Below are 56515 nucleotides of genomic sequence, written 5' to 3'. Positions count from 1 at the left end.
CACCCCTGCCAGACCTCCCCCAGCCCGTCCCCGTCGGAGTCCACCGGCACCGCCACCCCCTCCCCGTCGGAGTCCACCGGCACCGCGACCCCCTCGCCGTCGGAGTCCACCGGCACCGCCAGCCCCTCGCCGAGCGTGAGTGACACCACCTCCCCCTCGCCCACGGCCACCGCCACCGCGACCGGGCCCACCTCCACCACCGCCCCCACCGGCACCCCCTCCGTGCCCCCCGCCACCGGCAACACCAACGGCAACGGCACCGGCAACCTCGCCGAGACCGGCAGCAACAGCTCCCAGAACACCGCCCTCATCGCCGGCGCAGCAGCCCTCCTCGCCATCGGCGGCGGAGCGGTCTACTTCACCCGCCGCCGCAAGACCGGCAACCACAGCTAACACGCACCACCACGCACCACCCAGCACCACCCAGCACCACGACAGCGGCCGCCCGCACCGGACCACCGGAACGGGCGGCCGCCGCCGTACCCACCCCCGCACACACACCACAGACATTCACCCGGTGGCGCACCGGGCGATGAATTCCGCGGCGGCCGCCGGTCTACCCCCCGAACCGGAGAACCGGGAGAGACGACCACGCGGGAGCACGCCATGGGGCGCATCCAGATCGAACTGTTCACGACCCTCGACCTCGTCGCGCAGGCGCCCGGCGGGCCCGAGGAGGACCCCTCGGCGGGCTTCCCGTTCGGCGGCTGGCAGGCGCCGCTGATCGACGAGACGGAGGGGGCGCAGATCGCCGCCGCCTACGAGGGGACGGACGCGCTGCTGCTGGGGCGGCGCACGTACGACATCTTCGCCTCCTTCTGGCCGCACCAGGAGGACGGCCCGGACGGCGGCTTCGCGACGCTCTTCAACAGCATCCCGAAGTACGTCGCCTCCCGCGGTACGCCCGACCTGTCGTGGGCCGGGTCCGCGCAGCTCGGCCCCGACCTGCCCGCCGCGGTGCGGGAGATCCGCGAGCGGCACGAGCACGTCGCGGTCGTCGGCAGCCTGGACCTGGTGCAGACGCTGCTGCGGGAGAGGCTCTTCGACCGGCTCGACCTGTGGGTCCACCCGATCGTGCTCGGCGTCGGGAAGAAGGTCTTCGAGGACGGCGCCGTGCCGGCGAACCTCACCCTCCTGGAGCCGCCCGCCGCCACCCCGAAGGGCACGGTGCTCCTCCGGTACGGGCTCGCCGAAGGCGCCCCGCGCACCGGTGACATGAGCAAGCCCGGCCGCGGCCTCGGCGACGGCGCCTGAGGCCACCGGCTCAGTCGCCCCGGGCCGCCCGGTGGGCCAGCCCCTGCATCAGGGCGTCCCGCACACCGCCCGGGAGGTGGCGGGCCCAGGGTGGCGGAGTGGGCTCGGCGCGCGCGACGGCCCAGCACGCGAGGGCGTAGCCGAACTCCGCGGGGCCCAGATAGCCCATCTGGTGCATGTCGTAGCGGCGGGCGGTCAGCAGGCGGTCGGTGAGGTCGCCGACCGCCGTCACGGAGAAGCCGGCTGCCCGGTCGTAGTCCTCGGCGGCGCGCGCCGTCAGGACGCCCGTGCCGAGGTGCACGGTCGCCAGGTCGGTGAGCCGTTCCTCCCCCCCCGCCGACAGCCCCAGCCCGGCCACGCGCCCCTCGCCCGCCAGCCGGGCGTGCGCCAGCTCGTGCGCGACGAGCCCCGCGAAGGAGTCGGGCCGGGCCGCGACCCGGGTGTCCAGCTCGATCACCGCCCGGCCGAGCACCTTGCGGTACCGGCCGACCTGGTGGCGCCGGTGCTGCTCGCGCTCCGGGGACTCCAGCAGCAGCACGCGGATGCCGGAGACGTCCGCGCCCATCACCGCGCCGATCCGCCGCACCAGTTCCTCGGCCTGCTCCTGCGTACCGGTGAAATCCACGGGCGCGAACCCCGGCACGGGCACCTCGCCGCGCGGTGCCGCGGGCCCGAACTGCGCCGCGCACCAGCTCAGCCAGCGCTCCGTCCACTCCCGCTGCCGCTCCGGCACCGGACACGCCCCCGGCACTCGCGTCCGCACCCACGGCTTCGGGCCGTCCGGGGTGATCCCGCGCGGCCGCCGGTCCTCCCCGCGCAGCCACGCGCGGACCTGGTCCCACGCCCGCTCGTCCATCGCGTCCCGCCCTCCGTCCCGTGGGAAGACGTACGGGGGCGGCGCGGCAGTTGCGGGCCGGGGACGCGGCCGTGCGGCGGTCGCGTCCCCGGGGGCCCGGCGCCCGAGGCCGTCAGAGGCGGGCGAGGACGGCGTCGACCGCGCCGCGCACCGCGGCGCGGGCCTCCCCGGAGTGGTCGGGGGTCTCGAAGCCGTGCACGGCCGAGGGGACGTCGATCAAGTGGACGTCCACCCCGGCGGTACCGGCCGCGGCGCGGAAGTCCTCGACCGTCGCGGCGAATTCGGGGCGCTCGCGGCCCACACGGGTGAGCACGACGGGCAGCCGGCCCGCCCCCCGCACGGCCGCGGCGGGACGGAAGCGCGGGCCGGACACGCCCCAGGCGGGCAGCGGCGCGAGCAGCGGGTAGGTCAGGGCGAGGCAGCGCAGCCACGGGGGCGGGGCGGCGAGCCAGTCCGCGGACAGCAGCCCGCCCACGGAGAAGAACCACAGCGCGATCCGGTCGGCGTCCACCCGGGGATCGGCCCGTACGGCCGCGACCGCCTCCGCGACGTCCCCCGCCGCGCGGTCGAAGTCGCCGAGCCCGTGCAGCCGGTGGTCCACGACGGCCCCGACGGCGCCGCGTCCCGCGAGGAGCCGAGCGTAGCCGACGAAGCCCGGCCACTCGCGCGGGGTCGGCTCGGCGCCCTCCGGGACGGGGCCGCCGTGCACGAGGACCACCGCCGGGTGGGGCCCGTCGCCCTCCGGCAGGTGGAAATCCACCCGGCCCCGCCGCTCGCGCGGGCGCCCGGGCACGTCGAGCAGGAACGGCCGCAGGTGCGCGGGCGGTCCGGCCTCCTCCGGGCGCCCCGGGACGGCACCCTCACCCGCGGCCGCGCGCAGCAGCACCCCGGCCGTCGCGTCCGGCTCGGAGAGCATCGGCCAGTGCCCGGTGGCCATTTCGAGGTAGCTCAGGTGCGGGGCGGCGAGATAGGCGAAGCGGGGGTCGCCGAGCGCGAGCGCCCCCTCGACCGTCGCCAGGCTCGATCCGTTCCCGGCGCACAGCACGCCGGTCACGGGCACGCCGCCGTCCGCCCCGGCGTTGCCGCCCAGCCCCAGCGGCCGGGCGAGCGTCCCCCACGGCTGCGCCACCCCGCGCCGGACGAGCCGCTCCCGCTCCTCGTCGCCGAGCCCGGCGAGGCTGCCGAGCGCCGCCCACTCCTGCGCGGAGGCGGGCGCGGGGACGGCGGCGGGCGCCGGGCCGTCCGCCGCGATCCGGTCCAGCAGGCCCTCGCGCAGGGCCTGGTCGGGGACGAGGGCGGCCGCCGGGTCGCCGTCCCGGGGCATCGGGGTGTCGAGGAGGACGATGCGCGCGACGCGGTCCGGGAGGCGGTCCGCGGCGCCGAGCACCGGGTGGACGCCGTAGCAGTGTCCGACCAGGACGACGCGCTCGGCGTCCGTCCCGCGCACCGCCCGCAGCACGTCCGCGACGTGGGTGCCGAGGTCGGCGCCCTCCCCCTCCCCCTTCCCGTCCATGCCGCTCAGCGTCAGCGGATACGCCCGCGCGCCCGAGGCGCGCAGCCGCTCCGCCACCTCCTGCCAGATCCAGCCGCCCGTGTGCAGCCCCGGCACCAGGACGAACGCCGTCTGCGTCGCCGTCTGCTCCCCCACCGCCATCACCGTCTCCTCCCGCTCACGTACGCGTCGGTCGCGTCCACGGGCCCCGCGGCCGTCCGCGGGGCCCGGCGGTACCGTAGGAACTCCCCCTGAGGGAGGTTCAAGCCATGGCGTCCGACGAGTGGTGGACCATCGGCGTCCTGGCCGGCCGGGCGGGCGTGACCGTCAAGGCCGTGCGCTTCTACTCCGACCGCGGGCTGCTGCCCGAGGCGGGGCGCAGCGCGGGCGGGCACCGGCGGTACGGACCGCAGGACCTGGAGCGGCTGCGGACGATCCGCTCGCTGCGCGCGCTCGGGATGGGCCTGGACGAGATCGCCCGCGTCGTGCGCGAGGAGGGCGGCGAGGGGCTGCGGCCCGGGGGCGTGCTGGAGGACGCCGTCGCCGGGCGGCTGCGCGACGTCGGCCCGCGGCTGGCCGCGCTGCGCTGGCAGGAGACGGCGCTGCGGCTGCTCCAGGACTGCGCGCCCGGGGAGCGGGCCGAGCGGCTGCGGCTGCTCGGCGCCGTGTGCGCGAGCGACTCACCGCCCAGCACCGCCGCGATGGCCCGCTTCTGGCGGCGCTGGCTGCCGCCGCGGATGCCGGCCCGCACGGTCGCGCGCGTCCTCGAACTGTCCGTGCCGCAGCCGCCGGACGACCCGACGCCCGAACAGGCGCTCGCCTTCGCGCGCCTGCACGCCTTCGTCTCCGCCGACTGCGCGGGCCGCAGCGGCAGCGGCCAGCCCGCCGCGCACCGCGCGGACACCGGCCACCGGCCTGCCGTGCTCTACCAGGGCCTGGAGGAGGCCTACGCGCTCGCCGCCCCGCACCTGCGGGCCGGGCGCGCCCCGCACGCGGGCGAGGCGCTGGACTGCTTCGTCGCCGCGTACGCGGCATCGCAGCAGGTGCGGGACACGCCCGCCTTCCGGCGCGGGCTCGGCACCGTCCTGGCGGCCGACCCGCGGATCGACCACTACTGGGAGCTGGTCGCCCGTGTCACCGGCCCCGGCCGGCCGACCCCGGGCGCCGCCCACGCCTGGCTCACCACCGCCCTCACCTGACCGCCCGCGGCCGATTCCGCCCATGCCGGACCAGCCCGGCCGGGAAATACCGGAAAGCATTCCCGCGGGCCTCGAACTCGCTTTTAACAGCTGGTAATTGCTGTGCTCGCGACCTCCCCCGGTGTAGCATCCTTTCGGCCGTCCCGCGCATTCCGCACCGGTGGGAATTCCCTTCGGCCTACCCGCAGGACCGGCCTTCCGCACCATCCTGACCTGCGTCGAGCGATACCGCGGGGAGACCTGTTCGGTGCGAGAGAACCTCCCGAGGAGAGACGATGTCCGTAAAGCTTGGCAATTGCGTCCGCGTGCTGTTCCAGGGCGACAGCATCACGGACGCGGGCCGGGACCGCGGTGACGATTCCAGCCTGGGCAACGGCTATGTCAGCCTCGTCGCCGAAAAGCTGACGGCCGCCAATCCCGCCCGGCGGGTCCTCAACCGCGGGATCGCCGGCAACCGCGTCGCCGACCTGCGGGCGCGCTGGCAGCAGGACACGCTCGACGCCGGGCCCGACCTGCTGTCGGTGATGGTCGGCATCAACGACACCTGGCGCCGCTACGACGAGGGCGCCGTCACGACCGCCGAGGAGTACGAGCGGGACTACCGCGCGATCCTCGGCCAGGCCCGTGACGCCGGGGCGCGGCTGGTGCTCGTCGAGCCCTTCCTCGTACCGCTCGACGCCAACCAGTGGGCGTGGCGCGAGGACCTGGACCCGCGGATCCACGCCGTGCGCCGCCTCGCCGCCGAATTCGACGCGGCGCTGCTCGCGGCGGACGGGCTGCTCAACCAGGCGGCCCGGGAGGCCGGGGACCCGGCCGCGATCGCCCGGGACGGCGTGCACCTGACGCCCGCGGGCCACGCGTGCCTGGCCGCGGCGTGGCTGCGGCTGCTCGGCGCGGACACCGGCGCGGCCGCGGGCGTCTGACCTCCGCGCGTCCGGCCCCGGCGCCGTGCTGCGCCGCCGGGGCCGGACGTGACCGGACGGGCCGGGGAGCCGACGCCCCGGCCCGTCCGGGGGCGCCCGCCGACAGGCGCCCGTCTCCACGGGGGCGGCCGGCGCGCCCCCGCACCGCGGGCCGTCCCCGCGGGGTCCGTGCGGCTCAGCCGGCCGCCTGTTCCTGCGCCGCCAGGTACTCCGTCAGCCCGGCGCCGGTGAGCGGGTAGTAGTCGGACAGCCGCCCGCCCTCGTCGAGCCGGCGGCGCGCGAAGGCCTCGCGGTCCTGGTGGGCCAGGGAGTCCTCGCTCAGCGGCACGGCCTGCTCCTGGGGCACCACCACGGCCCCGTCCTCGTCGGCCACGATGAGGTCGCCCGGCGTCACCAGGACGCCGCCGACGCCCACCGGCACGTTGAACGCGGACGGGAAGAGCTCCGTCTGCGAGGCGTAGTGCGGGGTCACGCCGGTGCACCACACGGGCACGCCGAGCGCGCGGATGCGCGCCGCGTCCCGCACCCGGCCGTCGACGACGATGCCGGCGCCGCCGCGCAGCTTGAAGTAGCGCACCAGCATGTCGCCGAGGCAGCCGGTGAAGTGGCTGCCGAACGCGGACACGACCAGCACGTCACCGGGCCGGATCGACTCCAGCACGCCCCACAGCGCCGTCTTGCGCTCGGCGTCCTCCTGCGCGGCGCCGGAGAAGACGTCCTCGCGCTGCGGCAGGAACTGCAGCGTCACCGCGCCGCCCACGACCGAGACGTCCGGCTCGCGGTGCAGCGGCACGGGCCCGTCGATGAAGGTCCGGGTGATGCCGGACTGGTGCAGCTTGGCGCAGGCGGTCGCGGCGCTCACCCCCTGGAGCGCCGTCAGCATGCGCTCCGTCGGCCGCACGTAGGAAGCCGTGTGGACCGGCGCCCGCATCGACTCGTACGTGTGCATGTCCCCCGCCGCCGGCGCTCCCTGATCCCCTGTCGGGCTCATCCGCCACGCCTTTCCGCGCACACCTCGGCACGCAACCCTCAGTGACATTATCGCCTATCGATGGTAGATAACAGCCGACCGGCAACAGCTGTCAACCACGGCAGGAGACTTCAGTGCCCACGGCACCCATCGAGTGGTTCAAGGCCGCGCGCTTCGGACTGTTCGTCCATTTCGGGCTCTACAGCCTCGCGGCACGGCACGAGTGGGTGCGCAGCCGCGAGGCCATGTCCCAGCAGGACTACGACCGCTACCTGGAGCGTTTCGACCCCGACCTCTTCGACGCCGGGCAGCTCGCCCGGGCCGCGCGCGAGGCCGGGATGCGCTACGCCGTCCTGACGGCCAAGCACCACGACGGCTTCTGCCTCTTCGGCTCCGCGCTCACCGGCTACACCTCGGTCAGGGCCGCCGGGCGCGACCTGGTGGCCGAGTTCGCCGAGGCGATGCGCGCGGAGGGGCTGCGGGTCGGGCTCTACTACTCGCTGCTCGACTGGCACCACCCGGACTTCCCCGTCGACCGCCACCACCCGCTGCGCGGCACCGCCGCCGAGCGCGAGCCGCGCGACCCGGCCCGCTACCGCGCCTACCTGCACGGGCAGGTGCGCGAGCTGCTCACCGGCTACGGGCGGATCGACGACCTCTTCTTCGACTTCACCTATCCCGGCATGGGCCCGGCCGAGTGGGGCGCCGAGGAACTGCTGCGCACCGTGCGCGAACTGCAGCCCGGCATCGTCGTCAACGACCGGCTCGGCATCCCCGGCGACTACGTGACGCCCGAGCAGTACCAGCCGGACGAGCCGCTGGAGCGCGACGGCGTAGCGGTCATGTGGGAGGCCTGCCACACCCTCAACGGCTCATGGGGCTACGACCGCGACAACCACGACTACAAGGACCCCGGCCTGCTGGTGCGGATGCTGGTCCAGTCGGTGGCCTGCGGCGGCAACATGCTGCTCAACGTGGGTCCGACCGGCCGCGGCGCGCTCGACCCGCGGGCCCGCGCCACGCTCGCGGCGATCGGCGGCTGGATGGAGCCGCACGCCCGCGCCGTGCACGGCGCCGGGCCGAGCGCCCACCGCGCCCCGGCCAACTGCCTCTACACGCAGGCCGGCAACCGCCTCTACCTGCACCTGCCGGTCTGGCCGCTCAAGCACGTCCACCTGCCCGGACTCGCGGGGAAGGTCCGCTACGCGCAGTTCCTGCACGACGGCTCCGAGATCCGCTTCCGGCAGCTGGACGGCACGCAGCACGAGCACAACAATCTCGCGCCCCCCGGCCGCAGCGCCGACACCCTCACCCTCACCGTGCCGGTGGCACGGCCCGACGTGCTGCTCCCCGTCGTCGAGCTCTTCCTCGACGAGCCCGGCGCACCCGGCGCATCCGGCGCACCCGGCGAGCCCGGCGGGGAGGGCTGACCGCCGTGCCCGGCCCCCTGACCGCGCGCCTCGCCCCCGCACTGGAGGCGCTCACCACGCTGCCGCCCGGTGCGCCCTGCGCCATCCCCGACGTGACCGCGCGCGACGTGTGGGACGCGGTGCCCGAGGCCGTACGCGGCGACGTCCTCGACCGCGCCGCCGCCGAACTGGCCCGCCCCGCACCGCCGCTGCTCGCCTCCGACTGGGCCAGGACCTTCCGCGACGGCGAGCGCGGCAGCTACGAGGGGCGGGTCCGCGCGCTGCGGGAGCGGGTGACCCTGCTGGTGCTGGCCGCCGTGCTCACCGGCGAGGTGGCCGCCGCCGACGAGCCCGCCGGATGCCCGCACCTGGACGCCGCCGCGGACGGACTGGTCGCCCTCGCCGAGGCGAGCACCTGGTGCTGGGCCCCGCACGACCGCCGCACCGCCGGGCGCGGCGAGCTGCTGCCCGACCCGGACGACCCCTTCCTCGACCTGGGCGCGGCCGAGGTGGCCGCACTCTTCGCGTGGGCGGACCGCGCGCTCGGCCCGCACCTCGACGCACGGCTGCCCGGCCTGCGCCGCCGGCTGCGCCGCGAGGTGGACGTGCGGGTGCTCACCCCGTACGAGCGCGTACGCGACTGGCACTGGATCGGCGCGGACGGCACCGCCAACAACTGGAACCCGTGGATCACCCAGGCCGTCGTCGCCTGCGCGCTGCTGCTGTGCGGCGACGGCGCCCGGCGCGCCCGGCTCGTCGTCCGGGCCGTCCGCGACCTCGACCACTACCTCGCCGTACTGCCCGACGACGGCGGTGTCGACGAGGGCATCGCCTACTGGTTCGCGGGCGCCGGCCGCGTGCTGGAGCTGCTGGACCAGCTCGCCGACGCCGGCGGCCCCGCGCTCGACGCCCGCGACCTGCCCGTGCTGGCCGAACTGCTGCGCTACCCGCAGCGCATGCACCTGGGCGGCGACCACTACGTCAACGTCGGCGACGCGCCCGCCCGGCTGGGGGGCGGGCGGCCCTGGCAGGTGGTCCACCGCTGGGGCGCCCTGCTCGGGCAGCCGGAGACCGCCGCGCACGCGGTGGCCGCGGCCCGCGGGGCGGGCCCGGTCGCGGACGCCGGGGGCCTCGGCCGGTCGCTGGCCGCCCTCGCGGACGGGGCGTGGTGCCGGGCCGTCACCGGACCGCCGCCCTCCCGGCCGCAGGCCCCGTGGCTGGCCCGCGAGAGCTGGCTGCCGCGGCTGCAGATCCTGGTGGCGCGGGAGGCGGCGGGCAGCACCCGCGGGCTCACGCTCGCGGTGAAGGCCGGGCACAACGGCGAGCACCACAACCACCTGGACGTCGGCTCGTACTGGGTCGCGGTGGACGGCCGGCCGCTCGTCGTGGACGCCGGCCGGCCCGCGTACACCGCGCGGACCTTCGGCCCCGACCGCTACGCGGCCTGGCCCTTCCGCAGCTCCTGGCACAACGTGCCCGAGCCCGGGGCCGGGCAGGAGCCCGGCCCCGCGTACGGGGCGCGCGCGGTGGACGTCGTGCTCGGCGGGCCGGTCAGCGTGCTGCGCGCCGAGCTGGGCGGCGCCTACCCGCCGGGGACGGTGGCCCGCTGGGCGCGGGAGGTGCGGCTGGAGCGCGCCGCGGGGGGCGGGGCGGGCGCCGCGGTGGTCGTCGAGGACCGCTGGGAGGGGCGGCGGGGCGGGCCGGTGCTGCTGCGCCACGTGCTGGCCGGGCGCGTCGCGTCGGGCCCGGGGTGGGCGACCGTGACGGCGGCCGGGGGTGCCGGGCTGCGCATGGAGTGGGACGCGTCCGCCGCGGAGGCGGACGTCGAGGTGCGCGAGCTGGACGACGCGCTGCTGCGGCAGAGCTGGGGCGGGCGGCTCACCCGGCTGACGCTGACGGCCGCGGAGCCCGCCGACTCCGGGCGGATCACCGTGCGTTGGAGCCGCTCGCACTGAACGCAAGGGCTTCGCGCACGGCTCTTGAACATGCGCGGCGGCACACCTAGCATCATTAATCGATAGACGATAATTCTTGGAGGTGAACGGTACGTGACACCCCTGGGACAGCGGACCGTCACCCCGCGGCCCGCCACGGCCCGGTTACGGCAGGCGGTCCTCCCCCCGTCGCGGTGACCCCGCACCAGCCGCCACCGCCCCGCACCCCGGCAGGGCGGTGGCCGCACGGGAGCCGTCGAGCAAGCGGTTTCCGCGAGCGGCTCGGGCCGACGACGCAACCCCACCCACGCAGTCGGGTCGACCTGGGCCGTCTGTGTTCACGACTACGCAACGGAGCGTGTCCCGAATGAGAAAGACCTGGCGCCGCACCTGCGCTCTTGCCGCGGCCCCCCTGGTAATGGCATCGGCCGCGGCGTGCGGCGGCGACGACTCCGGGAGTTCCGCCGGGGGCGGCAGCACGACCCTGCGTGTCATCGTCAACATCACGCCGAATCTGACCGAGCAGTACTGGAACACCCTCTTCGACCGGTACGAGAAGGCGCACCCGGGCACCACGGTCAAGCTGGAGCTGACGGGGACGATCTCCGCGAACGCCAAGCTCACACAGGACCTGGCCGCGGGCGACCCGCCGGACGTCGCGCAGCAGATCACCCCGACCGAGGACACGGTGGACCTCTTCGCCGACCTCACCGACCAGGCCTGGACGGCGAAGACCCCGCTGGCCGACCAGTACGCGATCGACGGCAAGCGCTATCTGGTGGGTGTGGGCGAGCAGATCCAGTCGCTCGTCTTCTACAACAAGGAAGCCTTCACCAAGGCCGGCCTCGACGCCGCGAGCATCAGGACGATGGCGCAGTTCACCGACGCCATGGGCAAGCTCAAGGCCGCCGGGTACACCCCGCTCCAGACGGCCGGCCAGTGGGTGACGGGCGGCCAGTTCTCGATGATGGCCGACGCCGGCGTCATGACCGCCGACCCGGACTGGACGCTCAAGCGCAAGGACGGCAAGGTCTCCTTCGCCGACAGCGGCTACGCCTCCTACCTCCAGGCCTACAAGGACTGGATCGACAAGGGCTACCTCAAGAAGAGCGCGCTCGGCCTGACGTACGCGGACGGCCAGACGGACTTCCTGAACGGCAAGTCGGCGATGTACATCATGGGCTCCTTCTTCGTGCCCTCCGCCGACCAGGCCAAGAAGAGCGACGGCATCGGCGTCTTCACGATGCCGACCGACGGCGCCTACCCCTCGGGCCAGTTCGGCAACATCGCCGACCCGTACGTCGTCGTCAGCCGCTCCAAGCACCGGGCCGCGGCCATCGACTTCGTGAAGTGGCTGGTCACGGATCCGGAGGCGGTCAAGAGCCAGCTCGCCGCGGACGGCAACCTGCGGCAGGGCTTCAGCTACCCGATGTCGAGCCTGGGCACCCAGGTCCAGCAGATCCTGGACAAGGCGCCCTCGGTGATCGTCAAGGCCGGCCCGCGCCAGCCGATCGCGGGCTACAGCGACCAGCTCAACACGACGGTCCAGTCGCTGTTCTCGGGCACGTCCGCGAAGAGCGCGGCGTCCGGATTGGACAAGTGGTGGAACTCGCAGAGCTGACACGGCGGGGGCCGCGCGCCGGCGCGGCCCCCGGCCCGGCGGCCCGTCCCGCGCCGGGCCGCCGGGCCGTCCGGATCCGGGAGGGCGCGGTCGCGCTGGCCATGGTGGGCCCGGCGGTGGCGCTGTACACGGTGCTGACGGTCGTGCCCGTCGGCGTCGCCGTCTACCTGAGCCTGACCGACTGGAACGGCTTCTCGTCCGTCGACTTCATCGGCCTGGACAACTACCGGCACCTCTTCGACGACCCCAGCTCCACCGACTCGTGGTACGTGACGGCGCTCATCGCCGTCCTCGGCACGGTCTTCGAGGTGGGACTCGGCCTGGTGTACGCGCTGATCCTCAAGGGGCGCTCGCGCAGCAACTCGTTCTTCCGGGCCGTGGCGTACTTCCCGCACGTCATCAGCGCGCTGGTGCTCGGCTACCTGTGGGCGGCGATCCTCGGCACCAACGGCGCCGTCAACAACACCCTCGCCAAGTTCGGCGCCGGCCCGGTGGGCTTCCTCTTCGACGAGAACATGGCGCTCTACTCGCTGATCGGCGTCATCGTGTGGGCCGGCTTCGGCTTCAACGTGGTGCTGTTCGTGGCGGCGCTGCAGACCGTGCCGGCCGAGCTGCTGGAGGCCGCCGCGATCGACGGCGCCAGCAGGCGGCAGACGAACCTCAAGGTCGTCATCCCGATGATCGCGCCGGTGGTGACCATCGCGACGGTGCTGAACCTCGTCGGGCTGATCCGCGCCTACGACATCATCGTGAGCCTCACCGGCGGCGGTCCCGCCGGTTCCACGCAGACCTTCTCGTACCTCATCCTGGCCCGCTCCTTCGAGGGCACCAAGGTCGGCTACGCCACCGCGCAGGCGGTGTTCCTGATGGTCGTGTCCGCCGTCCTGGCACTCGCGGTGACCGCACTGCGCAACCGCCAGGACCGAGCAGCGACGAGCTAGACGAGTGAGGAGGCGGTGATGGCCGTAACGGCGGCGGAGCCCCAGAAGAAGACGAAGACCCCGGCCGCCACGGGAGGCGGCAGGGTGCCCGGGAAGCGGCGGGAGACGGGCGGGCCGGTGCGCCTGCTGCTGCTCGGCGTGCTGTTCGTGGTCATGGTCGTGCCGATGTACCTGCTGCTGGTCAACAGCTTCAAGTCGCAGGAGGACATCTCCGGCAACCCGTTCTCGCTGGTACCGGGCCGGCTGACGTTCGCGCACCTGTCGGCCGCGATCCACAGCCCGCAGTACAACGTCATCGGCGGCTACGGCTTCACGTTCTTCCTCGTCGTGGCCGTCGACGTGCTGTGCATCGCGCTCGCGGGCCCGGCGGCGTACGTGATCGCGCGCAGCATGAAGCGGCGCACCCAGCTGGTGATGCTGTACTTCCTGGCGGGGACGTTCATCCCCGGCGCGGCGGTCATCATCCCGGTGATCTACGTGCTGCGCGACCTGGGCCTCGCGAACACCGTGACCGGCCTGGTCGCGCACGACGTGGCCTCCACCCTGCCGGTGAGCATCTTCCTGTTCACCGGCTTCATCCGGACGATCCCGGTCGACATCGACCACGCGGCGACCATCGACGGAGCCGGCCGCTACCGGACGTTCTGGACGATCGTCTTCCCGCTGATGCGCCCGGCGGTGGTGACGGTGCTGATCCTCAACTCCATCGGCATCTGGAACGACTTCATCAGCCCGCAGATCCTGCTGAGCCCGTCCTCCGGGCACTACACCGTGACGACGGCGATCTACGCCGGCATCAGCCAGTACTCCACGGACCTCACGAAGGTCTTCCCGAACCTGCTGCTGGCCGTGGCGCCCGTCGTCATCTTCTTCATCTACATGCAGCGCCACATCATCAGCGGTCTCACCGTCGGCGCGGTCAAGGGATGACCCCGCGCCGACGGTCCTCATTTCCCCTGGTCAGGAGAGAGGAAACGTGAAATGCCCAGCATGCTGAAAAGATCGCGGGCCCGCACCGGGCGGGGGCTGCTGACCGCGGCCACCGCCGCCGTCGCGGTCCTGTCCGTGGTCGCGGCCGCGCCCCCCGGGAGCGCCCACAAGTACAAGCACCGGGCCGACGTGGCCCGGACGTTCTACGTGTCGCCGGCCGGCAAGGACGCCTTCGACGGGCTCACCACCGGCCAGCCCTTCCAGCACATACAGAAGTGCGCGGACGTGATGGTCGCGGGCGACACCTGCGAGATCATGTCCGGCACCTACCCGGAGACCGTCGTCCCGGCGCACTCGGGCAGCCAGGGCCTGCCGATCACCTACCGGGCCGCCCCGGGGGCGGAGGTGACGATCAGCGGCGCCTCGCCCGTCACCGGCTGGTCGCAGGTGACCGGCGCCGACGTCACGGCGATCGGCGCGAGCGACCCCTACGCACCGGACTCGCCGTTCAGCGACGCGGTGGCCGCGGGGCACGTGTGGAGCACCGGCGTCGACCTGGGCGACGACCCGGGCACGGTGCAGGTCTTCACGGACAAGGCCATGGACATCGAGGCCCAGTGGCCCTACCCGGGCCTTGACCTGCTCGACCCGGCGATCGAGCACGCCGGTCCGGGCAGCGCGGACGCCACGATCGCGGACGCCTCCCTGACCCGGCCCGCGGGCTACTGGGACGGCGCCCGCGCGCTGACCGGCTACTGGTACGTGTCGGCCACGACCACCGTCGCGTCCTCGGCGCCCGGTTCGGTGACGCTGGCGGCGGCGCCCCCGTGCGTGCACAAGGTCGTCCCGACCGACACGCGCTACTCCCTCTCCGGCAAGATCGGCGAACTCGCCAACCCCGGGGAGTGGTTCTACGACGCGGCCGCGCACAGGCTGTACGTCTACAGCACCGACAGCCCGGCGCTGCACACCGTCGAGGCCAAGCGGCGGCAGCTGGCCTTCGACCTCACGGACGCCTCGTACACCTCGGTCGTCGGCCTCGGCCTCTTCGCCGCGACGATCACCATGGGCCCGTCCAGCACCCACAACACCCTGGACACGCTCACGGGCACCTACCTGTCGCACTACAGCGACATCACCCGGGGCGCCACCGACTGCGGCTCCAGCGTGACGCGCGGCGTCTCCGACACCGGCATCGTGGTCAACGGGACGTACAACACGGTCGTGGGCAGCGACCTGTCGCTGAGCGCGGGCAACGGCATCGCGCTGGCCGGGCAGAACAACACGGCCACCGACAACATCATCCACGACGTGGACTACCTGGGCACCTACGCGGCGGGCATCGCCGTCATGGGCAACTCCCAGACGGTCATGAACAACACGATCTACCGTGTCGGCCGCAGCGGCATCAACCTCCAGTGGGGGACGACCACGGGCCTGACGCCGGGCCCGGACCGGATCGCGTACAACGACATCTCGCAGTACGCCCGGCTCAGCCTGGACACCGCGGCGGTCTACACGTGCTGCGGCGCGGACATGATGGGCACCTCCGTCGACCACAACCTCCTGCACGACGGGACGCCGACGCCGGGGGTCACCTCCTTCGCGGTGGCCGGTGTCTACGCCGACAACGGGCAGAGCGACCTGGTGATCGCGAACAACGTGGGCTGGAACAACCTCCAGGGCACGGTCATGCTCAACGGCCTGGGGACGGGCTCGCACAACAACGGTGTCTACAACAACACCGGCGGGATGACGCTCTTCTACGTCAAGGGCGCGGACCAGTCGACGGGCACGAAGATCTACAACAACATCGGCCGGATCGTGGGCTCCGACGGGGCCACGGACGGCGGCCTGGTGATGTCCGCCAACCTGGACCCGGCCGTCGACCCGCTGTTCGTGGACGCCGCGCACCACGACTACCGGCTCACCGAGGCGTCGCCCGCCCGCAACGCGGCGATCCCGCTGCCGGGCGTCAACGACGGCTCGACGGACGCCGTCCCGAGCCTGGGCGCCTACCAGTACGGGGCGCCGAAGTGGACGGCCGGCGCGCGCCGGTGACCCTGCGGCCGAACGCCGCGTGCCCGGACCGGATCCCCGGTCCGGGCACGCGGCGCGCGCCGCGGCCGCCGTACGGGCGTCAGCCCTGCTTCTTCGCCGCCTTCTCGGCCGGCTTCCTCGCCGCCCGCGCGTCGGGGACGGGACCGCGGCCCGCGGCGTGGTCGGCGAAGGCCTCGGCGGCCTGCTCGGCGTCGCCGGAGCGCAGCAGGCTCACCAGGCGGCCGTGCTCGTCGGCCATCGCGTGCCAGTCGCCCTGGAACAGCGGGTCGGCGATGGCCCGGAGGGTGCGCAGGGAGGGCTCGATGACCTCCCACATGCGCTCCAGGAACGGATTGCCCGCGCTCTGGCTGATGAGGGTGTGGAATTCGATGTCGGCGTCGCGGAAGCGGCTGACGTCGTTGGTGGCGACGGCGTCGTGCATGTGCTCGACGAGGTGGTCGAGCATCTCCAGCTGCTCCTCGGTGATGTTCTCGGTCGCGAGCCGGGCGGCGAGCCGCTCCAGCGGTTCGCGGACCTGGCGGGCGTACTCGGCGTCCTGGGAGGAGATCTCGACGACGAAGTGGCCGCGGCGCGGGATGTGCATGAGCAGGCCCTCGCGGGCGAGCTGCTTGACCGCCTCGCGCACCGGCGCCTGGCTCACCCCCAGGCGGCGGGCGATCTCCGACTCGACCACCCGGTCGTTGGGGCCGAGCTCGCCCTCGACGATCGATTGGCGCAGGAGGCCGTAGACCTGGTCCGAGATCAGCGTCTTACGGAACCGGTCCTTGTTGGTGGCCAGCGTGGAGACGAACTCCGCCGACGGGTTCGATGCCATGACTCCCAATCCTGCCGTGGGGGGGTGGTCCCCCCCATGATACGCACTTTTATCGTCTATCGATAGCTGACCGGGCCCATTCGGACATCCCGCACCCCGTCACCGCCCCCGCAGCCGGTAGACGCGGACGGCCGAGGTGTCCGTCACCTTGCGCCGCTCCGCCGCCGGCAGCGCGGCGATCCCCGACCCCGCGACCGCCAGCGAGCGCGCACGGCTTCCGCGCGGCAGGCAGATCGGCCAGTCGGAGCCGATGAGGCACCGGTCCGGGCCGAAGGTGCCCACCACCTCCCGCACCAGCGCCGCGACCCGGTCGTCCGGGACGCCGTGCTGCTGGGTGAGCAGACCGGAGATTTTCATGTTCACGTTCGGCAGTCTGGCGGCAGTCTCCATGTCCCTGCGCCAGCTTTCCGGGTTTTCCCGGAGGTTCGGCGGGTTGCCGAGGTGGTCGACGACGACGGTGAGGGCGGGATGGCGGGCGGCGGCCTCGGCCGCGGCGCGCAGCGCGCCGCCGTACAGGTTGAGTTCGAGCGCGGTGCCGGTCTCCGCGAGCACGGGCACCAGGGCACGGGCGGCCCGCGGGGTGTCCGCCCACTCCGCGCCGCCCAGGCGCATGCCGTTCGGGCGGGTGTCGCCCCACTCCTCCAGCAGCGCGGCGAAACGGGCGGGGCCCGCGTCGCCGTGGACGTGGAGGTTGCCGACGTATCCGGCGATGACATCGGGTCTTTGCCGCCGCAGCTCGCGCAGCCGCGCGGTCTCCCCCGCGTCGCCGCGGGAGGCCTCGACCAGAACCGTACCGGTGACGCCCGTGCCCTCGCCGGCCGCCGCGAGGTCGTCGGCGGTGAAGGCGCGGTGGTGCGGCGAACCGGGCCGTATCCAGGGGAAACCCTCACCCGGGTCCCACAGGTGGGCATGGCAGTCGATCACGGCGGACTCCCCCTTCCCGGGCTGCCGCGCACCTGTCCCCAGGGTGTGGACGGCTCTTGACACGGCTGTCGGCACCCTGAAGGCTAGCAATCGGCTATCGATGGGCGATAAAGAAGGGTCGGGTGTGCTCCCGATGCTCGGGGTGGAACGAAGCGACGACAGGCCCGCGGTGAGAGGGGCAGCCCGATGACGCCCACCGGGACGGCCGCGGGGTCAGGACCCGCGGGCCCCGCCACGCCGGGGCCGGAAATGACGGCCACCCGGCGCTTCTCCGAGGCACCGCGGTGGGCCGCGCTGGAGCGCGAGCTGTTCGCCCGCCAGGACGCGGCCTGGCGCGTCTTCGCCGACCGCTACACCGAGGGCGACGGCCGCCTCGTCTTCCGCGACGCGCTCGGCCAGGGCCTGGACGACCGGGACGGCGTGGACGACTTCTACGAGCCGTTCTTCAACTGGCCGACCCTCTACCTGCTCGGCGGCAGCACCGACCTGCTCGCCGCGGCCCGCCGGCACTGGCGCGGGGTGACGCGGCAGCTCACCGAGATGGGCCTGGTCGTGGACGGCATGGAGCGCGGCTACGACTGGTTCCACCAGGGCGAGGGCATGCTGCTCTTCTACGGCCTGTGCCTGGCCGACCCCGGCGACGCCGAACTGCGCGGCCTGGCCACCCGCTTCGCCGACCTCTACCTGCCCGGCGGCCCCAACTACGACCCGGCGCACCGCGTCATCACCGCCCCGCACAACGGCTCGGGCGGCCCCCGCCCCGGATTCAGCGACCACGACACGTACTTCCCGTGGAGCCAGGCCCTGCGCCCGTACGGCCTCCCGCTCGACTGGGGCACCGGCGTCACCTCCTTCGACGAGCTGGCCGGCGACCCCGGGCGGGCGCGGGCGTACGGGCAGGTCATGTGGCAGCGGATGGGCCGCGGCGACACGTTGGTCAACCTCGCCTCCACCACGCTCGCCACCAACGCGTGGCTGCTCGGCGGCGAGCAGCGCCACGCCGACTGGGTCGCGGAGTACACCGGCGCCTGGCGCGAACGGCTCGCCGGGCACGAGGTGCTGCCCGACAACGCCGGGCTCGGCGGTGCGGTCGGCGAGTACCTGGAAGGCCGCTGGTACGGCGGCCACTACGGCTGGTCCTGGCCGCACGGGCTGTCGTCCGTCGCCTCGGCCGCGATCGTCGGCGCCGTCAACGCGAGCCTGGTGACCGGCGACCAGGGCTTCCTGGACCTCGCCCGCAACCCGCTGGACGCGGTGCTCGCGCGCGCCGAGCAGCGCACGGCCGACCGGATGGGCACCCTCGGCCGGCGGTGGCGCCCGCACCTGGCCACCATCCCGGGGATGCCGACGCTGATGGTGCCGCAGCGGCACAACGACTCCGGCTGGTTCGACTGGACCGTCATGCCGACGCAGCTCCCCCTCGCCCTGTGGCACTTCAGCCGGGACGAGGCCGACGCCGAACGCGTGGAGCGGCTGCGCGCGGGCTCGCGGTGGGACTGGACGCAGGTGCACCTCCAGCGCACCAAGGACGAGTGCGGCCACGAGGAGCCGTGGCACGAATTCCTGCACGGCCGCAACGACGGCTTCCCCGAGCGCATGCTCGCCGGCGCGCTCGACGTGTGCGCCGAGCGGCTCGCGGCGATCGAGGCCGACACCACCGACCCGGCCACCGGGCCCGACGCCCTGGGCATCCACCACTGGCAGAACCTGAACCCGGTCGTCACCGAGGCCCTGCTCCAGCTCACCACCGGCTCCCCGCAGGTCCTCTACAACGGCGGCCTGGCGCAGCTGCACGTCCGCTACCACGACGCCGCCGCGCGGCGGCCCGGCCTGCCCCCGGACGTGGCGGCGCTGGTCCGCGACATCCGCCCCGAGCACACGGTGGTGGAGCTGGTGAACCTCGGCCCGGCCCCGCGCACGGTCCTCGTCCAGGCGGGCTCGTTCGCCGAGCACGTCCTGCACACCGTGCGCGCCGACGACGGCGCCCCGCAGCCGGTCGAGGGCCGCTACTGCACGGTCGCGCTGCCCGGCGGGACGCGCGTACGGCTGACACTGACGATGACGCTGCGCGGCGCGCAGCCCGCCCGGCACACCCCGTGGGAGGCCCCCCGATGACCTTCGCCCCGCAGGGCCGGACGCCCTCCCGGCTGCCCTTCGCGCTGCCCCCGCTGGGGATCGGCACCGCACCGCTCGGCGGTCTCTTCGAGGAGGTCACCGAACAGGACGCGGCCGCCACGCTCCGGGCCGCCGCCCGCGCCGGCGTCCGCTACTTCGACACCGCCCCGCGCTACGGGCACGGCCAGGCCGAGGAGCGGCTGGGCCGCCTCCTGGAGCCGGCCGGGATCACCGATCCGGTGATCTCGACGAAGACCGGCTGGCTGCTGCGTCCGCGCGCGGACGGCTCCGGCACCGACGTCGTCACCGACTGGACCGAGCGCGGCATCCGCGCCTCCCTCGAATCCAGCCTGGAGCGGCTCGGCCGCTCGTCCGTCGACATCCTCTACCTGCACGACGCCGACGACTACGCCGACGAGGTGCGGGCGACGGCCTACGAGGCGGTGCGGCGGCTGCGGGACGAGGGCCTGGTCCGGGCGATCGGCTTCGGGATGAACCACAGCGCGCCGCTCGCCGCGTACGTCGCGGCGTACGAGGTGGACGTCGTGCTGATCGCGGGCCGCTTCTCGCTGCTGGACCACGACGCGATGGGCACGCTGCTGCCGCTGTGCGCGGAGCGCGGCACCGCGGTGGTGGTGGGCGGCGTCTTCAACACCGGCCTGCTCGCGGACCCTTCGGACGGCGCGATGTTCCACTACCGTCCCGTCCCGGCGGTGGCGCTGGCGCGGGCCCGGCGCTGCCAGGAGCTGTGCGCGGAGTACGACGTGCCGCTCCCGGCGGCGGCGGTGCAGTTCCCGTTCCTGCACCCGGCCGTCACGTCGGTCGTGCTCGGCTGCCGGTCGGCGGCCGAGGTGACGGCGAACGCGGCGGCGGCCCGGCTGCCGGTCCCCGCGGAGCTGTGGGCGCGGCTGGCGGCGGAGGGGTTCGTGCCGGAGGAGCTGCTGGGGGCGGCCGGCTGAGCCGGCGCCCGGGGTGCGCTACCGTCTACCAGGATGTGCAACCGCCTTGCACATCCTGGATGACGGATAGCGGGTACGGTCCCGCGGCCGGACGGGAGGACCATGGCAGCCGAATCCGGCGCGGGCACGCAGGCCGTCGAGCGCGCGCTGTCGCTGCTGACCTGCTTCACCGACGAGCACAGCGAGCTGCGCGTCAGCGAGCTGTGCGAGCGGACGGGCCTCGGGCAGTCCACCGTCTCCCGGATGATGTCGACGCTCGACCGCCTCGGCTTCGTCGTGCCCGACGCCCGCACCGGCCTCTACCGCCTGGGCCCGGCAGCCGTGACCCTCGGCTCGGTGGCCCTCAACAGCTCGCCCCTCTACCGCGCCGGCCGCCCGGTGGCCCAGGGCCTCGCCCAGGCCACCGGCCTCGGCGTCAACCTCGCGGAATTCCGCGACGACCGCCTCTTCTACCTCTGCAACTTCGAGGGCGCCCGCTCCGCCAAGTCCTTCACCATGGCCGGCCGCGCCGCGCCGCTGCACGCCACCGGCATGGGCAAGGCCGTCCTCGCCGCCCAGCCCGCCGCATACGTCCGCACCTACTTCGCCGCGGGCCCCGCCCACGCCTACACCCCCCGCACGCTCACCACCCCCGCCGCGATGGAGCCCGCCCTCGCCGAGATCCGCAGCCGCGGCTACGCCACCGAGGTCGAGGAACTCGCCTTCGGCCGCGCGTGCGTGGCCGCCCCCATCCGCACCCGCGGCGGCGCGGTCGCGGCCGCCCTCTCCCTGAGCGGCCCCCTCTCCGACCTCGACCTCCCCAGGCGTCAGCAGGAGCTGGCGCTGACGGTGATCGAGGCCGCCGACGAGCTGTCCGTCGCCCTCGGCTACACCGTGCCCCTGGCGCCCCCGCCGCGGAAGTGACCGCACCGGCGCGGTCCGGGGGCGCGAGCACCGAGCGCGGCCCGGCCGCGCACGCGGCCGCGAGCCTCGGCCGCCCGCGGCGGGCACCGGTGGCCGCGGAGGCGCCGCCGGTGCGGCCGGAACCCGGACCACGGACGCGGACCGCGCGTCGTGCCGGGCCGGCCGGCGCCGCCGCGCCGCGGGCTCCGGGCCGTCTCCGGCCGCCGGTGCGCGGCTCAGCCCGCCGCCGGGTCGGGGGTGTCGTCGTAGAGCCTCGCGCGCAGGTCGGGGCGGAGGAAAGCGGCGGGGGAGGCGATGGACAGGCCGCCGTCGACGGGGAGGACGACTCCGGTGACGAAGGGGGCGGAGGAGAGGAAGAGGACGGCGCCGGCGACGTCGGCGGGGGTGCCGACGCGGCCGAGGGGGTAGCCCTCGGTGACGTGCGGGAGGTGGTCGCTGCCGATCATGGCGGGGGCCACGGCGTTGGCGCGGACGCCGCGCGGGCCGTAGTCGAGGGCGAGCTGGCGGATCAGGCCCTCCACGCCGGACTTGGCCGCCGAGTAGCCGGGGAGCCAGGGGGCGGCGAGGGTGGCGTTGACGGAGCTGACGGCGACGATGCTGCCGCCGCGGGGCAGCACGGGGAGGGCGGCGCGGGCCGGGAAGTAGGCGGCGTGCAGGGTGCTGCCGATCGCGCGGTGCCAGTCGTCCGGGCTCGCCCGGTGGGCCGGGGCGGGCGCCATGGCGGCGGCCGCGAGCACCAGGACGTCGATGCCGCCGAGCCGCTCCACCGTACGGGCCACGGCCTCGTCCGCGCCCTGCGCCGTACCGGCGTCGAGGGTGAGGTCGGCGGTGAGGGCGGGGTGGGCGGCGCCGCCGACCGAGACGCCCATGACGCGGTCGCCCGCGGCGGCGAAGGCCTCGGTGATCGCGTGGCCGATGGGCGAGGTGCTGCCGACCAGCAGCACGGCGCGGCTCATGCGGGCACCGTCGTGGCGATGGGCAGCTCGGTGAGGATCTCGTCCAGCGCCCTCGCCGTCAGCGGGTCCAGTTCCTGCGCGGGCAGCCGCACCGCGGCGGACGCGATGACGCCGCGCCTGCGCAGCACCTCCTTGTGCACCGCCCACGCCTGCCCGGGCCGCATGCCGATCTGGATGAGCGGCAGCAGCCGCCCGAACGCCTCCCGGGCCTGCGCCCGGCGTCCCGCCGCCAGGTCGTCCAGGACGCCCCGCAGCAGGTCGGCGAATTCGCACGCGGGCATCGTGCCGACGGCGCCGTTGTCGTACTCCTCGATGACGGCCACGGCGTTCTGCCCGCCGAGCACGGCGAAGGACCCGGGGACGGCGGCGGTCACCGCCGCGACCTTCAGCGGTGTCGGGGGCGCCTCGACCTTCACCGACGTGACGCCGGGCGCCTGCGCGGCGAGTGCCGCGACGGCCGCCGGGTCGATCGCGACGCCCGTGGCGCCGGGCGCGTCCTGGACCATGACGGGCGCCTCGCCGCTCGCCGCCACCTCGGCGTAGAAGTCGATCGTCTGCTGCCGGCTGGGCTTGGCGAGGAAGGGCGGCAGCACCATGAGCTGGGAGGCGCCGCCCGCCGCCGCCTGCCGGGCCTGCTCGACGGCCAGGACGGTGCTGGTGCCGTTGACGCCCGCGACGACGGGGAGGTCCGGGCCCGCGACGTCCCGGACCTCGCGCAGGATCGTGGCCCGCTCGCCGGCCGTCAGCGCGAAGCCCTCACTCGCCATGCCGAAGACGGCGAGGCCGTCGACGCCGCAGCCGAGCTGGAACTCGACGAGGGAGCGCAGGGAGGGGACGTCGAGGCGGCCGTCGCCGGTGAAGGGCGTGGCGAGGATGGGGATCAGGCCGGTGGGCGTGTCGTTGCGGGGCATGGTCAGCTCTCCTTCGCCAGGGCTTCTACGGTGTCGCGGTCGACCTCGACGCCCAGGCCCGGGCCCTCCGGCAGCGTGAAGCCGGCCGGCCCGGCGTCCAGGGGCTCACGCAGGATGCGCTGGGCGTAGGGCACGGTCGTGGGCTGGAACTCGAAGAAGGGGCTGTCGCGCACGGCCGCCGACACGTGCAGGCCCGCGGCCGTCGCCACGCCGAGCCCCACCGAGTGGTGGCAGGCGACGGGCACGTGGTGGGCCTCGGCGAGCGCCGCGATCGTCATCGCCTCGGTGATGCCGGTACGGGCGACGTCCGGCTGCGCCAGGCCGAGCGCGCGGCGGGCGAGCCAGTCGCGGAATTCGTAGCGGTTGCGCAGGGACTCGCCCACCGCGACCGGGGTGGTGATGCGCGAGGCCAGGTCGCGGTGCCCCTCGGTGTCCTCCGGGGCGAGCGGCGCCTCGAAGAACAGGGCCCGGCGGCGGTCGAGTCCGCGTCCCAGCTCCAGGGCTTCGGCCAGGCCGTACGCCCAGTGCGCGTCCACCGCGATCCGCACGCCGGGGGCGGCCGCGGCCACCGCGTCGTACGTCGCGAGATCGGCCTCCACCCCTTTTCCGGCGGCGAGCTTGACGGTCGTCGCCCCCTTCGCCGCCCACTCGGCGGCGAGCCGCGCCCGGCCCTCGTCGGTGGGTTCGGGCAGGCCGGAGACGTACACCGGGATGTGCGTGCGGTAGGCGCCGCCGAGCAGCCGGGCGACGGGGAGGCCCGCGATCCTTCCGGCCAGGTCCCACAGGGCGGTGTCGAGGGCGGCGAGCGCGTCCGCCTGGTGGCCCACGAGGTGGCCGCGCTCGCGCATGAGGTCGCGCATGCCGTCCCACAGCGGGCGTACGGCACGCGGGTCGCGGCCCAGCAGCCAGGGGCCGAGCATGCGGTCGACGACGGCCGCGACCACCTCGGGCCCGACCGGCGCCAGCGCCTCGCCCCAGCCCTCCGCGCCCTCGTCGGTCACGACACGGACGAGCAGGGTCTCCATGCGGGCGGAGTAGAGGCTGCGCCAGGGGGGCCGGACGAAGTAGCCGTCCTCGGGGCGGGGGGCGGTGCCGTCGTCGAGCCTGCCGAGGTAGGCCGACTCCGCCGGCTGCTTGATGACGTAGGTCGTCACCTGGGTGATCCGCACGCGGGCTCTCTCTCCTCGGAACGGGGATCTTCGCCTTGCTTGGTGCATGTCGTTTGCGCATTCTGGATGCTCCATCCACACTAGCGGATGCCCTCCCCCCGATCCCGCCGCCCCTCACCCCGGAGGTCCCGTGAACGTGCTGGAAGAGCTGACCCGGCGCCGGCTGCTCGCCGTCGTCCGCGCGGACGGGCCCGGGCGCGCGCTGGCCTGCGTCCGCGCGCTGGCCGGCGCCGGTGTCACGGCACTTGAGGTCTCGCTGACGACGCCGGGCGCGCTGGAGGCCGTCGCGCGGGCGCGGGCCGAGCTCCCCGGCACGGTGCTGATCGGGGCCGGGACCGTCCGCACCGCCGCGGACGCGGACGCCGCCGCCGGGGCCGGGGCGGACTTCGTCGTCACCCCGGCGCTCACCCCCGGTGCGCTGCGCAGCGTCGCCAACGGGGTGCCGCTGCTGTGCGGGGCCCTGACACCCACGGAGGTCGCGACCGCGCTCGACCTCGGGGCGACCGCGGTCAAGGTCTTCCCCGCCGGCCTCCACGGCCCCGGCTACCTGCGGGCGCTGCTCGCACCGCTGCCGGACGCGCCGCTCGTGGCGGTGGGCGGCATCGGCGCGGACACCGCGGCCGCGTACCTGGCCGCGGGCGCACGGGCGGTGGGCGTCGGCGCGCCGCTGCTCGGCGACGCGGGGACGGGCGGCTCGCCCGCCGCCCTGGCCGCGCGGGCGGCCGAGCTGCTGGATGCGGTGTCCGCACCCGGGCGGGCGGCCGGGCCCGGCCCCGCACCCGGCGGGCGGCCGCACGAGGCCGCACCGGCGGAGGGCGGGCCCCGGCGGGACCCGCGCGACCGGCCGGGCGCACCCGCGCCCGCACCGGCGGACGGCGGCTCCGGGGCCGTACCCGGCGGGAGCCCGCACGCGCCCGTACCGCACGACCGGCCCACCGCGTGACCCACCGCCCGGCAGGAGCAGCCCCCGTGACCGAAGTCCTCACCTTCGGCGAGGCCATGGCCTCCCTCCGCACGCCCGGGCCGCTGCGGCTCGGCGGGGCGGCGCAGCTGTCGGTCGCGGGCTCGGAGAGCAACGTGGCCATCGGCCTGGCCCGCCTCGGCCACGACGTCGCCTGGGCCGGGGTGGTGGGCGACGACGAACCCGGCGCCCTCGTCCGCCGGACGCTGCGCGCGGAGGGCGTCGGCACCCGCTTCGTCCGCACCGCCGCGGGCGCCTTCACCGGCTTCGTCGCCTTCGACCGGCCCGCGTACGACATCACCCGCGTCAGCTACCACCGCGCCGGTTCGGCCGGCTCCACCCTCACCGCGGACGAGTGCGTCGCCGCGCTGACCGCCGCCGCACCCGCGCTGCTGCACCTCACCGGCATCACCCCCGCCCTCTCCCCCACCGCCCGGGAGGCCACCCTGACCGCCGCCCGCACCGCCCGGGCGGCGGGCGTACGTGTCACGTTCGACGTGAACCACCGCGCACGCCTGTGGTCCCGCGCCCAGGCGGAGCCGGTGCTGCGCGAGCTGATCGCCTCCGTCGACACCGTCTTCGCCTCCGAGGACGAACTCCCCCTGCTCTCCCCGTCCGCCGACCCCGCCGCCGACCTCCTCGCCCGCGGTGTCGCGGAGGTCGTCGTCACCGCGGGTGCCGCGGGCGCCCGTTGCCACACCCCGGACGGCACCGTCTCCCGGCCCGCCCTCCCCGTCACGGTGGTGGACAGCGTCGGCGCGGGCGACGCCTTCGTCTCCGGCTACCTCTCCGCCGTCCTCGACGCCCTCCCCCCGCAGGACCGCCTCACCCGCGCCACGGCGTCGGGCGCCTTCTGCGTGGGCGGCCGCGGCGACTGGGAGTCGCTCCCCACCCGCGACGACCTGGCGCTCCTCGCCCGGGGACCGGGGCACGCGGCGCGGTGACCCCTACCGGACGGGGCCGGGCAGGGCGGATCGGTGTCGGCACGCCAAGGCCCGCGGCCCCCGCCGTGCCGGAACGCCGCGGCCGGATCAGGGCGTTCGGGATGACGGGGTGCCCCGTGTGTGCTGGGCTGGGGTGGTGAGGGCCCACCGGCCCGGGGATGTCGCTCGGTGTCGCGGGAGGGGAGCTGTGGGAGAGAAGCGTGGGCGTGGCAGGTCACGGCCCTCGGTGAGCGCGGGTGACGGCGGGACGGCCGTGGGCGGGGACATGGACGTCAGCGCGTCGGGGGGCGCGCTGGCGGCGGGCCGAATCGAGGGCGACGTCCACTTCCACGCGCCGCCGCGTCAGCCGGTGCGGCTGCCGCATCAGGTGGGTGTGGTGCCGTCCCGGGCGCAGTCGTTCCAGGCCCGTGCGGAGGCTGGGCGGTTGCGCGAGGCGGCCGGCGGCGGGGAGGCGGTCCTGTGCCAGGTGCTGACGGGGATGGGCGGGGTCGGCAAGACCCAGCTCGCGGCGGACTTCGCGCACCGGGAATGGGACGAGCGGCGGGTGGAGGTGCTGGTGTGGGTGGCCGCGGTCTCCCGCAGCGCGGTCCTGGCCGCGTACGCGCAGGCCGCGGAGGAGTTGTGCGGGGCCGACCCCTTCGACCCGGAACGGGCGGCGGCGGTGTTCCTGGCGTGGCTGCGCGCGAAGCCGCACCGGTGGCTGGTGGTCCTCGACGACGTCGCCGACCCCGGGGACCTGAGGGACCTGTGGCCGCCGGACAGCCCGGTCGGCCGCATCCTGGTCACGACCCGGCGCAGGGACGCGGCACTGACCGGCAGGGGCCGCCGCATCGACGTCGGCCTGTTCTCCACCCGGGAGGCCGCCGCCTACCTGTCCGGTGTGCTGGATACGCACGGCCGCACCGAGCCGGACGAGCAGCTCGCCGCCCTCGCGGACGACCTGGGGTGCCTGCCGCTGGCGCTGTCGCAGGCCGCGGCGTACCTCGTCGACCAGGCCCTCGGCGTCGGCGAGTACCGGGCGCGGCTCGCCGACCGCACCCGCGCGCTCGACCAGGCCCTGCCTGCACCCGGCGTCCTTCCCGACGACCAGCGCGCACCGGTCGCTGCCACCTGGTCGCTGTCGGTGGAGCTCGCCGACCGCCAGGATCCGCGCGGCATCGCCCGCCCCCTGCTCGAACTGGCCGCCCTCCTGGACCCCCACGGCATCCCCGCCGCGGTGCTGACCTCCCTGCCCGCCCGCGTGTGGTGCGTCGTCGGCCGCAGGCGGAACACCCGGTGGTGGCGCCGCAGGGGAGACACGGCGTCAGTGGTGACCGGTGAGCGGATCCATGAGGCGCTGCGGGTCCTTCATCGCCTGAGCCTGATCGACCACGCCCCCGGCACCCCGCACCAGGCCGTCCGCGTCCACGCCCTGATCCAGCGCACCACCGCCGACACCCTCACCCCCGACCGACTCGCCGCCTGCGCCCGCGCGGCCGCCGACGCGCTGCTGCCCGCCTGGCCCGAGATCGAGCGGGACACCGACCTCGCCCGGGCCCTGCGCGCCAACGCAGCCGTCCTGGCCGACCGCGCCGAACCCTCCGGGTGCCTCTACCGGCCCGACGCCCACGCCGTGCTCTTCCGCGCCGGCCGCAGCCTGGGCGAAGCCGGCCAGGCCGCCGACGCCCGCGACCACTTCCGGCATCTGGCCGCCACCGCCGCCGCCCGCCTCGGCCCCGACCACCCCGACACCCTGACCAGCCGCCACAACCTCGCCTCCCTGCGGGGGCACGCGGGGGACGCGGCAGGGGCAGCGGCAGCCTTCGCCGAACTGCTCCAGGACAGGCTGCGGGTACTCGGCCCCGACCGCCCCGACCATCCCGACATCCTGGCCAGCCGCCACAACCTCGCCTTCTGGCGCGGTCAGGCAGGGGACGCGGCAGGCGCGGCGGCGGCCTTCGCCGAACTGCTGAACGACCAGTCCCGGGTGCTGGGCGCCGACCACCCCCACACGCTGACCACCCGCGGAAACCTCGCCTACTGGCGGGGCGTGGCGGGGGACGCGGCGGGGGCGGCGGCGGCCTTCGCCGAACTGCTCCAGGACCGCCTGCGGGTACTCGGCCCCGACCATCCCGGCACCCTCGCCACCCGCGGCAACCTCGCCCGGTGGCGGGGGGAGGCCGGGGACGCGGCGGGCGCCGCAGCGGCCTCGGCGGAACTGCTCCAGGACCAATTGCGGGTGCTCGGCCCCGACCACCCCGACACCCTCTCCACCCGCGGCAACCTCGCCTACTGCCGGGGTACCGCGGGGGACACGGCGGGCGCCGCGGCAACCTTCGCCGAACTGCTCCAGGACAGGCTGCGCGTGCTGGGCCCCGACCACCCCGACACCCTCGCCACCCGCCACAACCTCGCCTACTGGCGGGGACAGGCGGGCGACGGCGCGGCGTTCGCCGAACTGCTGGAGGACCTGCTGCGGGTACTGGGCCCCGACCACCCCCACACCCTGACCACCCGCCACAACCTCGCTCACATGCGGGGGCGGGCGGGGGACGCGGCCGGGGCGGCGGCGGCCTTCGCCGAACTGCTCCAGGACCGCCTGCGGGTGCTCGGCCCCGACCATCCCGGCACCCTCTCCACCCGCGGAAACCTCGCCCGGTGGCGGGGGGAGGCCGGGGACGCGGCCGGTGCCGCAGCCGCGTTCGCGGAGCTGCTGGAAAACAGGCTGCGCGTGCTGGGCCCCGACCACCCCGACACCCTCACCGCCCGCCACAACCTCGCCTACTGGCGGGGACAGGCGGGCGCCACGGGCAACACGGGCTGATGCCGCCCGCGGGTCCCGGTGGGAACCAGGGACCCGCGGGGAAGCAGTCGCCCCGCATCAACGGCCCTGTCGCTGTACGGTTTCGGGTGTCCGGTTGGAGCTCTTCCAGCGCGGCGGCCGCGAACCCGGTATGCAGGAAGTGGCGCACCCGGAGGACGAGAACGCCCTCGCCGGCAACCCCGGCACCACCGCCTCGCGCAACGAGTCCCGCGGGCACGCCATCGCCGGGCGCTTCTGCTCCGGCCCGCGGAGGCGCTCACCGGCGGATCCCTCCGCGGCAGGCTGGTGCGGGAAGGCGTCAGGTGAGGGTCTCGCCGCCGTCGAGGGTGAGGATCTGGCCGGTCATGTAGTTGTTGGCCATCAGGAAGAGGGCCGCGGACGCGGCTTCCTCGGCGGTGCCGAAGCGGCCGAGGGGGTGGGTGGCGCCGGCGGTGGTGACGGCTTCGGGGGAGTCCATGCCGGGGAAGGTGCGCCAGAGGGGGGTGTCGATGCGGCCGAAGCGGACGGCGTTGACGCGGCGCCGGGTGGGGGCGAGTTCGACGGCGAGGGCCCTGGTGAGGGTTTCGACGGCACCGGCGGCGGAGAGGGGGGCGGTCATGCCGGGGGCCGGGCGGGTCACGAGGATGCCCGAGCTGTAGGTGAGGGAGCCGCCCGCGGGGAGGCGGGCCGCGGCCAGGCGGGCCACGGCGAAGGCGGACTGGAGGCGGGAGTCGAGGGTGGCGCGGATGCCGTCAGGGGTGAGGGCGGCCAGCGGGCCGGCGCCCGTGACGCCGCCCGCGGTGACGAGGACGTGGCCGACCTCGCCCGCCCGGTCGAAGGCCTCGGTGAGCACCCGCTCGTCCCCGCCGTCCCCCGGGACCTCCACGACGGGGTCCTCCGCCGGGTGCGGGGCCGGGCCCGGAACGGCCCGTAGGCGGTCCGCGGCCGCCCGCAGCCGTTCGGGGTCGCGGGCGACCAGCACCACCCGCGCCCCGACCGTGCGCAGCAGGACGCCCGCCGCCAGCCCGATGCCCGAACTGCCGCCGACGAGCACGGCGGTCGTGCCCGCGAGGGCACTGGGCAGCGGTGTCCGCACCGGCACGGGCGCGGGGGCGTCGTCGGGCGCGGTGGAGGGAGCGGGGACGAAGGCAGTGGTGGGAGTGCTCACGGGCGAGCCTTTCGGAAAAGAATAAACCATCCGGTTGTTTTACTGCCCTGCCGATACTGCCCTCCCCGGCGGCACCGAGTCAACCGGATGGTTTAATCCGTTCATGGCCTATGACGCGGAAGACACCAGACGACGGATCTTCGCCGCCGCCGCCGCGGAGTTCGCCGAGCACGGCCTCGCCGGGGCGCGGGTCAACCGGATCGCCGCGGCCGCGCGCGCCAACAAGCAGGCCATCTACCTCTACTACGGCAGCAAGGAGGAGCTGTTCGCCGCCGTCCTGCGGGCCAAGCTGGAGGAGGTACGGCTCTCCCTCGCACTCGACCCGGACGCGGTCGCGGAATCCGTCGGGCAGCTCTTCGACTGGTACCACGAGCACCCCGAGCTGATCCGGCTGCTGCTCTGGGAGGCCCTGGAGGGGCCGGACGAGGAGGAGGGCGGGCGGCGGGAGGCCTTCCGGGAGAAGGTGCACCAGCTGGCGGGCGGCGCCGCGGACGACGAGCGGCTGCGCCCCGTCCAGGACCTGCTGTTCACCCTCATGGGACTCGTCGCCTGGAATTTCGCCGTGCCCCGGATGTGCCGCATGGTGCTGGACGAGGAGACCGACCGGGCCGCCCTCGCCCGGCGCCGCGAGACGGTCGTCGCGACCGCCCGCGTCCTCGCGGCCACCGCGGCCTGAGCGGGGTTCAGGGCCTGACCATCGCGTCCTGCTCCACCAGCGGGGTGCCGGCGTGCCAGTCCAGCGGCTTGCCGAAGCGGACCAGCTCGCCGTACAGCTCCGGGTCGGCGCCCTCGGCGAGGACGAGGGCGAGGACGGCCTCGGCGGCGGCCGCGGGCGTCTGGGCGTGGCTGTAGTCGCTGAACCAGGGGCGGGAGGTGGCGGTGTCGACCATACCGGGGCACACCGAGGCGATCAGCGTGCCGGCGGCGAGGTCGCGCTCGCGCCGCTCGGCGGCGACCGCGCGGACGGCCGCGACCTGGGCGACCTTCGAGGGGACGTTCAGCCACACCGGCCAGCCCGCCTCCCGCGCCGTCCCGTCGTGGATGGCGGTGCGCCAGGACTCCACGGCGTATTCGACCTGCTCCAGCGTCGCGCCGTCGAAGAGGTGGTGCAGCCGCGGTTCGAGGTGGCCGAGGGTGCCGAGGCTGCTGGCGACCACGAGCAGCCGGCCGCCCGGGCGCAGGACGGCGCCGAAGGAGCGCAGGACGGCGTGGGTGGCGGTGTTGGAGACGTCGATGACCTCGTCCGCCCGCTCGGCCTGCGAGTCCTCGGGCAGCATGCGGGTGACGGCGTTGGAGATGACGATGTCGACGCCGCCGTGCGCGGCCCGCAGCTCCTCGGCGAGCCGGGCGATGGCCTCGGCGTCGCTGACGTCCAGGACCCGGCCCTCGACGCGGGCGCGGCTGCCGGGCAGCGCGCCGACCTCGGCGGCCGCCGTCCCGACGCGGGTGCGGTCGCGGCCGGTGAGGAGGACGAGGTCGCCGGGTTCCAGACGGGCGGCGAGCCCTTCGGCGAGCGCGCGGCCGAGTCCCTGGTTGGCGCCCGTGACGAGGGCGATGCGTGAAGTGCTCATGCCTCCACGCTAGGAACGCACGTTCCATGAGTCCAACGATTCTTCGGCACGGTTAGTATGCGTGATCGTCATGGACTTCAGGGATGTGTCACTCACCGCGCTGCGCGTCCTGCGGGCCGTCGCCGAGCAGGGGACCTTCACGGCGGCCGGGGCCGCGCTCGGCTACACGCAGTCGGCGGTGTCCCGTCAGATCGCCGCGATCGAACGGGCCGCGGGCGCCGAGCTGCTGGAACGGCGGCGCGACGGCGTACGGCTCACGGCCGCCGGACGGGTCGTCATGCGCCGCGCCACGACCGTCCTCGACGAGATCGACGCGGCCGCGCGCGAGCTGTCGGGGCTGGACGAGCAGGCCGCGACCGTACGGCTGGGGTGGTACCCGAGCGCGGGGGCCGCGCTGGTGCCGCGCGCGCTCGCCGCCCTGCGCCGCACCGACCCGGGCCTGCGCGTACTGGGCCGGGAGGGCGCCAGCACGCCGGCGCTGGTCCGCGCGCTGCGCGCGGGCAGCCTGGACCTCGCGGTGCTCGCCTCGGCGCCGCCCTTCCGGCCGCCGGACGCGGAGTCGCCGCCGCTGGTGCTGCGGACGCTCGCCGAGCGGGCCCTGTGCCTGGCCGTGCCCGCCGCCCACCCGCTGGCCCGCGGTGACTTCGTCGACGTCGCCGACCTGCGCGGGCAGCGCTGGATCGCCGGGTCCTCGGCGGGCGAGGACCACCTGATGGGCGTGTGGCCCGGCCTGGACGAGCGGCCCGACATCGCGCACGTCGCCCGCGACTGGCTCGCCAAGCTCCAACTCGTCGCCGCCGGCTGCGGCCTGACCACCGTGCCGGCCGCGCTCGCCGCCGCCGCGCCGCCGGGCGTGCGCGTCCTGCCCGTGCGCGGCGGCCCGCAGGAGCAGCGCCGGCTGCTGCTGGCCCGGCTGCCGCACCCGCCGCCGAGCGACGCGGTGCTCCGCGTGGGAGCCGCGCTGCGGGCCGCGGCCGTGGAGGGCGGCGACCGGCAGCCGCCGGGGAGCACGTCCTGACACCCGCCTGGCGGCGGGGGCCGCGCTGCCGGTACGGACCCGCGCCCGCGCCAGGCCGCCCCCGCACGGGGGAGCGCACCGCCAGTACGGACCCGCGCCCGCGCCAGACCGCCGGGGAGCACGTCCTGACGCCCGCCTGGCGCCGGGGGCCGCACTGCCGGTACGGACCCGCGCCCGCGCCAGGCCGCCCCCGCACGGGGGAGCGCACCGCCGGTACGGACCCGCGCCGCACCAGGCCGCCGGGGAGCACGTCCTGACACCCGCCTACGCCGGGGGCCGCACCGCCGGTACGGACCCGCGCCCGCGCCAGGCCGCCGGGGAGCACGTCCTGACACCCGCCCGCGGCGGGGGCCCCACCGGTGCGAGGCCGCGGCACGGCGTCGGGGCGGCGCGGTGAGGGCCCGCGTACGGCGTCCGGAGCGGCGACACTGGCCCCATGGCCGAGATCAGACGCAGCGCGGGCCTGCTCCTCTTCCGCCGTACGCCCACCGGGCCGGAGGTGCTGCTCGGGCACATGGGCGGCCCCTTCTGGGCCCGCAGGGACGCCGGGGCGTGGAGCGTGCCGAAGGGCGAGTACGCCGGGGACGAGCCGCCCTGGGACGCCGCCCGGCGTGAATTCCGGGAGGAGCTGGGGCTGCCCGCCCCGGAGGGCGAGCCGCTGCCGCTCGGCGAGGTGGTGCAGTCGGGCGGCAAGCACGTGACGGTGTGGGCGGTGGAGGGCGACCTCGACCCGGCGGACGTGGTGCCCGGCACCTTCACGATGGAGTGGCCGCGCGGTTCCGGCCGCACGGCGGCGTTCCCCGAGCTGGACCGGGTGGCGTGGTTCGCCCTGGACCCCGCCCGCGCGCTCGTGGTCAAGGCCCAGGCGGCCTTCCTGGACCGGCTGGCGGACCTGCTCTGACGGCCGGTCAGTCCGCAGGCGCGCCCGCGCCGCCCGCCCGCGCAGGTGGCGGCGGCGCCGTACCCGTCGCGGCCGGTGACCGGCGGGACGCGACGCCGGGGGAGGTGGCCGCGGGCTGGAGGCTGCCGCCCTGCCGTGTGCCGGGGCCGGTCGCGGGCTGCGGGAGCACCGGCGCAGGCCGCCGGCCGTCAGACGCTGATCGCGAGCTTGCCCTGCACGCCGCCCGCCGCCAGCAGGGCGTGCGCATCGGAGAGCTTTTCCAGCGGGAAGGCCTGCTGCACGTGCACCTTCAGCCGCCCCGCCTCCACCAGTGCGGTCAGCTCCGCCAGCCCCGCCGCGTCCGGCTCGACCCCGACCGCCGCGAAGCGCACCCCGGCGGCGGCCGCCAGCTGCGGCAGCGTCGTGCTGAGCCGCTCCACCGCGGTGACCAGCAGCCCGCCGGGCCGCAGCACCCCGAACGAGCGCTCGGCGTTGCCGCCGCCCAGCGTCTCCAGCACCACGTCGACGGGCTCGTCCCGCAGCACCTGTGCGTAGTCCTCGGTGCGGTAGTCGATGAGCCGGTCGGCGCCGAGCCCGCGCAGGAAGGCGTGCTTGCCCGCGCTCGCCGTGCCGACGACCTCGGCGCCCAGGTGCTTGGCGATCTGCACAGCCACATGCCCGAGCCCGCCGCCCGCGCCGTGGACCAGGACCCGCTGCCCGGGCTGTACCTGCGCGATCTCGGCCAGCGCGTGCCACGCGGTCAGGCCCACCAGCGGCAGTGCCGCGGCCTCCTCGTGGCTGATCCCCGCGGGCTTGCGGGCGAGCTGGCGCGCGGGGGCGACGACGTACTCGGCGTTCGCGCCCGCGGCGGCCGGGAAGTACGGCAGTCCGTAGACCTCGTCGCCGACGGCGAAGCGGTGCACGCCCGGATCGGCCTCCTCGACGACCCCCGAGACGTCCCAGCCCAGGACGAACGGCGGCTCGCCGAGCAGCGGGAAGGCGCCGGAACGGACGAACAGCTCCACCGGGTTGACGCTGGTCGCCCGCACCCGGACCAGCACCTGCGTGGGACCGGGAACGGGCCGCGGGGCGTCGCCGGTGAGCTCCAGCACCTCGGGGCCGCCGAAGGTCTTCTGGGTGATCGCGCGCATGGTCGTGCACTCCTGTCGGATGGTTCGGCAATCCCCCGCCGGGGTCCCGCGGGGTCGTCCCCATCCTCGGCAGGGCCGGTACCCGTTGAACAGAAGGCACTTGAAAGGTATATAGGTACCTCATGGGTACTACCGACGGCCTGCGCTTCCGAGGCGGCGCGGACGCCTACCTCGCCGCCTGCCCCTCCCGGCAGATTCTCGACGTCCTCGCCAACAAGTGGACCATGCTGGTCATGGGCGCCCTGTCCGGCGGCCCGCTGCGCTTCGGCGAACTGCGCCGCAGACTGGACGGCGTCACGCAGAAGATGCTCACCCAGACCCTGCGCACCCTGGAGCGCGACGGCCTGGTCACCCGCACCGTCTTCCCGACCATCCCGCCGCGCGTCGACTACGCGGCGACCCCGCTCGGCGAGAGCGTCACCGCCCTCATGCGCGCGATCCGCGCGTGGTCCGAGGACAACATCGACGCCGTCCTCGACGCCCGCGACGCGTACGACGCACGCGCCGCCGAGGACGTCCAGCCGCTCCCGGCCTGACCGCCGCCCACCGCGCGGGCACGCGGAAGCCGCCGTCCCCCGGGGGGACGGCCCGATCGGCCCCTTCCGCCGCTGGACCCGCCAGTTCTGCCCCCCGGACGCGGCGGCCGTCCCCGCCCCGCAGTCCGGGCCGCGCCCGGAGAGCGAGGTGACGGCGTGGGCCCCGGGGAGGCGGCGGGCCGGGCGTACGCCGTGCGCGCGGCGACGGACCGCCGCCCGCGGACCGGGCTCAGACGTGGCAGTGCACGTTGACCAGGAGGGTGTCGGCGGGGAGGTCCCGCAGGTAGGCGTCGGCGTGTTCCTGGCCTGCGGGGATGCCGGGGGTGTGCGGGCAGGTCGCGGGGCCGTGGCACAGGCTGTGGATGCCGGGGCCGCCGTCCTCGTGCCACCAGCCGTCGAGGGTGAGGACGTTGCGGGTGTTCAGGGCCGAGAAGAGGGTCCGGGCGAGGAATTCCTCCAGGGTCGCGGAGCCGACGTCGGCGACCGGGTCCACGGAGCGGAGGAAGTCCCACCGGTAGCGCTCGGTGGGGAGCTTCTCCAGGTATGCCTCGAAGGCTGCCAGGAGGGGCTGGCCGTGGTAGTCGGCGCCGGCCTGCTCCCGTGAGTAGCCGGGCTCCGTACGGCGGCGGGCGGTGAAGGTCCCGCGCGGCAGGGGCTCGGGCAGTTCCCCTGCCAGCTCGTGCCAGCGCCGCCACGCCGCCTCGGCCAGCGCCCCCGCCTCCTCAACGGACGCGGAGAAGTCGAGGAGGCCGCGGGGGCCGCCCGCGCACCAGCCGAATTCGTTGGGGGTCGCCTCGGCGCCGGGCCGCCACCACCGGCCGGGGATCTCGTGGATCAGCCGGGGGTCCCGCTCGTGGCCGGGGAGGACGTTGAAGCCGCTGCCGTGGACGGTGCCGCCGCTGACGTACCAGGAATCCCAGACATCGCGTTCGGGGCTGCCCGAGCCATCGCTCTCGAAGGGCGCCATCGCCTGCGCCACGGCCTCCTCCACGTCGTCGGCGGCGCCCGCGGGCAGACACACGGTGATGCTCATCCCGGCCATGAAGGCATCACACCACTCCGCGGGCCCCTCCCGTGGGCGGATACGCAGAACCGCCCGCCCCCGCCGGAAGCGGAAGGGTATCCGCCGGGTCAAGGCCCGGCCGTCCGGGTTGACGGGCCCGCCCGAATCCCTCCATTGGGCGGCATGGGGGCCAATACGGACGTATCGCGACGGCTGAACGCCGTCGGTGTGCTGGTCGCGGTCTACGCCGCGGGGATGGCCGGGACGGTCGTGACGCTGGGGATCCTCGCCGCCGCCGCGCCCGGGCAGGCGACGCGGGAGGCGTGGGGGCACGCGGTGATCGTCACCGTGCTGGCGTTCCTGCTCCTGCTGCGGCTGCGGTCGGCGCGGGCGGGAAGCGTGCGGGCGGTGCGGGCGCTCGGGGTCGTCGCCGGGGTGCTGCTCGTCGCCAACGCGGTGGAGGCCTCGCTGCCGGGGACCTTCCCGGGGTGGATGCGGGTGGAGATGGCCGCCGTCGCGCTGCTGATGGCCGCGCTGCTGGGCGTCATGTGGCGGCAGCGGGTGTTCGGCGCCGGGGCGCAGGTCCCCGCCGACGTCTGAGCCGTCGGCCGGTCAGAACTCCCCACCGGCGTCCGGGCCGTCGTCCCGCGGGTCGGCGTCCGGGCGGCGCAGCGTCAGCGACTGGAAGCGGCGGCCGCCCCCGACGTCGGCGGAGTGGAAGTCGGCGACGTCGAAGCTCGCCGTGGCGAAGCCGAGCAGCAGGCCGTCCGTACGCCGGGAGAAGAAGCGCGGCGGTACGTGCTCGTCGCCCTCGATCGGGCCCTCCACGCTCTCGGCCCCGCCGTACACGCCGACGAAGAACAGCCCGCCGGGGCGCAGGACCCCGCGGACCGCCGCGAGGGCCGCGGGCAGTTCGCGGTTGGGGACGTGGAGCAGGCAGTTCATCGTGAACACCGCGTCGAAGGAGGCCGCCGGGAGGTCCAGGTGCAGGATGTCCATGACGTGGGCGTCGACGCCCTTGGCGCGGCAGCGCTCGACCATCGCGGGCGACAGGTCGGCCGCGACGACGTCGAAGCCCTCGTCCTGGAAGTAGGCGCTGTCCTGGCCGGTGCCGGCGCCGATCTCCAGCAGCCGGGCGCCCGGGGCGAGCCGGTCGCGGAAGGCCTGCCGTTCGGCGAGCTTCCAGGGCTCCTTGGCGAGCCCGTCGCGCCAGGCGGCGCGCGCGTCGTACGCCTCGCGCAGCGGGCCGATCACCTCGTCGTATCGCACGCTCATACCCGGCATTGTCGAGGTGGGCGACCGCGGGGGTCCACCGGTCGGTGGACGGGAGGTTCCACCGGGCGATGCTGATGTCCGCACCGGTCGCGAGGCCAGCATCGAGGCATGGGAAATCTTCCGGTACACATGGCTCGTTGGAGCGCCCGCCACCCCTGGCGGGCCATCGTCGGCTGGTTCGTCTTCGTCGTCCTGTGCCTGGGCGCGGGTGCGGCCCTCGGCGGGCACGCCGCCACCGCCGACGACTTCCGGGTGGGCGAGGCCGGGCGCGCGGAGGCCGTCGCGGCCTCGGGCGGGCTGGAGCAGAAGGCCGTCGAGAAGGTGCTGATCACCGCGCGGAGCGGTGCGCTGGACGGCGGGGCCGCCGGCGCCGCCGCGCGGGACGTCGTGGCGAGGATGCGGGGGCTGGCCGAAGTCGCCGACGTCGCGGACCCGCTGTACAACACCGGGCGTACGGCGGTACGGGTGGACGTCACCCTCAAGGGCGCGGAGCTGGACGGCAAGAACCACGTCGACCCGGTGCTCGCGCAGACCGCCCTGGTCGCGAAGGCGTATCCGGCGCTGCGGGTGGAGGAGAGCGGCGGGGCGTCCATCAGCAAGGACGTGCAGGGACAACGCGGCGACGACCTGTCGCGCACCGAACTCGTCGCGCTGCCGGTCACGTTGCTGACGCTGCTGCTGGTCTTCCGGTCGGTGGCGGTGGCGACCGTACCGCTGCTGCTCGCGCTGACGTCGATCGCGGCGGCCGTCGGCCTGTCGATGGTCGCCTCGCACGCCTTCCCGGACGCCGGCGTCGGCACCAACGTCATCCTGCTCATCGGGCTCGCGGTCGGCGTCGACTACACGCTCTTCTACCTCAAACGCGAACGCGAGGAACGGGCCGCGGCGGGCGGCAGGCTGGGCTCGCGGGAACTGGTGGAGCTGGCGGCGGCCACGTCCGGGCGGGCCGTGGTGGTCTCCGGACTCGCCGTGGCCGCGTCCAGCGCGACGCTCTACCTCGCGGACGACGTGATCTTCTCGTCGCTGGCGACCGGCGCGATCGTCGTCGCCCTCGCCGCCGTCGTCAGCTCGATGACGGTCCTGCCCGCGGTGCTGGTCAAGCTGGGTGTACGGGCGGAGCGGCGCGCGGAGCGCCGGGCCCGCAAGGGCCGCACGGTCAAGAGCCCGTCCCGGCAGGGCGGCGGGCGGCTCGTCGGCGCCGTGCTGCGCGGCACCGCCAGGCGCCCCGCGGCCACGCTCGCGGTGGGAGTGCTCGCCCTGCTCGCGCTGGCCGCGCCGCTGGGCGGGCTGAAGCTCACCGACATCGGGCGCGAGACGTACAGCCGCGGCCTGCCGGCGATGCAGGCCTGGGACCGAACCAACCAGGCCTTCCCGGAGCAGACGTCGATGAACCAGGTGCTGGTGAGGGCCGATCCGGGCCAGGCGGGCGCGGTCGCCGCGGCACTGCGGGACGTCGCGGCCCGCGCGAAGGCCGACCCCGTCTTCGCCGGCACCTCCGCACTGCGCACCTCCGCCGACCACCGGGTCAGCATGCTGGAGCTGGGCGTCCCGGCGTACGTCAGCTCCGACCGGGCGCACACCTCGCTCGCGCACCTGCGGAAGGACTACCTGCCCGCGGCCTTCGGCGCGTTGCCGGGCGCGGAGGTCGCGGTCACCGGCGACATCGCGCGCTTCGCGGACTACCCCGCGCACGAGAAGACGAAGATGCCGCTCGTCATCGGGGCGCTGCTGCTGGTCACCTTCGCCCTCACCGTGTGGGCGTTCGGCTCGCTGGTCATCGGCCTGCTCGGCGTGCTGCTCAACCTGCTGTCGGCGGGCGCGGCGCTCGGCGTGCTCACCCTGGTCTTCCAGGGCAGCTGGGCGGAGGGGGCGCTGGGCTTCACCTCCACCGGGTCGATCGGCTCGCGCGTGCCGCTCTTCCTCTTCGTGATCCTCTTCGGGCTGTCGATGGACTACCAGGTGTTCGTGATCAGCCGGATCCGGGAGGCGGTGCTGCGCGGGGAGACCACGCGCAAGGCGGTGCTGGACGGCATCGGCCGCTCGGCGAGCGTCGTGACGAGCGCGGCCTTCGTGATGGTGACGGTCTTCGCGAGCTTCGTCGGGCTGCACCTGATCGAGATGAAGCAGATCGGCTTCAGCCTCGCGGTCGCGGTGCTGCTGGACGCGTTCGTCATCCGCATCGTGGTGCTGCCCGCGGCGCTGCTGCTGCTCGGCGAGCGCAGCTGGTACCCGTCGCGGGCGGCCCGCCGGGCGCGGGCGGCCGCGGCCGCCGGCCGGCAGCCTGCCGCAGACGCCGTAAACGTAGGCTGAGCTGCATGACTCCCTGGTTGCGGCCCGCAGGGCAGGTGCGTGCGTGGTCCCTGCACCGCTGGTACGTCCTCGGCTGGCTGCTCCTCGGGCTGCTGCCCCTGGTGCTGGCCGGCCGGGACGACCCGGGTCCGGCGCGCTACGCGGCGGTGGGGCTCCCGGTCGCGGTGGGGGCCTACTACCTGCTGACGCTCGCCTTCCCGGGGCGTGCGGTCTCGCGTCCGCGCACGGTGGTCTGGGTGCTGATCGCGGGGCTCGGCGGCATGGCGTACCTGCGCGAGGGCGGGGCGTCGGTGTACGTCGCGACGCTGCCGCACTTCTGGTACCTGGCCGGTGCGCCGGGCCCGGCCGTCTCCTCCAGCGGGATCGCGGCCGCCGTGACCGTGCTGGGCGGCGACGCCCCCCAGGGGCTGAGCCCGAACGTCTTCACCGGCAACGCGGTCGCGACGCTCGCGGCCTTCGCGGTGAGCGTCGCGGCCGGGCTGGCGGCGGTGCGGCTGATCGAGCAGAACGACGAGCGGGTCCGGCAGCTCAACGCCGAACTGGAGGGCGCCCGGATCCGGTTGGTGGAGGCCTACCAGCAGCAGGGCGCCACCGAGGAGCGCGAGCGGCTCGCCCGCGAGATCCACGACACGCTCGCGCAGGGCTTCGCGTCGATCATCGCATTGGCGGAGGCGGCCCGTTCGGGCATCGCGGACGAACCCCAGCGTTCCGCACAGCAGTTGCGGTCGATCGAGCGCACCGCGCGGGAGAACCTGGCCGAGGCGCGGGCCCTGGTGCGGGCCGCGCCGACCGGCGGGGACGGGCAGGGGCCGGTGACGGCGACGCTGCGCCGCGTCCTGGAGCGCTTCGCGGAGGACACCGGCCTCGCCACGGACGCCGAGCTGGCCGAGGTGGAGTGCGACCAGCAGACCCGTATCGCGCTGCTGCGCTGCACGCAGGAGTCGCTGGCCAACGTCCGCAAGCACGCGGGCGCCTCGACCGTCGGCCTGGTCCTCACCGCGTACGGGGACCGGGTCGAGCTGGAGATCACCGACGACGGGCGCGGCTTCGCCGTCGGCACCTCGCAGGGCTTCGGCCTGGACGGGATGCGCCGCCGGATGGCCGAGCTGGGCGGCGAGTTGAACGTCACCAGCTCGGTCGGCGACGGCACGCGCGTCCTCGCCGTCATCCCCACCGCCAGGAAGGGCGAACAGTGAACGAGCAGCGGGAGAGCGGTCGGTTGCGGGTCGTCCTCGCCGACGACCACGTGGTGATGCGCGCCGGGGTGGCCGCGCTGGTGTCCGGGGACGCGACGATCGACGTCGTCGGGGAGGCGGGCGACGGGCGCGAGGCGGTCGCGCTGGTCGCGGAGCTGGCGCCGGATCTCGCGCTGCTGGACCTGCGGATGCCGGTGCTGGACGGGGTGGCCGCGACCGCGGAGATCGTGCGCCGCCACCCCGGCACCCGGGTGCTGATCCTGACCACCTACGACACCGACGAGGAGATCGAGCGGGCGGTCGAGGCGGGCGCGATCGGCTACCTGCTCAAGGACGCCACGCGCGAGCAGCTCGTCGCCGCGATCCACGCCGCCGCGCGCGGCGAGACCGTCCTCGCGCCGCGCGTCGCACAGAAGCTGGTCTCGCGCATGCGCCGCCCCGCTCCCGTCGTGCTGACGGCGCGCGAGCAGCAGGTGCTGGACGCCGTCGCCGACGGGCTGTCGAACGTGGAGATCGGCCGCCGCCTCGTCATCGCGGAGGCGACCGTCAAGACGCACCTGCTGCGGGTGTTCGCCAAGCTGGACGTCAGCGACCGCACGCACGCCGTGGTGACCGCGATCGAGCGCGGGCTCATCACCCGGCGGCCGGACCGCCGTTGAGGTGCTGCGCGCTGCGGGTGGTCAGATCGGCATCGGTGATCTCGCGCAGCACCCGGCAGGGGGTGCCGACCGCGACGGTCATCGGCGGGATGTCGCGGCTGACGACGCTGCCCGCGCCGATGACCGATCCGTAGCCGATCCGCACCCCCGGCAGGACGACGGCGTTGCTGCCGATCCACACCTTGTCCTCGATCACGATCGGCTCGGAGAAGCGCCCGAAGTCCGCCCGGCGGGCGGGGTGGACGGGATGTCCGGTCGTCGTCAGGGTCACGCTCGGGGCGATCATGACATCGCTGCCGATGCGGATCTCGACGTCGTCGACGCACGTGAGGTTCACGTTGCCGAAGAAGTCGTCGCCGATGTGGACGTTGCTGCCGAAGGCGGCGTGGAAGGGCGGGAGCAGTACGGTGCGCTCGCCGACCGAGCCGAGGATCGCGGTGAGCAGCTCGCGGCGGCGGCGCTCGTCGCCCGGCGGTGTGTGGTTGTAGGCGAAGATCTCGTCCGCCCGGCGCAGCCGGGCCTGGAAGGACGCCTCCGACTCGGTGTAGACGAGGCCCTTCGCTATCTTGGCCAGGACGTGCTCTTCGTGCGTGTGCGTCACGGCGCGCCGCTCCTCCCTCGGGTCCTTCCGGGGAGCCTACGGGGAAGGCGCCGGGCGGCGGCGGGCGCGTACGGCCACACGCGGGGCGAGCAGCGACTCGGGGCGGCGGTCCAGCGACAGCACCCCGAAGAACGCGGACGCGACCAGCGGATCGGTGTTGGCGGCGGCCAGCACCCTTGCCATGTAGCCCTGCTGGAACCTGCCGAGCAGGCCCGGGGCCGGGCCGTCCGTGTCCGGGTAGCGGCCGTCCTCGCCCGTCGCGATCGCCCACGCCCCACGCACGCACCGGGCCACCGCCCTCTGCACCTCGCGCGTACGGGCGGCGAGGGCGGGGCCGGCCGTGCCCGCCGCGTACCCGGCGACCACCCGCGCCTGGAGCGCGGCCACCGACATGCCGTGGCCGTAGACGGGGTTGAAGCGGCACAGCGCGTCCCCGACGACGAGGAGGCGGCCGGGGACCTCCGCCGAACGCTCGTAGTGCGTCCACTCGTTGGCCGTCGCGCGGAAGGCCACCGCGCCGGAGAGCGGCTCGGCGTGGGTGAGGGCGTCCGCCAGCTCGGTGGAGCGCAGCGAGGCGGCGAAGTCGAGCCAGGCCCGCTCCTCGACGGGCGGCCGGTGGGCGCCCTGGCCGATGAGGGTGACGAGCCAGCGGTCGCCGTCGATGGGCACGATGACGCCGCTGCGCGGCAGGTCCTGGTTGCCCTGCACGTACATCGCCTTCCAGCCGCCCGCCGCCTGCGGGGACGCCGGGCGCCGGTAGTAGCGGGAGGAGTAGCCGAGGTGCGCGTCGATCCGCTCGGTCGGGGGCGGCGGGCAGCCGAGCTGCCCCAGCCACTCCGTGAGGCGCGCGCCGCGCCCGGTGGCGACGGCCACGAGCCCGGCGGGCAGTGCGAACTGCCGCCCGCTGCCGCCGCGTTCGCGGAGCGTCACGCCCGCCACCGTCCGCCGGCCGGGCCCGGCCACGAGGGCCGTCGCCTCGTGCCGGTCCAAGGCGGTGACCGCGCCGCCGTCCAGGACGCGGCGCCGCAGCACCGCCTCCAGCACCTCCCGGGAGACGGACAGGTAGCGCGCGCCGCGCACACCGGTGAACCACGCCGCGGGCGAGAGCCAGCGCATCTGCTCGGGCGCGTGCACGATCTCGCCGCCCGCCGCGGCCAGTTCGGCGACGACTCCGGGCAGCAGCGCGTCCATCTCCGTCAGCCCGCGGTTCCACAGGATGTGGACGTGCCGGGACTGCGGGACACCGGCCCGGAAGCGGGCTTCGCCGGTGGCCGGCGCGTCCCGCTCGACGAGCGTGACCCGCGCGAAGCCGCGCGCGAGGGCGTGCGCCGTGAGCAGACCGGACAGCCCGGCCCCGACGACCACGGCGTGATCGTCCCCGGGTGACCCGTCCGCCGCCGTGCCCTCCCCCGCCGCGGTACCGTCCGCCGCTCCCTGTGCCGCCACCCGCGGATCCCCTCTCGTACGGTGCGCCCCGACGCCTCGCCGATCCTCCCGCGCACCCGCCGTGAGCGGCAGGGCGCACAGGGGCGCGGCGGGGCGCTCCCCGGCGGGCGCGGGGGCGTCACGCCCAGAGGGCCTGGGCCAGGGCGGCGCCCGTGAAGGCCGCGCCGAGCCCCGCCGCCACGCTCGCCACCGCGTTGGCCGCGGCCAGGAAGCGGAAGCCGCCGGTGGTGAGCCGCAGTGTCTCGTAGGAGAACGTCGAATACGTGGTGAGCGCCCCGCACAGGCCCGTACCGGCGAGCAGCTGCACGGAGTGCGGGGCGGCGCCGTAGCCCACCGCGCCCGTCAGCACACCGAGGACGAGGCAGCCGGAGACGTTCACGGCGAAGGTGCCCCACGGGAAGACCGTGTCGTGCCGGGCCTGGACGGCGCGGTCGGTCAGGTAGCGCAGCGGGGCGCCCACCATCGCGCCCGCCACCACCAGCAGCCAGTTCACCGCGCCCTCCCCGCCATGAGCCCGCGGGTCGCCGCCGCCGCCAGCCACACCGCGCAGAGCGCGGCGAGCAGGGTGGTGGCCAGGTAGGCCAGCGCGGTACGGGCGTGGCCGTGCTGGACGAGCTGCTGGATGTCGACGGCGTAGGTGGAGAACGTCGTGAAGCCGCCGAGGACGCCCGTGCCGAAGAAGGGGCGCACGAGGCGGTGCACCGTCCACACCTCGGTGATCAGCACCATGAAGACGCCGATCACGGCGCAGCCGGCGGCGTTGACGAACAGCGTCGTCCACGGGAAGGAGCCGCTGGGCGTGGGCCACAGCAGGCCCGCCCCGTAGCGGGCCGAGGCACCGATCGCGCCGCCCAGCGCGACGGCCGCCACCACGGGCGCCTGGCCCTGCCCCGGCGCGCGGGACGGGACGGGGGTGTCCGGGCTGCGCGGTCCGGCGCTCGGCTCGCGGGGCGTGGTCGTCATCGGTCGCGTCTCCTACTCGTGCCGCGCCCGGGCACGCGGGCGCGCGTCGTCACAAGTAGGGACCGTTGGCGGCACACGTGCCGCGGTTCGGGTACGGCGAGCCCCACCGCCGCGCGGCGGCCGTCACCGGCCCGCCGCTCGCGGCCAGTTTACCGGGCCGCGCTCCGGCCCGAAAATCCCTGCCGGGCCCGGACGGCCGCACTGCCCGTCCCCCCGGAACGCCCGCTCCGGGGGGACGCGGTCGGCTCCGGGGCCCTGCGGTCCGGCTGCCCGGTGGGAGTGCGGACCGCGGGCGTCCGCGACGGGGCCGGCGCCGGGGCGGACGTCGCCGCGGGCGGCGCGAGCGGGGGCGCCGGGGCACCCGTGTCCGGCACGGGCCACAGCGTGGCGGCGGCACCGACGACCACGGCCGTCACACCGCCCGCCACCGCGGCCCGCGCCCACCGGCGCCGGGCGGCGCGCCGCCGGATGCGGCGGAAGGCGCCGGGCGGCGGGGCCAGTTCGGCCGTTCCCTCGCGCAGCAGCGCCGCCAGATCCGCGTCGTAGGGCTCGTCCCACGGCTCAACGGGTGTGATCAAGGCGTTCCCCCAGTCCGGCGCGCAGATACTCCCGGGCGGCGTGCAGATCGGCCCGGATCGTGCCTTCCTTGCGCTTCGTCAGCAGAGCGATCTCCCGGACCGGAAGGTCGGCGTAGTAGTACAGCAGCACAGCCGTCCGCAGCCGCTCCGGCAGCGACTGCACGAGCATCCGCACCGGGACGGCCGACTCCGCGCCCGCCTGCGCCCGCCGCTGCCCGTCCAGCGCGGCCTCCGTCCCCGCCCGCCGTACGGCCCTGCGCTCGCGGTCCAGTCTGCGCCAGTGGTCGCGCACGAGGTTGGCCGCGGTCACGTACACGAAACCGCGCGGCTCCGTCACCGACGACCAGCGCGCCCACAGGCGGGTGAACGCCTCGGACGCGATCTCGTGGGCGGTGCCGTCGTCGTCGACGAGACGGCGGCACCACCCGGCGAGACCGGGATAGAGATCGGCGAACAGCTCCGCGGCTGCCCGGCCCTCGGACGGGGTCACCGTGCTCCAGGGTCAGGGGCGGCCGGCGCGGTCACACCGCACCGGCGCCGTCGAACGACGCGAAAACGACCACGTTGTCGCGGTACCCGCTCCCCGTCCGCGGGCCGCCGCACGTGATCAGCCGCAGCTCGGGACGGGCCGTGTCACCGTAGACGTCCCGCGTCGGGAAACGGTCCTTGGCGACCGTACGCACGGCGTACACGGTGAACACCGCGGCGGTGCCGTCCGCCCGCCGCACGGTGACGCGGGCCCCCGGCTCCAGCGCCGAGAGCCGCACGAACACGCCGTCGCCGAACTTCCCCACCGTCACGTGCCCGAGGAGCACCGCGGGCCCGGGCTCCCCCGGCGTCGGCGAACCGCGGTACCACCCCGCGGGCGCGTGCGCGGCCACCGGCGGCACCGCGACGGTGCCGTCGGCCCGCAGGCCGAGCCCGGTGAGCGGCGTGTCCACACCGATGGAGGGGATCACCAGACGGGTCGGCACGGACGCCGCGAGCGGCGCCGCCCGCGCCGTCACCGGCGCCGTGGCCACCACCGGGCGGACCGCCGCCCCGCGGGCCGCGCCGGGGGCGCAACCCGCGAGCAGCAGACCCGCGAGGCACAGCGCGGCGCCCGGCCGCACCGCGGACAAGCTCAGCCCCGCGCCGCGAGCTGCCGGCGGCGGACGGCGAACACGCCCGCCCCGAGAACCAGCACACCCCCGGCCACACCCGCGGCCGTCCCCCCGGCGGAGGAGCCGGACCCGCTCGCGACAGGCGGCACACCGGTGTCCGCCGCACCCCGCGGCACGGCGTGCACCTGACCGCCGTCCGCTCCGGTGCGGCTGCCGCTCCCCACCGCCGGGGACGCGGTCGGGTGGGGCCGCGCGGTGGGCCGGGCCACCGAGCCCGTCGACGGCCGCGGGGCGGGCTTCGCCCCGCTGTCGGCGGACGCCGTTCCCGCCCCGGCGAGAGCGAGCGCCGCGGCGCAACCGAGGGCGGCGAGGACGGACCGTGCACGCATGAGCTGTCTCCTGTCGATTCGGCCCGAACACCCCCTGAGCGGGGCGCCGGGCGGCAACTTCCTGTCCGGAAGCGAACGGAGAGACGTGGGGCCGGGAGGGCCTGCTGTAAAGAGCAGGCAAAGTCCTCTGGCCCGCGCGCGGCCCGCCGCCCCCGCCGGGTCACCTCCCGGTGGGGTGCCTCCTCCCGGGGCCGCGCCCCGCAGACCCCTCCGCGGGGGGTGCCTCGGGCGGTGCCCGCCTGCGGTGGGGCTTGCGGCTGCCCCGCCGCGGGGGCCCGCGCCTGGGGGCGCCGCGCTCGGGCGGTGCCCGCTTGGGGTGGGGCTTGCGGCTGCCCGCCGCGGGGGGTGCCGCGCCTGGGGGCGCCGCGCTCGGGCGGTGCCCGCCTGGGGTGGGACTTGCGGCTGCCCCGCCGCGGGGGACGCTTCGGGCGGTGCCCGCCCAGGGTGGGTTGGCGGCTTGCCCGCCGCGGGGGTGCCCGCGCCTGGCGGCGCGGGGTGTTCCCACCCCCACCACCCGTGCAGATTCGACGTCGGCTGACGGCCTTCTTGTGGGGGTGCGCCGCCGTCGGGGGCGAACCGCAGTCGCTGAAGGACTTCACCCCCACCGGCAGGCAGCCGCCACACCGGCGCGGGAGGGGGACGATCCGGGGGTGCCCCCGCAGGAATGCGCACCCCCTCCCTCAACGCCTACGTCATGACGTCAGACGCGCATTCCGAGGAGGTACCCCCGGAGTGGCACCCGACCCCAACCCCCGAGCAAGGGCGCGATGCCCCGCCGGGCAACCCAGGGGCGCGAGGAACTGCGCGAGCAACCCACCACCGGCAGAAAGGCGAACCCCCACCGCAAGTGGCACCCCCTCAGGGGCGCGAGGAACGGCGCGACCAGCCCCCACCGGCGGAACCGCGAACCGCCACCGCAAGCCGCACCTCCTCAGGGGCGCGAGGAACTGCGCGACCAGCCCCCACCGGCCGAACCGCGAACCGCCAACCGCAAGTGGCACCCCCTCGGGGGTGCGGGGAACGGCGCGAGCGATCCCCCACCGGGCGGTGGGCCGGCGGGCGAGGCCACTCGGCCCCAGGGCGGGGGACGACCCCGCCCGGGCAGGGCTACGCGCAGAGGGACAGCGTCGTCTCCACCGCCGTCTCGAAGACGGGGCGGGCCGCGCGGCGGGGCGTCGCGGGGAGGAGGGAGAGGACCGTGTGCCGGCCGGCCTGGACCTCGGGCGAGAGACGGAGCGCGGCGGCGCAGCTGCCGCGCGGCCCCGCTTCGAGGAAGACACGCGGCGGCGCGGGCGCCAGGAGCGGGGAGACCGCGGGCCAGAAGAGGACGGGGCGGGCCATCTGGGCGGCCCAGAAGGAGGGGGTCACGGCCTCCTCGGGGGTGACGAGGCGCGCGGTGGAGGTGGAGCGGATGGGGAGGGAGGGCGCGGCCAGGGGGACAGCCCCGAGGAGCTCCGCGAAGCGCTGCGCGGCGTCCTCGCACAGCGGGCTGTGGAAGGGCTGCCGGGCGCGTACCGGGCGGCACGCGACAACGGCCGCGGTCAACGCCTTCTCCGCCAGGGAGAGTTCGGCGGTCGCGCCGGAAAGGACGGTCTGGAAGGGGCTGTTGACCGCGGCCACCGCGACGCCCCGCGCCGCGAGGTCCGCGCCGAGGACCTCCCGGATGCGTTCCGGCCCGGCGGCAACCGCGAGCATCCCGCCCGGCACCGTAGCCGCCATGGCGGCGGTACGCGCCGCCATGACGCGCCCGCCGTCGGCGACGCCGAAGACCCCGGCGATGGCCGCGGCGGCCAGTTCCCCGACGCTGTGCCCGACGAGCACCCCCGGCCGCAGTCCCCGCGCGAGCACCGCCGCGCCCAGTGCCGCCCCGACGGCGAAGAGCAGCGGCTGCGCGCGGCGGCAGTCGTCGAAGTCGGGCCCGGGGTGCTCGGCGAGCCAGTCGGTGCGCAGCGCCGGGCCGTCGTCGCCGGCCGCGGCGAAGAACTCGTCCATCACGGCCGTGAAGACGGCCTCGGCGCCGTACAGGTCGGCGCCCATGCGCGGCTGCTGCGCGCCCTGGCCGGGAAGAACCAGAACAACCTCGTACGGAATGTCGGTGGGGTTCACTGTTCGCCGCCTCCTTGGCAGTGCCGATGAGCGCCGGGACTGATGGGACTGACGGAGCCGGCCCGGCACGGCACGCCCCGCCACGGCTCGGCCACGGTTCGCCGTGGGCCGGGCCCCGAGACGGTCCGCCACGGGCCCGGCCGCCACCGCCCGGCACAGCACCGCACGGCACGGCACGGCCGCGGTTCGCCATGGGATCGGCCCGGAAACGCGCCGCCACGGGCCCGGCCACCAGCACCGCCCCGCCACGGCACGGCCACGGTCCGCCATGGGCCGGGTCCGGAAACGCACCGCCCGGGCCCGTCCGCCCCGCCCGGCGCGGCCCGGCACGGCACCGCACGGCACGGCACGGCCCGCCACGGCACGGCACGGTCCGCCATGGGCCGGGTCCGGAAACGCGCCGCCACGGGCCCGGCCGCCCCGCCCGGCACGCCCCGCCCCGCCCGGCACGCGCCCGGCCCCGCCACGCGCCCGGTACGCCCCCGCCTCGGCCCGGCGCCCCCGCCACGCGCCCGCCGCCCCCGCCACGGGCCCGGCGGCCCCGCCACGGGCCCGGCGGCCGCGCCGGGGGTCACCGCGGCTCGGTGAGCCGGAGGGTGCCGCTCGCGACCCGCACACCGCCCTGGTCGATGGCGACGTTCGCCGCGATCTCCGGCCCGGTCCGTCCGGTTACGGACACCACGCACTCCGCGGGGACGTCGATCTCGACGAAGATGCCGAAGTCCAGTTCCGCGCCGGTGAGCAGGGCCTCGCCGGTGCGCAGGCCCGCCTCGGCGGCGGTGTGCAGTGCCGCCTGCCGCATGCCCTCGATGAGCAGGGAGGCGGGGATGTGGTCGTAGTCGCGGTCGAAGAAGGACGGGTGCGTGCGGTCGACGAGCAGCGGGAAGCGGCCGGGGCGGTCGGCGGGTGCGGGGGCGATGACGACGTTGGCGGGGTCGCGCCGCCCGACCGCCCCGGGCTCGAACGGCTTGTCCGGGACCGCCGCGGGCCTGCCCGCGGCGTCGGTGAAGCGCCGGGTGCGCTGGTAGGCGCGGATCTCGCGGTAGGACTCGCGGGGGAAGAGGACGCTGTCGAAGGAGAGCGTCATGGCGGGCACGCCGTCCACGGCGAAGGTGCCCGCGATGTCGTAGGCGGCCTCGCTCCTGGTGACGCGGACGGTCACGACGCCTTGGAGCGGCGCGGCGCCGTCCGCCCGGAAGGCGTCCGGCTCCGGTACGGCCAGCGTGAGGTGCTGGACGGCGGACGGGGTGCCGCGGCGCACGTCGAGGTAGCCGTGCCGGACGACGACGAAGGCCTGGCGGAAGGCCTCGATGATCGCGACGGGGTCGTGCGCGGGTGCCGTCCGGTCCGACCACAGGGGGTGGCCGGGTTCGACGCGTACGGCGACCGCGTATGTCTCCGGGCCGACCTGCGTGTGGTCGGTGACGAACACCTCCAGCGCGGAGCGGCGGTTGACGGTCGCGGGCGGCACGAACGTGTCGAAGCTCAGGGAAGCGGCGGCGTCGTGGGGCATCGGAACCTCCGGGGGCGGGGCGTCAGCGCTCGTCGAGGAGTCGCGCCAGTGAGCGGATGGTGGGGTGGTCGAAGATGTCCGCGAGGCTGATCCGGGCGTCGGTCAGCGCCTGGAGGCGCCCGCGCAGTTCCACCGCGGAGAGGGAGTTGAGCCCGTGCGCGGTGATGTCGTCGTCGAGGCCGAGGGTGCCGTGCTCTCCGAGGACGTCGCCGAGCGCGGCCCGGACGGTCTCGGTGCTGTCGCCGGCGCGGCCGGGCGGCGCGGCGGCCGCCGTCCGCGGTGGGACGGTTGGGCCGGCCGCCGTCCGCGGCGGGGTGGTTGGGCCGGCCGCCGGCTCGGGCCAGTGGCGCTGCCGGGCGAAGGGATATGTGGGCAGGGCGATCCGGCGGGCGCCCGTGCCGGCGAAGACCGGGGCCCAGTCGACCGTGCCGCCCGCGGCGAAGCGTTCGGCCTGTGCGCGCAGCGCGGTTCCGCCCACGACCGTGCCGGGTGCCGGGGCGGCGGCCAAGGTCCGCAGCGCCGCGAGGAGTTCGGCGGCGCCGGTGCCGAGGACGACGGCCCGGTGGGCGAAGCGGGCACGGTGCAGGAGGGTGAAGCCGACGTCCACGGGGTCGGCGTCCGCGCCGTCGAGCGCCGCGAGCAGCCGCCGGGCCTGGGCGGCGAGTGCTTCCGGGGTCTTCGCCGAGAGCATCCAGGGCACGGCGGGCGGTGTGCTGCGCGCCGGCTCGTCGGCGGGCGGGGCCTGTTCGAGGACGACGTGCGCGTTGGTGCCGGAGATGCCGAAGGCCGAGACCGCCGCGCGGCGCGGCCGGCCGGTGACCGGCCAGCCCTGCGCGCCGGTCGCGAGCCGCACCGCGCCGGACGTCCAGTCGACGTGCGGGCTCGGCGCGTCGACGTGCAGGGTGGCGGGCACGACGCCGTACCGCATCGCCGCGACCGTCTTGATGACGCCCGCGACGCCCGCGGCGGCCTGCGTGTGGCCGATGTTGGACTTGAGCGAGCCCAGGACGAGCGGCCGGCCGGCGGGCCGCCCCTGCCCGTACGTGGCGAGCAGCGCCTGCGCCTCGACGGGGTCGCCGAGGGGGGTGCCGGTGCCGTGCGCCTCGACCACGTCGACGTCGCCGGGCGACAGGCCCGCGTCGGCGAGGGCGGCGCGGATCACCCGTTGCTGGGCGGGGCCGTTGGGGGCGGTGAGGCCGTTGGAGGCGCCGTCCTGGTTGACGGCGCTGCCGCGGACGAGCGCGAGGACGCGGTGGCCGTGGCGGCGGGCGTCCGCGAGCCGTTCCAGGACGAGGACCCCGACGCCCTCCGCCCAGGCCGTGCCGTCCGCGGCGGCCGCGAAGGACTTGCAGCGGCCGTCGGGGGCGAGGCCGTGCTGGCGGGCCATGTCCACGAAGCCGCGCGGGGTGGCCATGACGGTGGCGCCGCCCGCGAGGACGAGGTCGGTCTCGCCCGCGCGCAGGGACCGGCACGCCAGGTGGACGGCGACGAGCGACGACGAGCAGGCGGTGTCGAGGGTGAGCGCCGGGCCTTCGAGGCCGAGCGCGTACGCCACCCGGCCGGAGGCGAGGCTGCCCGCCGTGCCCGTCAGCCGGTAGCCCTCGGTGCCGGCTTCGGTGATGTCGTGGCCGTATTCCTGCGCCATGTGGCCGACGAGGACGCCGGTCGCGCTGCCCGCGAGCGTGTGCGGGTCGATCCCGGCGTCCTCCAGCGCCTCCCAGGCGACTTCGAGCAGCAGCCGCTGCTGCGGGTCCGTCGCGACCGCCTCGCCGCGGCCGATGCCGAAGAAGGCCGCGTCGAAGTCGGCGGCGCCGGGCAGGAATCCGCCCTCGCGGACGTAGGTCGTGCCGGGGCGGTCGGGGTCGGGGTGGTAGAGGGCGTCGAGGTCCCAGCCGCGGTCGTCCGGGAAGCCGGTGATGGCGTCGCGGCCGTTCGCGACGACGTCCCACAGTCCCGCCGCCGAGTCGGCGCCGCCGGGGAAGCGGCAGCCGATGCCGACGATCGCGATCCGGTCCTCACGGCTGCCGCCGGCCCGGCCGCGCAGCCACTCGATCTCCTTGAGCGACTCGCGCAGCGCCTGGACGAGCCGTGCCTCGGTGTACTCGCTCATCGCGGGTCCCCCCGCCCGAGGTCGCGGGGGAGGTAGGGGTCGAACCACTCGTCGAACCAGTCGTCCGGCCAGTCGAGGGGCTCGAACGTGTCGTCCTGGACGGGCAGTTGCGGTACGAACGCCGCGCCCATCGAGACGAGGACGCTCCACAGGGCGAAGGCCCAGTCCCGGCGGTAGAGGGCGGGGTCGACGCGGGGGCGCGCGGACGGCCCGCGGGTGGCGCGCCCGGCGGCGCGGGGGTCCTTCGGTTCGCCTGCCCCCGGTGTGCGGCGGCCGGTCATCGCGGACCACCCTCGCCCAGCGCGTCCGCGATGAGCGCTTCGACGTCCATGGTCTCGATCAACTCCCTACGGCTCGGCTCCGCGTCCGGTTCGCTCTCCGGCGGGAGGAGGATGTGGTGGATGTGGTCGGTGAGCGCCGCGGGCGTCGGGTGGTCGAACACCGCGGTCGCCGGCAGCGGGGTGCCGGTCAGGGGCGCCAGGGCGTTGCGGAGCTCGACCGCCTGGAGCGAATCGACGCCCAGTTCACGGAAGTTGCGGTCCGGGTCGAGGGGCTGGTCCGCGGCGAGGCCCAGGACCGCGGCGAGCGTGCGGCCCATCAGGTCCAGCAGCCGGGCGTGCCGGGCGTCGCGGTCGAGGGCGGCGAGTTCGCCGCGCAGGCGGGCGGCCTCGTCGTCCGTGCCGTGCGCCGGCGGGGCAGCGGGCGTGGTGAGGGCGACGGCGGCGACCTGGGCGCGCGGCGCGGTCAGGGCCGCGTCGAACATCGCGAGTCCGGCCGCCTCGGGGATCGGCGCAAGGCCGCGGGCGCGCAGCCGCGCGAGGTCGGCGGCGCCCAGCCCGGAGGTCATCCCGCGGCCGTGCGCCCACAGGCCCCATGCGACGGACACGGCGGGCAGGCCCGCGGCCCGGCGCCGCGCGGCGAGCCCGTCGAGGAAGGCGTTCGCGGCGGCGTAGTTGGCCTGGCCCGGCGAGCCGAGGGTGCCCGCGACGGAGGAGAAGAGGACGAAGGCGGTGAGGCCGGGCAGTTCGCGGGTGGCCTCGTGCAGGTACCAGGCGGCGTCCGCCTTCGCGGCGAGCACTGCGGCCAGCCGCTCCGGGGTGAGCGTCCCGAGCACGCCGTCGTCGAGCACGCCCGCCGCGTGCACGACGCCCGTGAGGTCCGGCGTGACGAGCGCGGCCACCGCCGCCGGGTCCGACAGGTCGCAGGCCACGATCTCGGCGTCGGCGCCCAGGGCCGCGAGCTGCGCCCGCAGTTCGGCCGCACCGGGAGCCGCGGCGCCGCGCCGCCCGGCCAGCACCAGCCGCCGGACCCCGTACGCCGTGACCAGATGCCGGGCGAAGAGCCGGCCGAGGCCGCCGGTGCCGCCGGTGAGGAGGACGTACGAGCCGGGCCCGAAGGGCGGCTCCCCCTGCGCCCGCGCATCCTCCGCCGGGAGCGGGGTGAGGCGGGGCGTGTGGGGGACGCCCGCCCGGACGGCGACCTCCGGCTCGCCGAGGTCCAGTACGGCCCGCGCGTCCAGCTCCGCCTCCCCGTCCGGGTCCTCGTCGACGAGCACGTACCGCCCCGGCTGCTCCGCCTGCGCGGCCCGCACCATCCCCCACACCGCGGCCCCGGCGGGATCGGTGACCCCGCCCCCGCCCGCGGCGACGGCCCCGCGGGTGACGACCACGACCCTCCCCGGCCCGGCCTCCCCGAGCCCGGCCAGCACCCCGCGGGTGAGGGCGTGCAGCGAGGCGACGGCGTCCGCACCGGGCGCGGAGACGGCCCGGAGGACGGCCGGGCCGGACCCGGGCGGGGTGAGCGTGACGGGCCCGGGAAGGCGGGCGGGAGCGGGGGCGGCCGCGCCGCGTTCCGGCACGCCGGCGAGCGCCGCGCCGAAGCCGGAGGCTGTCGCCGGGGCGGGGGTCACCGGGGCGGGGGTCACCGGGGCGGGGGCGTGTCCCGGGCCGGCCACCCGGCCGGACGCGCGTGACGCGCCCGCGGTCACCCGGCCGCCGGCCGGGCGCACCGGAGGGACCGTCCGGACCAGCGCGGCGCCGAAGCCCGATGCCAGGGCGGGGGCGGGGGCGGGGGCGGCGAGCAGGCCGGGCACCCCCGGCAGCGGCTCCCACGCCAGTTCGCGCAGCGGGGGCGCGGCCGGTGCCACGGGCCGCAGGCGGACGGCCGCGGCCGTCAGGACGGGGTGGCCCGCGGGGTCGCAGGCGGTCAGGGTGAGGGCGTCCGGGCCGCACGGGGCCAGGCGGGCGCGGAGGGTGGTGGCGCCGGGGCGGTGCAGGGTCACGCGCTCCCAGGCGAAGGGGACGTCCGTGCCGCCGCGGGCGGTGCCGGCGAGCCAGGCGTGCAGGGCGGCGTCCAGCAGCGCCGGGTGCACGCCGTAGCCCGCGGTGTCGAGTTCCGGTGCGATCTCGGCGAGCACGTCGTCGCCGTCCCTCCACAGCGCGCGCACACCGCGGAAGGACGGGCCGTAGCCGTACCCCTGCTCGGCCAGCCGCTCGTACGCGCCCTCCACGTCGACGGCGACGGCTCCGGCGGGGGGCCACGCGGTGAGGCGGGCGGGCGCGGGGGCGGGCTCGCCGAGTGCCGCCCGTGCGTGGACGGTCCAGGGCGCGCCGGGTGTCTCCGGGCGGGCGGACAGGACGACCTCGCCGGACGGGCGGGCGACCGCCTGGAGCGTCACCCGGCCCTCCGCCGGGAGCGGCAGCGGGGCCTGGACGAGCAGTTCGCGCAGTGCGGGCGGGGCTCCCACGGCGGTGGCCGCGTGCAGGGCGAGCTCGGCGAACAGGGCGGCGGGGACGAGCACGTCACCGCCCACCGCGTGGTCGCCGAGCCAGCCGGGCGCGGTGCGGGACACCGTGCCGGTGAGGACGGCCGTGCCGTCCGCGGGCAGGTCCATGCGGGCGGTGAGCACGGGGTGCCCGGCGTCGGTGAGGCCCGGTCCGGCGGTGACGGGCGGCGCGGACCGCAGCCAGTAGCGCCGCCGGTCGAAGGCGTAGGTGGGCAGTTCGGGCAGCGGCCCGGCGGGGGGCTGCCCGAATACGGCCCGCCAGTCCACCGGCAGCCCCTCGGCGGTGAGTTCGGCCAGCGCCTGCACGAGCGTGGCGGCCTCGGGCCGGTCGCGGCGCAGCAGCGGGATGCCGGTCACGGGGGTCGGGATGCTCTGCGCGGTGAGCGTGGTGAGGGCCCGGCCGGGACCGATCTCGACGAAGGTGCGTGCGCCCGCCTCGGCCAGGGCGGTCACGCACGGCAGGAACCGTACGGCGCCGCGCGCGTGCCGCATCCAGTAGTCGGCGGACCGCAGGTCGTCCGCCGTGGCGGGCGCGCCGGTGACGTTCGACATCAACGGGATCGCCGGCCGGTGGTAGGTGATCTCCGCGGCGACGGCCGCGTATTCGCCGAGCCGGCCGTCGAGTTCGGCGGAGTGGAAGGCGTGCCGGTTGCGCAGCCTGACGGAGCGGCGGCCGCGCTCCCGCCAGGCGGCGACGACCCGCTCGACGGCCTCCGCGGTGCCGGAGACCACGGTCGCCGCCGGGGCGTTGACGGCGGCGATGGACACGCCGGGCTCCAGCGTGGGCTCGATCTCGTCCACGCCGGCCTGGATCTGCACCATCACGCCGGGCGGCAGCGCCGCCATCGACCGCCCGCGCGCGGTGATGAGCCGGGCGGCGTCGGGCAGCGTGAGGATACCCGCGACGTGCGCGGCGGCCAGCTCGCCGAAGGAGTGGCCGAGGAGGTGGTCGGGCCGCAGCCCGAAGGACTCGACGAGCCGGTAGAGCGCGACCTCGACGGCGAAGAGGGCGGGCTGCGTGAATTCCGTCCGGTCCTGGAGGACGGCCGCCTCGGGCGTGCCCTTCGGGGCGAACAGCAGCTCAGCCAGGGGCCGTTCGAGATTGGCGTCGAGGGCGTCGACGACC

48 protein-coding genes and 2 pseudogenes (1 of these 50 cut by a window edge) are annotated in these 56515 nt (G+C 75.9%); 24 read left to right on the top strand and 26 right to left on the bottom strand.

Annotation, left to right across the window (positions count from 1 at the left end; genetic code table 11):
- The first annotated feature begins 135 nt into the window (after nt 1-135).
- Together ACH4SE_RS33520 and ACH4SE_RS33515 are read left to right on the top strand one after the other, a co-directional pair.
- Nucleotides 136-393 (top strand): LAETG motif-containing sortase-dependent surface protein, encoded by a 258-nt coding sequence (locus tag ACH4SE_RS33520; RefSeq protein WP_398547330.1) that lies wholly within the window; start codon nt 136-138, stop codon nt 391-393.
- Nucleotides 394-606: 213 nt separating this feature from the next.
- Nucleotides 607-1254 carry a dihydrofolate reductase family protein gene (locus tag ACH4SE_RS33515; RefSeq protein ID WP_398547329.1) on the top strand — a complete coding sequence of 216 codons (648 nt, stop codon included), beginning with the start codon at nt 607-609 and terminating at the stop codon, nt 1252-1254.
- Between the two features lie 10 nt (nt 1255-1264).
- Here the strand turns inward: ACH4SE_RS33515 and ACH4SE_RS33510 are convergent, their stop codons facing one another.
- Both ACH4SE_RS33510 and ACH4SE_RS33505 read right to left on the bottom strand, forming a co-directional pair.
- A complete protein-coding gene (locus ACH4SE_RS33510) occupies nt 1265-2110 on the bottom strand; it encodes a hypothetical protein (RefSeq protein WP_398547328.1) in 846 nt (281 codons plus the stop codon).
- Between the two features lie 112 nt (nt 2111-2222).
- Nucleotides 2223-3764, bottom strand: coding sequence for an alpha/beta fold hydrolase (locus ACH4SE_RS33505; protein WP_398547327.1), 1542 nt, complete (start codon nt 3762-3764; stop codon nt 2223-2225).
- A gap of 107 nt (nt 3765-3871) precedes the next feature.
- Here ACH4SE_RS33505 and ACH4SE_RS33500 point away from each other — a divergent pair, with 107 nt between their 5' ends.
- On the top strand, nt 3872-4801 hold the full coding sequence (locus ACH4SE_RS33500; protein WP_398547326.1) for a MerR family transcriptional regulator: 930 nt from the start codon (nt 3872-3874) through the stop codon (nt 4799-4801).
- 275 nt (nt 4802-5076) lie between these two features.
- Nucleotides 5077-5724, top strand: a complete 648-nt coding sequence (locus ACH4SE_RS33495; RefSeq protein WP_398547325.1) for an SGNH/GDSL hydrolase family protein — start codon at nt 5077-5079, stop codon at nt 5722-5724.
- A 175-nt stretch (nt 5725-5899) separates the two neighbouring features.
- Here ACH4SE_RS33495 and ACH4SE_RS33490 read toward each other — a convergent pair whose 3' ends face one another.
- Nucleotides 5900-6715: a ribonuclease activity regulator RraA gene (locus tag ACH4SE_RS33490; RefSeq protein ID WP_398547324.1), complete on the bottom strand. Its 816-nt coding sequence runs from the start codon at nt 6713-6715 to the stop codon at nt 5900-5902.
- A gap of 110 nt (nt 6716-6825) precedes the next feature.
- On the opposite strand from ACH4SE_RS33490, the pseudogene ACH4SE_RS33485 reads away from it, so the two are divergent.
- The 6 genes and pseudogenes from ACH4SE_RS33485 to ACH4SE_RS33460 all read left to right on the top strand — a co-directional run.
- Nucleotides 6826-8124 (top strand): annotated as a pseudogene (locus tag ACH4SE_RS33485) (alpha-L-fucosidase); the annotation flags it as partial.
- A gap of 5 nt (nt 8125-8129) precedes the next feature.
- A complete protein-coding gene (locus ACH4SE_RS33480; protein ID WP_398547323.1) occupies nt 8130-10058 on the top strand; it encodes a heparinase in 1929 nt (642 codons plus the stop codon).
- Between the two features lie 346 nt (nt 10059-10404).
- Nucleotides 10405-11658, top strand: coding sequence for an ABC transporter substrate-binding protein (locus tag ACH4SE_RS33475; RefSeq protein WP_398547322.1), 1254 nt, complete (start codon nt 10405-10407; stop codon nt 11656-11658).
- Nucleotides 11637-12599, top strand: a complete 963-nt coding sequence (locus ACH4SE_RS33470) for a carbohydrate ABC transporter permease (protein WP_398547321.1) — start codon at nt 11637-11639, stop codon at nt 12597-12599. Before ACH4SE_RS33475 ends, ACH4SE_RS33470 begins: the two co-directional genes overlap by 22 nt.
- 18 nt (nt 12600-12617) lie before the next feature.
- Complete coding sequence (locus ACH4SE_RS33465) at nt 12618-13529, top strand: carbohydrate ABC transporter permease (protein ID WP_398547320.1); 912 nt, start codon at nt 12618-12620, stop codon at nt 13527-13529.
- A 60-nt stretch (nt 13530-13589) separates the two neighbouring features.
- Nucleotides 13590-15590 (top strand): right-handed parallel beta-helix repeat-containing protein, encoded by a 2001-nt coding sequence (locus ACH4SE_RS33460; protein ID WP_398547319.1) that lies wholly within the window; start codon nt 13590-13592, stop codon nt 15588-15590.
- 79 nt (nt 15591-15669) lie between these two features.
- Here the strand turns inward: ACH4SE_RS33460 and ACH4SE_RS33455 are convergent, their stop codons facing one another.
- Both ACH4SE_RS33455 and ACH4SE_RS33450 read right to left on the bottom strand, forming a co-directional pair.
- Nucleotides 15670-16404: a GntR family transcriptional regulator gene (locus ACH4SE_RS33455; protein WP_398547318.1), complete on the bottom strand. Its 735-nt coding sequence runs from the start codon at nt 16402-16404 to the stop codon at nt 15670-15672.
- Nucleotides 16405-16503: 99 nt separating this feature from the next.
- Entirely contained in the window at nt 16504-17328 is an 825-nt protein-coding gene (locus tag ACH4SE_RS33450) for an amidohydrolase family protein (protein WP_398547317.1), read from the bottom strand.
- A gap of 249 nt (nt 17329-17577) precedes the next feature.
- Between ACH4SE_RS33450 and ACH4SE_RS33445 the strand changes: the two genes are divergently transcribed.
- The 3 genes from ACH4SE_RS33445 (at nt 17578) to ACH4SE_RS33435 (ending at nt 21305) form a co-directional block, all read left to right on the top strand.
- Nucleotides 17578-19443 (top strand): hypothetical protein, encoded by a 1866-nt coding sequence (locus tag ACH4SE_RS33445; RefSeq protein WP_398547316.1) that lies wholly within the window; start codon nt 17578-17580, stop codon nt 19441-19443.
- Nucleotides 19440-20402, top strand: coding sequence for an aldo/keto reductase (locus tag ACH4SE_RS33440; protein WP_398547315.1), 963 nt, complete (start codon nt 19440-19442; stop codon nt 20400-20402). The genes ACH4SE_RS33445 and ACH4SE_RS33440 overlap by 4 nt, the downstream gene beginning before the upstream one ends.
- A 102-nt stretch (nt 20403-20504) precedes the next feature.
- Nucleotides 20505-21305: an IclR family transcriptional regulator gene (locus tag ACH4SE_RS33435; protein WP_398547314.1), complete on the top strand. Its 801-nt coding sequence runs from the start codon at nt 20505-20507 to the stop codon at nt 21303-21305.
- Nucleotides 21306-21520: 215 nt separating this feature from the next.
- On the opposite strand, the gene ACH4SE_RS33430 is transcribed toward ACH4SE_RS33435, so the two are convergent.
- From ACH4SE_RS33430 to ACH4SE_RS33420, 3 genes are read right to left on the bottom strand one after another with little or no spacing between them, the layout of a single operon-like run.
- Nucleotides 21521-22261, bottom strand: coding sequence for an SDR family NAD(P)-dependent oxidoreductase (locus ACH4SE_RS33430; protein ID WP_398547313.1), 741 nt, complete (start codon nt 22259-22261; stop codon nt 21521-21523).
- A complete protein-coding gene (locus ACH4SE_RS33425) occupies nt 22258-23172 on the bottom strand; it encodes a dihydrodipicolinate synthase family protein (RefSeq protein ID WP_398547312.1) in 915 nt (304 codons plus the stop codon). Before ACH4SE_RS33425 ends, ACH4SE_RS33430 begins: the two co-directional genes overlap by 4 nt.
- Nucleotides 23173-23174: 2 nt before the next feature.
- The gene (locus tag ACH4SE_RS33420; protein ID WP_398547311.1) at nt 23175-24341 is read right to left on the bottom strand and encodes a mandelate racemase/muconate lactonizing enzyme family protein; all 1167 of its coding nucleotides are present in this window, start codon (nt 24339-24341) and stop codon (nt 23175-23177) included.
- 130 nt (nt 24342-24471) lie between these two features.
- Between ACH4SE_RS33420 and ACH4SE_RS33415 the strand changes: the two genes are divergently transcribed.
- The 3 genes from ACH4SE_RS33415 to fxsT all read left to right on the top strand — a co-directional run bounded on the left by ACH4SE_RS33415 (nt 24472) and on the right by fxsT (nt 29049).
- Complete coding sequence (locus ACH4SE_RS33415) at nt 24472-25284, top strand: bifunctional 4-hydroxy-2-oxoglutarate aldolase/2-dehydro-3-deoxy-phosphogluconate aldolase (RefSeq protein ID WP_398547310.1); 813 nt, start codon at nt 24472-24474, stop codon at nt 25282-25284.
- Nucleotides 25285-25310: 26 nt separating this feature from the next.
- On the top strand, nt 25311-26246 hold the full coding sequence (locus tag ACH4SE_RS33410) for a sugar kinase (RefSeq protein WP_398547309.1): 936 nt from the start codon (nt 25311-25313) through the stop codon (nt 26244-26246).
- Nucleotides 26247-26619: 373 nt separating this feature from the next.
- Complete coding sequence (gene fxsT, locus ACH4SE_RS33405) at nt 26620-29049, top strand: FxSxx-COOH system tetratricopeptide repeat protein (protein WP_398547332.1); 2430 nt, start codon at nt 26620-26622, stop codon at nt 29047-29049.
- 298 nt (nt 29050-29347) lie between these two features.
- On the opposite strand, the gene ACH4SE_RS33400 is transcribed toward fxsT, so the two are convergent.
- Nucleotides 29348-30196: an SDR family NAD(P)-dependent oxidoreductase gene (locus ACH4SE_RS33400; RefSeq protein WP_398547308.1), complete on the bottom strand. Its 849-nt coding sequence runs from the start codon at nt 30194-30196 to the stop codon at nt 29348-29350.
- 103 nt (nt 30197-30299) lie between these two features.
- Between ACH4SE_RS33400 and ACH4SE_RS33395 the strand changes: the two genes are divergently transcribed.
- Nucleotides 30300-30872, top strand: a complete 573-nt coding sequence (locus ACH4SE_RS33395) for a TetR family transcriptional regulator (protein WP_398547307.1) — start codon at nt 30300-30302, stop codon at nt 30870-30872.
- Nucleotides 30873-30879: 7 nt separating this feature from the next.
- Here the strand turns inward: ACH4SE_RS33395 and ACH4SE_RS33390 are convergent, their stop codons facing one another.
- Nucleotides 30880-31767 carry an SDR family NAD(P)-dependent oxidoreductase gene (locus ACH4SE_RS33390; RefSeq protein ID WP_398547306.1) on the bottom strand — a complete coding sequence of 296 codons (888 nt, stop codon included), beginning with the start codon at nt 31765-31767 and terminating at the stop codon, nt 30880-30882.
- A gap of 70 nt (nt 31768-31837) precedes the next feature.
- On the opposite strand from ACH4SE_RS33390, the gene ACH4SE_RS33385 reads away from it, so the two are divergent.
- Both ACH4SE_RS33385 and ACH4SE_RS33380 read left to right on the top strand, forming a co-directional pair.
- Nucleotides 31838-32785: a LysR family transcriptional regulator gene (locus ACH4SE_RS33385; protein WP_398547305.1), complete on the top strand. Its 948-nt coding sequence runs from the start codon at nt 31838-31840 to the stop codon at nt 32783-32785.
- A 436-nt stretch (nt 32786-33221) separates the two neighbouring features.
- Nucleotides 33222-33686, top strand: coding sequence for an NUDIX domain-containing protein (locus ACH4SE_RS33380; protein ID WP_398547304.1), 465 nt, complete (start codon nt 33222-33224; stop codon nt 33684-33686).
- A gap of 188 nt (nt 33687-33874) precedes the next feature.
- On the opposite strand, the gene ACH4SE_RS33375 is transcribed toward ACH4SE_RS33380, so the two are convergent.
- Entirely contained in the window at nt 33875-34816 is a 942-nt protein-coding gene (locus ACH4SE_RS33375) for an NADP-dependent oxidoreductase (protein WP_398547303.1), read from the bottom strand.
- Between the two features lie 122 nt (nt 34817-34938).
- Here ACH4SE_RS33375 and ACH4SE_RS33370 point away from each other — a divergent pair, with 122 nt between their 5' ends.
- Nucleotides 34939-35352 (top strand): winged helix-turn-helix transcriptional regulator, encoded by a 414-nt coding sequence (locus ACH4SE_RS33370; RefSeq protein ID WP_398547302.1) that lies wholly within the window; start codon nt 34939-34941, stop codon nt 35350-35352.
- Between the two features lie 229 nt (nt 35353-35581).
- Here the strand turns inward: ACH4SE_RS33370 and ACH4SE_RS33365 are convergent, their stop codons facing one another.
- Complete coding sequence (locus ACH4SE_RS33365) at nt 35582-36385, bottom strand: hypothetical protein (protein WP_398547301.1); 804 nt, start codon at nt 36383-36385, stop codon at nt 35582-35584.
- Nucleotides 36386-36538: 153 nt separating this feature from the next.
- Between ACH4SE_RS33365 and ACH4SE_RS33360 the strand changes: the two genes are divergently transcribed.
- Entirely contained in the window at nt 36539-36955 is a 417-nt protein-coding gene (locus tag ACH4SE_RS33360) for a hypothetical protein (protein ID WP_398547300.1), read from the top strand.
- Nucleotides 36956-36967: 12 nt separating this feature from the next.
- On the opposite strand, the gene ACH4SE_RS33355 is transcribed toward ACH4SE_RS33360, so the two are convergent.
- Entirely contained in the window at nt 36968-37630 is a 663-nt protein-coding gene (locus ACH4SE_RS33355; RefSeq protein ID WP_398547299.1) for a class I SAM-dependent methyltransferase, read from the bottom strand.
- A 108-nt stretch (nt 37631-37738) separates the two neighbouring features.
- Between ACH4SE_RS33355 and ACH4SE_RS33350 the strand changes: the two genes are divergently transcribed.
- Genes ACH4SE_RS33350 through ACH4SE_RS33340 form a run of 3 tightly spaced genes read left to right on the top strand, consistent with a single transcriptional unit; the run spans nt 37739 to nt 41795 of the window.
- Nucleotides 37739-39940, top strand: coding sequence for an MMPL family transporter (locus ACH4SE_RS33350; RefSeq protein WP_398547298.1), 2202 nt, complete (start codon nt 37739-37741; stop codon nt 39938-39940).
- A 5-nt stretch (nt 39941-39945) separates the two neighbouring features.
- Nucleotides 39946-41136 (top strand): sensor histidine kinase, encoded by a 1191-nt coding sequence (locus ACH4SE_RS33345; protein ID WP_398547297.1) that lies wholly within the window; start codon nt 39946-39948, stop codon nt 41134-41136.
- Nucleotides 41133-41795: a response regulator gene (locus ACH4SE_RS33340; protein WP_398547296.1), complete on the top strand. Its 663-nt coding sequence runs from the start codon at nt 41133-41135 to the stop codon at nt 41793-41795. The genes ACH4SE_RS33345 and ACH4SE_RS33340 overlap by 4 nt, the downstream gene beginning before the upstream one ends.
- Here the strand turns inward: ACH4SE_RS33340 and ACH4SE_RS33335 are convergent.
- From ACH4SE_RS33335 to ACH4SE_RS33275, 13 genes and pseudogenes are all read right to left on the bottom strand, one after another.
- Complete coding sequence (locus ACH4SE_RS33335; RefSeq protein WP_398547295.1) at nt 41770-42396, bottom strand: sugar O-acetyltransferase; 627 nt, start codon at nt 42394-42396, stop codon at nt 41770-41772. The two genes, ACH4SE_RS33340 and ACH4SE_RS33335, sit on opposite strands and share 26 nt — an antisense overlap.
- A 36-nt stretch (nt 42397-42432) precedes the next feature.
- A complete protein-coding gene (locus ACH4SE_RS33330; protein WP_398547294.1) occupies nt 42433-43761 on the bottom strand; it encodes an FAD-dependent oxidoreductase in 1329 nt (442 codons plus the stop codon).
- Nucleotides 43762-43960: 199 nt separating this feature from the next.
- A complete protein-coding gene (gene crcB / locus ACH4SE_RS33325; RefSeq protein ID WP_398547293.1) occupies nt 43961-44335 on the bottom strand; it encodes a fluoride efflux transporter CrcB in 375 nt (124 codons plus the stop codon).
- Nucleotides 44332-44805: a fluoride efflux transporter CrcB gene (gene crcB, locus ACH4SE_RS33320; RefSeq protein WP_398547292.1), complete on the bottom strand. Its 474-nt coding sequence runs from the start codon at nt 44803-44805 to the stop codon at nt 44332-44334. Before crcB (ACH4SE_RS33320) ends, crcB (ACH4SE_RS33325) begins: the two co-directional genes overlap by 4 nt.
- A 149-nt stretch (nt 44806-44954) precedes the next feature.
- Nucleotides 44955-45383, bottom strand: coding sequence for a hypothetical protein (locus tag ACH4SE_RS33315; RefSeq protein WP_398547291.1), 429 nt, complete (start codon nt 45381-45383; stop codon nt 44955-44957).
- Nucleotides 45367-45873 carry an RNA polymerase sigma factor gene (locus ACH4SE_RS33310; RefSeq protein ID WP_398547290.1) on the bottom strand — a complete coding sequence of 169 codons (507 nt, stop codon included), beginning with the start codon at nt 45871-45873 and terminating at the stop codon, nt 45367-45369. Before ACH4SE_RS33310 ends, ACH4SE_RS33315 begins: the two co-directional genes overlap by 17 nt.
- A gap of 31 nt (nt 45874-45904) precedes the next feature.
- Complete coding sequence (locus ACH4SE_RS33305) at nt 45905-46510, bottom strand: class F sortase (protein ID WP_398547331.1); 606 nt, start codon at nt 46508-46510, stop codon at nt 45905-45907.
- Nucleotides 46507-46875, bottom strand: a complete 369-nt coding sequence (locus ACH4SE_RS33300; protein ID WP_398547289.1) for a sortase-dependent protein — start codon at nt 46873-46875, stop codon at nt 46507-46509. Before ACH4SE_RS33300 ends, ACH4SE_RS33305 begins: the two co-directional genes overlap by 4 nt.
- 1107 nt (nt 46876-47982) lie before the next feature.
- A complete protein-coding gene (locus ACH4SE_RS33295; RefSeq protein WP_398547288.1) occupies nt 47983-48981 on the bottom strand; it encodes an acyltransferase domain-containing protein in 999 nt (332 codons plus the stop codon).
- A 571-nt stretch (nt 48982-49552) separates the two neighbouring features.
- Nucleotides 49553-50494 (bottom strand): AfsA-related hotdog domain-containing protein, encoded by a 942-nt coding sequence (locus ACH4SE_RS33290; protein WP_398547287.1) that lies wholly within the window; start codon nt 50492-50494, stop codon nt 49553-49555.
- Nucleotides 50495-50516: 22 nt separating this feature from the next.
- Nucleotides 50517-52631, bottom strand: a pseudogene (locus ACH4SE_RS33285) (beta-ketoacyl synthase N-terminal-like domain-containing protein); the annotation flags it as partial.
- Nucleotides 52601-52885, bottom strand: a complete 285-nt coding sequence (locus ACH4SE_RS33280) for a hypothetical protein (protein ID WP_398547286.1) — start codon at nt 52883-52885, stop codon at nt 52601-52603. The gene ACH4SE_RS33280 and the pseudogene ACH4SE_RS33285, both read right to left, overlap by 31 nt.
- A protein-coding gene (locus tag ACH4SE_RS33275) for an SDR family NAD(P)-dependent oxidoreductase (protein ID WP_398547285.1) crosses the window boundary here: on the bottom strand, nt 52882-56515 show its end. Its footprint extends 9140 nt past the window's final position; 3634 of the gene's 12774 nt are visible here — the last part of the coding sequence; its start codon lies beyond the right edge, outside the window; the stop codon is at nt 52882-52884. Before ACH4SE_RS33275 ends, ACH4SE_RS33280 begins: the two co-directional genes overlap by 4 nt.

The organism is Streptomyces sp. NPDC020983, from assembly GCF_044333485.1.
Classification (GTDB): domain Bacteria; phylum Actinomycetota; class Actinomycetes; order Streptomycetales; family Streptomycetaceae; genus Actinacidiphila.
This window is presented reverse-complemented; position numbering and strand designations above follow the sequence as displayed.

What these genes read in the sequence shown, in the direction of transcription:
- ACH4SE_RS33365 (WP_398547301.1), bottom strand. Translation starts at nt 36,385, where the DNA reads ATGAGCATCACCGTGTGTCTGCCCGCGGGCGCCGCCGACGACGTGGAG.
- ACH4SE_RS33460 (WP_398547319.1), top strand. Translation starts at nt 13,590, where the DNA reads ATGCTGAAAAGATCGCGGGCCCGCACCGGGCGGGGGCTGCTGACCGCG.
- ACH4SE_RS33300 (WP_398547289.1), bottom strand. Translation starts at nt 46,875, where the DNA reads ATGCGTGCACGGTCCGTCCTCGCCGCCCTCGGTTGCGCCGCGGCGCTC.
- ACH4SE_RS33515 (WP_398547329.1), top strand. Translation starts at nt 607, where the DNA reads ATGGGGCGCATCCAGATCGAACTGTTCACGACCCTCGACCTCGTCGCG.
- ACH4SE_RS33445 (WP_398547316.1), top strand. Translation starts at nt 17,578, where the DNA reads ATGACGGCCACCCGGCGCTTCTCCGAGGCACCGCGGTGGGCCGCGCTG.
- crcB (WP_398547292.1), bottom strand. Translation starts at nt 44,805, where the DNA reads ATGACGACCACGCCCCGCGAGCCGAGCGCCGGACCGCGCAGCCCGGAC.
- ACH4SE_RS33290 (WP_398547287.1), bottom strand. Translation starts at nt 50,494, where the DNA reads ATGCCCCACGACGCCGCCGCTTCCCTGAGCTTCGACACGTTCGTGCCG.
- ACH4SE_RS33510 (WP_398547328.1), bottom strand. Translation starts at nt 2,110, where the DNA reads ATGGACGAGCGGGCGTGGGACCAGGTCCGCGCGTGGCTGCGCGGGGAG.
- ACH4SE_RS33390 (WP_398547306.1), bottom strand. Translation starts at nt 31,767, where the DNA reads ATGAGCACTTCACGCATCGCCCTCGTCACGGGCGCCAACCAGGGACTC.
- ACH4SE_RS33425 (WP_398547312.1), bottom strand. Translation starts at nt 23,172, where the DNA reads ATGCCCCGCAACGACACGCCCACCGGCCTGATCCCCATCCTCGCCACG.
- ACH4SE_RS33435 (WP_398547314.1), top strand. Translation starts at nt 20,505, where the DNA reads ATGGCAGCCGAATCCGGCGCGGGCACGCAGGCCGTCGAGCGCGCGCTG.
- ACH4SE_RS33500 (WP_398547326.1), top strand. Translation starts at nt 3,872, where the DNA reads ATGGCGTCCGACGAGTGGTGGACCATCGGCGTCCTGGCCGGCCGGGCG.
- ACH4SE_RS33475 (WP_398547322.1), top strand. Translation starts at nt 10,405, where the DNA reads ATGAGAAAGACCTGGCGCCGCACCTGCGCTCTTGCCGCGGCCCCCCTG.
- ACH4SE_RS33465 (WP_398547320.1), top strand. Translation starts at nt 12,618, where the DNA reads ATGGCCGTAACGGCGGCGGAGCCCCAGAAGAAGACGAAGACCCCGGCC.
- ACH4SE_RS33495 (WP_398547325.1), top strand. Translation starts at nt 5,077, where the DNA reads ATGTCCGTAAAGCTTGGCAATTGCGTCCGCGTGCTGTTCCAGGGCGAC.
- ACH4SE_RS33380 (WP_398547304.1), top strand. Translation starts at nt 33,222, where the DNA reads ATGGCCGAGATCAGACGCAGCGCGGGCCTGCTCCTCTTCCGCCGTACG.
- ACH4SE_RS33440 (WP_398547315.1), top strand. Translation starts at nt 19,440, where the DNA reads ATGACCTTCGCCCCGCAGGGCCGGACGCCCTCCCGGCTGCCCTTCGCG.
- ACH4SE_RS33360 (WP_398547300.1), top strand. Translation starts at nt 36,539, where the DNA reads ATGGGGGCCAATACGGACGTATCGCGACGGCTGAACGCCGTCGGTGTG.
- ACH4SE_RS33280 (WP_398547286.1), bottom strand. Translation starts at nt 52,885, where the DNA reads ATGACCGGCCGCCGCACACCGGGGGCAGGCGAACCGAAGGACCCCCGC.
- ACH4SE_RS33350 (WP_398547298.1), top strand. Translation starts at nt 37,739, where the DNA reads ATGGGAAATCTTCCGGTACACATGGCTCGTTGGAGCGCCCGCCACCCC.
- ACH4SE_RS33395 (WP_398547307.1), top strand. Translation starts at nt 30,300, where the DNA reads ATGGCCTATGACGCGGAAGACACCAGACGACGGATCTTCGCCGCCGCC.
- ACH4SE_RS33505 (WP_398547327.1), bottom strand. Translation starts at nt 3,764, where the DNA reads ATGGCGGTGGGGGAGCAGACGGCGACGCAGACGGCGTTCGTCCTGGTG.
- ACH4SE_RS33355 (WP_398547299.1), bottom strand. Translation starts at nt 37,630, where the DNA reads ATGAGCGTGCGATACGACGAGGTGATCGGCCCGCTGCGCGAGGCGTAC.
- ACH4SE_RS33370 (WP_398547302.1), top strand. Translation starts at nt 34,939, where the DNA reads ATGGGTACTACCGACGGCCTGCGCTTCCGAGGCGGCGCGGACGCCTAC.
- ACH4SE_RS33375 (WP_398547303.1), bottom strand. Translation starts at nt 34,816, where the DNA reads ATGCGCGCGATCACCCAGAAGACCTTCGGCGGCCCCGAGGTGCTGGAG.
- ACH4SE_RS33385 (WP_398547305.1), top strand. Translation starts at nt 31,838, where the DNA reads ATGGACTTCAGGGATGTGTCACTCACCGCGCTGCGCGTCCTGCGGGCC.
- ACH4SE_RS33490 (WP_398547324.1), bottom strand. Translation starts at nt 6,715, where the DNA reads ATGAGCCCGACAGGGGATCAGGGAGCGCCGGCGGCGGGGGACATGCAC.
- ACH4SE_RS33345 (WP_398547297.1), top strand. Translation starts at nt 39,946, where the DNA reads ATGACTCCCTGGTTGCGGCCCGCAGGGCAGGTGCGTGCGTGGTCCCTG.
- ACH4SE_RS33430 (WP_398547313.1), bottom strand. Translation starts at nt 22,261, where the DNA reads ATGAGCCGCGCCGTGCTGCTGGTCGGCAGCACCTCGCCCATCGGCCAC.
- ACH4SE_RS33455 (WP_398547318.1), bottom strand. Translation starts at nt 16,404, where the DNA reads ATGGCATCGAACCCGTCGGCGGAGTTCGTCTCCACGCTGGCCACCAAC.